Raw genomic sequence first — 56,376 nt, forward strand, 5'->3', positions numbered from 1 at the left:
GCGGTTTGTGATGGTGGCCCTTGCTGGATTTGAACCAGCGACCTGGCGATTATGAGTCGCTCGCTCTCACCACTGAGCTAAAGGACCGGGAGCAGAATAATAACGGTCCGTAATTAATTCCGCAATAAAAAACCCGCTCGGTGGCGGGTTGTAGAAACTCTTCTAACGTCAGGTATAAAAAGCCCATCGTTATGACGAATTTACCACAGATTCCGGAAAAATCAACCTTGTTACCTAGTTACCTTTTTTAACTGCCGCTCAGCCCATGCTTCTTCAATATCAAACCGGGTCACCAGCGCATCATAGAATTTCTTAACTGTTTTTTCCCATGACGCGCGTGTTATCTGGTTTGTCACCTCGCATATAGCATTAAATGCCTCCGTTGATGGTAGTCTTTCATAGCCACGACCACCACAACGCTGGCAGTCTCTGATAACAGGCATACCACGTTTTACCGACTCTTCACGGTGAATGGCGACACCACGCCCACGGCAATCCTTACAGACGGTGGAAACCTCACCCTTTCCGCCACACTCCGGACAGGCAACTTTTACCACCTCCCTGACTTTTTTCCATTCTTCCCAGTAAGACGGATACACACCTTTCGTACACTTTGCCCATACCGGCGGCTTACCATCCGGATACTGGACCTTGTTTGTAAAAACTACGCTTTCAATAAATTTTTCCCCATAGCAACAAGGGCACTGCTTTTTACTCGCTGCGCTGCGGGCATAATCCTCAAAAGCGTACGAAGCCATAATGCGCATCACTAACGGTTTTATTTCTGCCGGAAGTTTTCTCAACGCCGCCACACGATCGCACCGACTGAGTGCATAATCTGCCAGTAATTCTGTTGCCCGCGCCCTGTCATTCATACTGATGCCCATTTTCCCCAGGAACGCAGAAAACCCCATCTCAGCCCGATTCTGTGTCATGCCCTGCGCGGCCATCACATCAGTGATACTCAGCGCATCTTTTGACGTTGAGGCCGATGCATCGGTCAGGCAAGGGGATTTTGGGGAGTAGTATTTCGGTAAATCTTCCAGTTTCATTTTTTGACCTGCTCTTCATGCATTATGGGGTAAATCTTCACCCCCATACGTCCACCAGATACTGGCTGACCACGAACGATATTGATTTCATCAAACTGCTCATCGTCCATTAACACTCCCGCATGCGTCAGCGCATCCAGCGGTGCTTTCAGGATATTGTCCAGGTCGCGACGACGCTTATCCGGTGGCTCTGCAATCACCTTTATCGCTAGCCTTCCGGACAGGCTTAATTTCAGCCGCTGCTGGCGAACAATAAGCGCCACAGCCCGGCGATAACGCTTTCCCTCCTCCGAGATAAAATATGTGCTGCCACGGCGTCGCCAGTAAGTGTTCACCGTCGGCGGGTAAGGTAAAACCAAATCTATGAGCATCAGTCACCTCTTTTACCCAAGCACGCCAGTTGCAAAGGCGTGATCAAGAAAACGAAAAATTAAATCAACCTGAGAACCATGCTTTTCTTCGAACGCCAGCGGATCCGCATGAAGCTCGTTGTGATGCTCCCGACACAGCGGTAGCGTGAAAATATCGTGAGATTTTGTCCCCATTCCGCCCTGACCATGACCAATCAGGTGATGGGGATCGTCGGCTGGCTTACCACAACACGCACACGGCTGTGTCTTCACCCAGCGTGTGTATTTCTCGTTAACCCAGCGGCGACGTTTAGGTCGTTTCATGAAAGATTCCGGAGACTCAGGATCAACGGCAATGCTTACCACCGTCTTTTCCTGTAGTGGGTGTTGTTCCTGGTGGGCGTGAGGCAACAGTGCAAGATTTTTTGTGCGCTGCTTCAGTATGCTGGTGGCGGTCTGCTCTCCCGGTACGATGTCGCTTTCACGGTACATTGAGCGGATTTTTTCCGCACGCAACCCCAGCGAACGACGTAATACCGCTTCCGGTAGCGCGTCCGCCACCTGATTGCGGACCGCCCACCAGGATAATTCAGCCAGCGATAATTCCCGTTCCTGCGAGCCATTCATTGCATGGAGTATGACGTCAATCATCCATGCAGACAGGTTTTGGTGAGCAAGTTGCCCGAGTGATTCGGAGGTCTGGTCGCGCAGCTGGTTGTCGCAGTGCCAGCACAACACCATTGCGCCGGTACCATAACGGTGAATGACGGTTTCACTGTGGTGATAATCGCCGTGTGGCCACTGGCAGGATTTAACATGGCGCAGTAACCAGTCAGACAATGCGCCAGCGCCACCAGCAGCACGAATCACTCGTTCGTCGCTGAAAAATGGCAGTAATGATTTATCCTCCGCCAGCGGCTGGCGAACGGCAGGAACGACCCCGGACGACAGATTACGCATGCTTTTCGGTTCCGGCTCCACCAGTACCCGGGTATTGTGGAATACCGGCATGGATTCACGGCCCGGCTTAACGATCACCAGCCCGAGTTCCGGTACCAGAACAGGTCGAAGTAATACCCGCACGTTACCTCCAGATACGTTGCTGGAATGTGCGGGACGGACGCGGTGGCCGTTCGGAGTAAGGGAGCCTGACGGAGATTATCCAGTGACGGTAGTCGAGGCTAAGGGCTTTTTTAACCTCGCATCCGCGCCTGCGGTAACACTGAATGAGCCATTCGGCCTGTTCTTCAGTGCATGGGGGATGCTGGTACCAGTCTGACTTAAATGCATGAGAATACCGCTCGTGCGTGTGGGCAAGAACGGTCGAATTATCATGATTGTAATATTTTGCGTTGCGTGCCATCGGTTTTCTCCGGTGGCACGGTGTTACTCAGCGGGAGTTCAGCCCCGCGCAAGATTGTAGATGAGTTTATTCTTCTGAAAAAGCAGAAAAGCCAGCTTTTATTCCGATCTCTTTCAATGCCTGTAATGAAGTGACAAACTCACCGTCGCGCAAGATAAATCCGTCCGTCACTCGGGCATCCACAAAATTAATTAACGCAGCCCCATTTTTTTGCAAACACACAATGCGGTAATGACTAACAATATTTCCATTTTCAACGCACACAGCATAGAGGCCATCTTCACAAAAAATTTTACGCAGTTCTTCGATGTTCATCATCAGAATCCTTCCGGATAATTAGCTCTCCCCTTTAAGGGACCATCCCTCTTATCCCTGCGCGCTACTTAAGTATTTTTGATTCTATTCCGGCACCGTCCAGAACTTCAAACGCGTTGAAAATAAAAACAAAAACCCGCCGAAGCGGGTTAAGTGCGGGTGCGTTGAGGATGCCTGCCACATCAGAGGTGGCGAGGGATTTCTCCCTCGCCGGGTCTCTTACTCCTCAGGTTCGTAAGCTGTGAAGACAGCGACCTCCGTCTGACCGGTTCGGATTCGTACCTCGCAGAGGTCTTTCCTCGTTACCAGTGCCGTCACTATGACGGTTAAACAGATGACGATCAGGGCGATTAGCATCGCCTTTTGCTGCTTCATAGCCTGCTTCTCCTTGCCTTTCGGCACGTAAGAGGCTAACCTACGTGTGTAGAGCATAGATATGGCCTCAGATTAATGTTAAGCGTCTTGCCGGACGCGTAATGTTAACTGGGGCTTTTCTCTATCTGCCTTTGGTGTTGATGCCCGAGGCAGATAGCCTCAAGCACCCGCAGCAATTCTACTTAACTACCGTTACCTCGCCAATATGAAATCAATCAGAAAGGTGATCCATAAGAACAACAGCAAGACAATAAATTGCCATTACAGCAGCAATAGCCAGCGCACATTTGAGAACCAGCACCACAACCTCCTGTATTGGACGTACACCAGTCCTGATAAATATGAGGCTGTCTCGTCAGTGATTCAATACAACTACTGGGTATAGTTTCTATGATTTTGTTCTGTGGAAATGGAAAACAGCAACCAGTCACCACCAGCACTTCTTTAAACATGCCAAGTCACACGCAAGCCAACATTATAGTTCCCTTTGAGCGAGCAGATGAAGCTAGCAAAAATATTGATCACTTAGGATGCATTACTAACGTTGCTATGTGTTAACGAACAGGGAGTGGGTCATCAGCATAAATATTTATGCAGTAGGTTTCTTTTAGGACTAGATTAATCAAAAACATTTAGATAAAATTATAAAATCAAGAAATTGGTGGCAATTAATCTTTAATTGTGCCAGCTGAATTTCGTTATTATAGAAGATTAGCTTTTTTTTGAATGTTTGGAGAGTAAAATGTTAGAACCACCAAAGAGTTATAATGAAATGTTGCCTATGCTCCATAAGGCGACTTTTATTACTACATTTATATTTTACCTATCATTAGTCATTTATGGCTACATGCCATTGGTTGGCATTAATGCCAAGTATATCCCCCCCGTTAAAGACTACGAGGAATTTATTAAATGGATATTAACCTTTGGCATATTACCAATTGCATCTTCAGTTTTTTGGTCAGTAATTAGTGGAGCTTTAGATCTACATAATAATGTAGCAAAAATTATTGGAATAAGGAAGATGTGGGATAGTCATTTAATTATTAAACCATTAGCAAAAATTGCAGGCGTTACGAGAAAATTAACTACTGATGAATCTCACAAGGTAATGAGTAAACTGTATTACCCAGAAGTTAAAGAGTTAAAAGACAAACATTACGTTGAACTTTTCTGGAACAAAGTTTATTACTTTTGGGTTTTCTTTGAACATACAGTAATCGCATTTGTTACTATTTTAATAATAAGTATCGCCAAATTAACAAATATATTCTCTGTTACTGGCTCTTTAATTAATCTTTGGTTGTGGATTATTTCTCTTGTCGCATTTGACTTCCTTATTTTCATAGCATCAGTTAAACCAAGAACAGAAAGCCAAGTAAGACAAATACCTGATAGCAAAATAAAAGAATTCTTTAACAATAACAATATTTTTTAAACGAGGTTGATTTTGAATTACAAAATAAATGGAATAAACATACGTTCAGAAAATGCAGCGAAACCGCACACTATGCCATCTAACTATCTCTGTAAACAGATTGAAAGCACTAATAAAAATGGCAATGCCCTTGATTTTGGATGTGGAAAACTTAGATATTCAGAACAATTAGTAAATAAATTTGAAACTGTGACATTTTTAGATTCCAGAAGACAACTAGAAAGAGTGCAAATTATCAGAGGTGTACAAACCACGATTCCAGATTACGTGATAAATAACTATAAGAATGCTAATATTGTTTCTTATGAAAATATAGATAAAATAACAAATCATTATGATTTCATACTTTGCGCAAACGTGCTTTCCGCAATTCCATGTGAATCCACAATTCACAAAGTCCTCAGTGCGATTAGAGAATTATTAAAGAGTGATGGTGAAGCACTGATTGTCAATCAATACAAAAGTTCTTATTTCAAGAGGTACGAGAGCGGTATTAAACATTTGCATGGGTATATATACCAAAACTCTCGTAATGCTTTCTACTATGGTTTATTAGATGTGGATACTGTAAGTAAAATATGCTCAGATAATAATTTAGAAATAATAAAATCATGGAGCAAAGCAGGTAGTTCATATGTGGTTGTTGGTAAACATATACATATTTAGTTTATTTCAACAAATTATTAGAAAGAGTGATTTGCTTGTTAATTATTAGCTCGGCAGTGCCGGATCAACATGACCCTGCCACTTAGGCCATTGCCGGTTTACCTACTTTTGTAAGGTTCAGCATGAAGTTTTTATATACTCTTCCTAATATCAATAGTGATGCTCGCTTATGTTAGCTGCTTCTTGTACATAGTAGCCTTCTCCGACAGTACTGCAATGAGCGGAGAGTAAAAGTCGATAAACAATAAGGAGGTTCACAATAAATATTTCTCGGTGAAACTTTCAAAGCATTCTCTGTTTTGCTAAATCGACAATTATAAATCAACAACATTTAGTGTTATATCAATATTATTTAGCCTTGCAATCTCTGATGAATCACTTGCTATTTTAGCTTTTAATTTATCAATATTAATCATATCTTCATGGCTTATATAAACCATATCACCTTGGTTAACTTTAGATTTGTTCACTATGGCTTGAATAACAGACAAATCATCCATTACACCTCTCATAAATTTCACCATGCTTTGATCTTTGAAGTCAGATATCGATTTTGAACGTTGCTTACGTTGAATTGTTCCTTTTGTAATTACTTCATTAATTTCTTTTAAACCAGTGAGCATATCAGACAGACTGCCTTCGCAACTCATCCGATGTTTTATTGCATTGCGATTAATAATATTGAGTATAATTTCGAGTGAATCTTTATCACTCCATGGATGTAATGATGTATAATCATGATGGCGTCGAATGGCGTCAATCATATCCTGGACCATATCTTCATCTGCTTTATCGCAAAGTTCATTCACGAAATAGCTGGGGTCGATTATTTTACAATAACTTGGAGTTAGGTATCTTGAGGCTTTACAAAAACCAAAAATATATAAAGTAGAGTATTTATCTTTCAGACTCTCTCCTATTTCATTTGCTTCCTCAAAAGATTCGATAGTTTTTTTAATTTTTGCTGGACTTGCATTCGTAGTAACTTGAACTGCTATCATGTTTTTATTATCAGCTAAATCAATGGCGGGAAAATTAACTTTAATCTGATTCATGTTTACCAGTTCACCCATTTTCAGCGCGCGAAACATAAAGATGGTCAATGACTCAATTATTCTTTCCATGTCATGAAAGCCTGCCTGTTTGCGTTGCGCGATATAAAGCTGGAGTAGTGCAATATCACTCTGTAAGTTTCTAATAAGTGGATCAATCATAGCTAATAATCCTTTTCAATGAAGCTGGAGGTGTGTTTAACTATTAGTTAAATTTCTATTTTTATAGAAACAAGCTTTACAACTTCATCAAAGTTTCTCAAATCCTAATCCACTTTGCAAATCCACTAACCATGCTGAATGCTTTCTGTTGTTAAACATATCCGCTGCTGGCACCAAGCAGACAAACACACTAACTCTACCCTACTCCACAAAAGAGCCAATCAATATCTGAACTAATAAACTTTAATCTCATCACTTCAATAAATATCGAGCATTTCCCTGATAGAATGCTAGTATGCGCTGCATAACTTCACTCTTCCGGCACTCGCGACAGATTATGTTCTGACGCCTGTCGTAGCGACGTATTTCTCCGTCAGGTAATGACCAGATAAGGTCCGGATCAACCGCAGATGGTTCCTTCAGCTTTGCCCTTGAGAGCTTTTTACGGGCATTTTGCCAGTCCTTACGCGCCTGTTCAGACGGGAATAACCCGTAACCAGAGTTGTATACATCGCCGCTGGCAACCAGCTCTCTTGCGAGAACGCTCATCAGATATCTTGTCGCACCTGTCTTGACTTCCAGTTGCCGTAACGTCTCACGACCGCTCTGGCGCACGAGTTCCACCACCTGCCCTTTAATTTTTTCCCGCTCTTCTTGTGTAAAAACTTTTGCCACAAGTCCCCCTTAAAATTACCTCATGACCTGAAATCAAAACTTATCCTCTGAAACCAGGCGGAATTTCTGTATCCGGTTCAGAAATATGATTAACACAACGCTGTACAGGTGAACGCCCCAGGCGGATGACCAGTTCGTCCCATTTTTCGCGGAGCTTTGACGGGCTCATGATGTTTTTTACCCAGAACGGATCCCGCTGTACCCGACCAAACATTTCACAAATTTGTCTGTGGCTTCTGCCATCCAGCATCCGCATTGTGCGCACATCATTGGCCCAGACAGTCCAGTTAGGCTCTTTTGGTCGCATGATCTCGCCATCATCACTGGCGGCCTGTTCGTAGAGACCCACGATCCGCCCCCATATCCACTGCGCACACGCCAGATCCTCCTGGCTACCCCACTGGCGTTTTTTCGCACTAAACACAACTGCGCCAGGGTGCCAGATTAAAAAATCCTGTTCAGCCGTCTGCGGGTCCGGTTGCGAAGCTTCCGGACGAAAAGTGTTTTTATTCTCTGTAGTAATCTCTGTTGTATTCTCTGTAGGATCATCGGGCCATTTTGACCCGATGACATTGGGTCGTTTTGAACCAATGGAGCGTTTCATTTTGACCTCTTCCATCGTGTCATTTTGACCTGATGGAGCGGCGCATTTTGAACCGATGGATTCGCTCAATTTGCCATCATCTAAAAGCTCGCTCCCATAGTTAATCGTGTAGAAATTGGTCATATCGCGCTTTGATTTATTGAGCTTTTCACAACGCAAGAGCCCCAGCGTTTTCAGACTTGCAAACGCGCGCTTTAACGTTGACTCTGACCAGAATGGGAACTGTTCCAGCCATTGTTCCGTTGTGTTGTAAATCCAGCGAACACCATCACATTCCATGCCGGAATTGGTATCTCTCAACCAGTAATGCAACTGCTGCAACACAATGGCTTCATTTAAGCCAATCTTCATCGCAAGCTGTGTGTTTATAACCAGTGGGCGTTCAGCAAAAAGAAGGCTCATAATTCCATCCAGCTTTTTGTTGGTATTGCTGTCGATACGCAAGTTTGAAAGCAATTGCTTTTTCTATAAGTTCGTCAGTTTCACGATCCACTACGGCAGGATCAGCAAAAAGCAGTCCGGACTCCACCACATCGCCATATTCTTTGTTTAACCCGGCGATCATGTACGTGATGCTTTTTCCGTCACTAATTTCACGATACAACCTGAAATCATTAATCCGGATAGCCTCCATAATTGCAGGCACTAGCGCCGTGAACTTTTCACGCTTATCCCTGGTGTCGATAGCCTTCCAGCGTTCGAATATCTTCACTCGATTAACGCCAAGCGCTCGCTGATCAACCGCGCCACCTTCATCTGTGACACGCTGAACATCGATGTTCGGGCGCTCTTTCAAAGCCCAGAATGCTTCAGTGATTAATATCGTCGCCTGCTCCTGTGTCATTCCTGGTCGACATATCCAGGCATCCAGAGCCTCACGAGCCTGTTCAGGAGTGATTTTCATTGTTCAACCGCCCCGCCCGCTTCGTCTTACGATATTCGTCATAAACCTTGGGATCATACAGAAGCTCGCCGCCAGATGCCTCCTGTAGACGCATCGCGCGACCTTCAGGAACTAGCTCTTGCCATTGAGAAACAGCAGATGGGTCAACGCCAGCAGCTTTCGCTACTTTGGCTTTCGTACCGTAAAAATTAATTACGTCTGATTTAAACATCGCACCTCCAATATTGAGTTTTCTCAATGCTAATCACTCAAGGAATCTCAAGTCAAGGATTATTAAGATATCTAAATATGAACGAGAAAACTTTAGGTCAACGCATTAGAGAAAGACGTAAGCAGGTAGGCTTAAGTCAAAACGGTTTAAGCAAAGCTGCTGGCGTATCTGGCTCATCAATTTCATTATGGGAAAGTGACCATACAGCCCCGCGCGGGCAAAATTTGCATCGCCTCGCCGAGGTATTGCAATGTTCACCAACCTGGATACTGTTTGGCGACGAGGACAAAACACCAGCTCCCCCTGTTTCACTCGATAGTACCCTAGACTTATCGGAAGATGAGTTAGAGATGCTGCGTTTGTATCGCGCACTTCCTAAATCAGAGCAACAAGCACAACTCAGCGAACTCCGCGCCCGCGTTGAGAATTTTAATCGCCTGTTCACCGAGCTATTAGAGGCTCGCAAACGCAACAAGCATCAATAATCATCCCTTCACAAAATTTTAAAGCCTTACATTTCAATGTATTGGCTTTATCTTGCGCCAACACTTGAGTTTTCTCATCAAAAAACCTTGACGAAAAATAATGAGAAAACTAAATTACCTCCATCAACACACCGCACGGTGTTCTCCGCAAACAGTTCCGCTACCCCAGCGTTAAGGGGAAATGAGGTCAGCATGGATACTATCGATCTTGGCAACAACGAATCTCTGGTGTACGGCGTGTTTCCAAACCAGGACGGCACGTTCACCGCAATGACGTATACCAAAAGCAAAACGTTTAAAACCGAAAATGGTGCCCGTCGCTGGCTGGAAAGAAACTCAGGTGAGTGATATGGATTTCGACACAATCATGGAAAAGGCTTACGAAGAATACTTCGAAGGCCTTGCCGAAGGCGAAGAAGCTCTCAGCTTCAGTGAGTTTAAACAGGCGCTTTCCAGTTCGGCAAAATCTAACGGCTGATAAGCGAAACAGCACCGCGAGGAATCAGTATGCAGAAACGAGAACCCGTCATCATCGCGCCAGACTATACCGATGATGAACTTTATGAGTGGATGCGCCAGAAAATTAATGCAGCGCAGGATCTGAAATGGGCTAATGAAGCCAGGGCTAAGCAGGCTGAAAATCTGTCCGCTCTGGAGCAGGATATCACCAATCTGGAAAAAGCAGCGGCATTAAGCATTGCCAGAATGATTACATACCCGCGTTAGTAGCTAATCAACAAAGCTAAGGTTAGTAATTAAGGAGTTCTCCACGGGTGAGGTGGAGTGCGTGCGCCGGACACGGGTGCGCATCCGGAACTGACAGTTTACTGAAAGGATATTTCCCTGAAAAGTCAGACCATAACGCGAAAGCGCACGGCGAGGTAGCTGGTTCATAGATAGCCTGTCGTTAAATTTTCGTCGACCGTGCGCTTCCGGTTGTGGCAACCCGCGAAATGGCGCGGCGGTAAGTATGGCGGGGTTATTCCTTCCCCGTTGAGGACACCGGGTTGTCAGGTTGACCATACGCTTAAGTGACAACCCCGCTGCAACGCCCTCTGTTATCAATTTTCTGGTGACGTTTGGCGGTATCAGTTTTACTCCGTGACTGCTCTGCCGCCCTTTTTAAAGTGAATTTTGTGATGTGGTGAATGCGGCTGAGCGCACGCGGAACAGTTAAAACCAAAAACAGTGTTATGGGTGGATTCTCTGTATCCGGCGTTAATTGTTAACTGGTTAACGTCACCTGGAGGCACCAGGCACTGCATCACAAAATTCATTGTTGAGGACGCGATAATGAAAACGTTATTACCAAACGTTAATACGTCTGAAGGTTGTTTTGAAATTGGTGTCACTATCAGTAACCCAGTATTTACTGAAGATGCCATTAACAAGAGAAAACAAGAACGGGAGCTATTAAATAAAATATGCATTGTTTCAATGCTGGCTCGTTTACGTCTGATGCCAAAAGGATGTGCACAATGAATTCAGCATTTGTGCTTGTTCTGACAGTTTTTCTTGTTTCCGGAGAGCCAGTTGATATTGCAGTCAGTGTTCACAGGACAATGCAGGAGTGTATGACTGCAGCAACCGAACAGAAAATTCCCGGTAACTGTTACCCGGTCGATAAAGTTATTCACCAGGATAATATCGAAATCCCGGCAGGTCTTTAAAACAGTTCCGTAATAAATATCCGGTTTCATTCTTATATGCCAGCAATGGCAGGGATTTGTTCATCCTTAAATCTGTCATGAGGTTAAAACAAATGAGTAAAGTCTTTATTTGCGCCGCTATTCCTGACGAACTGGCAACAAGGGAAGAAGGCGCTGTGGCTGTAGCCACAGCCATTGAAGCTGGCGACGAACGCCGTGCTCGAGCAAAATTTCACTGGCAATTCCTGGAACATTATCCGGCTGCTCAGGACTGCGCTTATAAATTTATTGTCTGCGAGGATAAACCTGGCATACCCCGCCCTGCCCTCGATTCATGGGATGCTGAATATATGCAGGAAAACCGCTGGGATGAGGAGTCTGCTTCTTTTGTCCCGGTTGAGACTGAATCCGATCCGATGAACGTCACTTTTGACAAGCTGGCCCCTGAAGTACAGAACGCTGTCATGGTTAAGTTCGACACATGTGAAAACATCACCGTTGATATGGTTATTAGCGCACAGGAATTGTTGCAGGAAGACATGGCAACATTCGACGGACATATCGTTGAAGCGTTGATGAAAATGCCAGAAGTTAACGCCATGTATCCGGAGCTTAAGTTGCACGCCATTGGGTGGGTTAAGCATAAATGTATTCCTGGTGCTAAATGGCCCGAAATTCAGGCAGAGATGCGCATCTGGAAAAAACGTCGCGAAGGTGAACGCAAGGAAACCGGAAAATACACGTCTGTTGTTGATCTCGCCCGCGCCAGAGCCAATCAACAGTACACTGAAAATTCAACAGGAAAAATCAGCCCGGTCATTGCTGCCATTCATCGCGAATACAAGCAGACATGGAAAACACTGGATGACGAACTGGCCTACGCTCTCTGGCCTGGTGATGTGGATGCCGGAAACATTGACGGCAGCATCCATCGCTGGGCAAAAAAAGAAGTTATCGACAACGACCGCGAAGACTGGAAGCGTATCTCGGCATCAATGCGCAAACAGCCTGATGCCCTTCGCTACGACCGCCAAACTATTTTTGGCCTTGTCCGTGAGCGTCCGATCGACATTCACAAAGATCCCGTAGCACTGAACAAATATATCTGCGAATACCTGACGACAAAGGGCGTGTTTGAGAATGAAGAAACAGACCTGGGCACTGTTGATGTTCTCCAGTCATCAGAAACACAAACTGATGCAGTGGAAACTGAGGTATCTGATATCCCAAAAAATGAAACCGCGCCGGAAGCTGAACCATCTGTAGAGCGTGAGGGGCCGTTCTATTTCCTCTTCGCAGATAAGGACGGAGAAAAATACGGTCGCGCAAACAAACTCTCTGGTCTGGATAAGGCACTGGCTGCTGGCGCCACTGAAATCACAAAAGAAGAATATTTTGCCCGAAAAAATGGCACATACACGGGCTTACCGCAAAATGTAGATACCGCTGAAGATTCAGAACAACCAGAGCCGATAAAAGTTACCGCTGACGAAGTAAACAAAATTATGCAGGCAGCCAATATCAGCCAGCCTGACGCCGATAAGTTGCTTGCTGCATCACGTGGTGAATTTGTTGAAGGGATTAGTGACCCGAATGATCCGAAATGGGTTAAGGGGCTCCAGACCCGCGATTCTGTGAACCAGAACCAGCATGAATCGGAACGGAACTACCAAAAAGCGGAACAAAACAGTCCAAATGCGTTACAAAACGAGCCAGAAACGAAACAGCCTGAACCAGTAGCGCAACAGGAAGTGGAAAAAGTCTGCACCGCCTGCGGTCAGACCGGCGGCGGCAACTGCCCTGATTGTGGCGCGGTGATGGGCGACGCAACATACCAAGAAACATTCGATGAAGAGTATCAGGTTGAAGTTCAGGAAGATGATCCGGAGGAAATGGAAGGCGCTGAACATCCACACAAGGAGAACACTGGCGGCAATCAGCATCACAATAGCGATAATGAAACTGGCGAGACGGCAGATCACCCAATTAAGGTGAACGGTCATCACGGAATCACATCCACCAGCAGGACGTGTGACCATCTAATGATCGACCTTGAAACCATGGGAAAAAATCCTGATGCCCCGATCATCTCAATAGGTGCAATATTTTTCGATCCGCAAACCGGAGATATGGGACCGGAATTTAGTAAGACTATCGATCTGGAAACTGCTGGCGGAGTCATTGATCGGGACACCATTAAATGGTGGCTTAAGCAATCACGCGAAGCGCAATCTGCCATTATGACCGATGAAATCCCGTTAGATGATGCACTGTTACAATTGCGAGAATTTATCGACGAAAACTCCGGTGAATTTTTTGTTCAGGTTTGGGGAAATGGAGCCAACTTCGACAACACGATTTTGCGCCGTTCATACGAACGGCAGGGGATCCCCTGCCCGTGGCGTTACTACAACGATCGCGATGTACGCACAATCGTTGAGCTGGGGAAAGCCATAGACTTCGATGCCAGAACGGCTATTCCATTCGAAGGTGAGCGCCATAATGCACTTGATGACGCCCGTTACCAGGCAAAATACGTTTCAGTTATCTGGCAAAAACTGATCCCGAGTCAGGCTGATTCTTAATGTTCAACTGTCGCCGGTTGTGACTGGTATTCTGCAACCGGCGCTCGTCTGATGTAAGAGATAAAGAAATCGATGAGCGAAGTAATCATGATTGTCTCTCCCGGCAAATGGGTATCCGAAGAGCAGTTAATTGCGCTGAAAGGAATAAAAAAAGGTACGTTAAAAAAGGCCCGGGAAAAATCGTTTATGGAAGGAAGGGAATATAAGCATGTCGCTCATGACGGTATGCCATGGGATAACAGTCCATGCTTTTACAACCTAGAAGAAATTGATCGCTGGATTGAGCGCCAGGCATCAGCGAGACCAAGACGTCATCTTACTTGACTAAAAGCCACACTAACTAATGAGAGAAGTTGAAATGAAATATCCGACAGGCGTGGAAAACCATGGAGGGAAATTACGTATCTGGTTTGTTTATAAAGGCGTAAGAGTCAGGGAAAATCTGGGGGTTCCTGACACAGCAAAAAACAGGCGCGTTGCAGGTGAACTACGCGCCTCTGTTTGTTACGCAATAAAAACTGGTGTTTTCGACTATGCAAAACAGTTTCCCTCCTCACGCAATCTGGAAAAATTTGGTGAGGCCCGACAAGATTTAACCATAAAAGAACTGGCTGAAAAATTTCTGGCACTGAAAGAAACTGAAGTCGCCAAAACATCACTCAACACATACCGTGCCGTCATCAAAAATATCCTGAGCATAATCGGTGAAAAAAATCTTGCCTCATCGATTAATAAAGAAAAATTACTGGAGGTTCGTAAAGAGCTACTGACTGGATACCAGATCCCCAAAAGTAACTATATTGTTACACAACCAGGGAGATCGGCTGTAACTGTAAATAATTACATGACAAATCTTAACGCCGTGTTCCAGTTTGGTGTTGATAACGGTTACCTGGCAGATAATCCGTTTAAGGGGATCTCGCCATTAAAGGAATCAAGAAGCATTCCGGATCCTCTTTCGCGGGAGGAATTTATCCGTCTTATCGATGCGTGCAGAAATCAGCAAGCAAAAAATTTATGGTGTGTTTCTGTTTATACTGGCGTTCGCCCTGGTGAGCTGTGTGCACTTGGATGGGAGGACATAGATCTGAAAAATGGAACAATGATGATCAGGAGAAATTTAGCAAAAGACCGTTTCACGGTACCAAAAACACAGGCAGGAACCAATCGGGTCATTCATCTTATTAAGCCAGCAATCGACGCTCTCCGGAGTCAGATGACATTAACGAGACTGAGCAAAGAGCATATCATTGATGTTCACCTCAGAGAGTATGGCAGAACAGAAAAACAAAAATGCACCTTTGTTTTTCAACCTGAAGTGTCAGCGAGAGTAAAAAATTATGGTGACCATTTTACCGTTGACTCAATAAGGCAGATGTGGGACGCAGCGATAAAACGTGCCGGACTCCGCCATCGAAAATCATATCAGTCGAGACATACTTATGCCTGCTGGTCGCTGACAGCTGGTGCTAACCCGGCATTTATAGCAAACCAGATGGGCCATGCAGATGCGCAAATGGTATTTCAGGTATACGGAAAATGGATGTCTGAAAACAATAATGCACAGGTAGCTTTGTTAAATACACAGTTAAGCGAGTTTGCCCCAACCATGCCCCATAACGAAGCAATGAAAAATTAATTTAATATTTATCAAATAGTTGACACGTATGACTCTTGAAATCCATAAATTCAAGCGCAGTGCCCAGCCATCCCGATACTGCTGCTTTCACCAAATCCTTAGTGCTTCTTTCGTGTTTTTCTATTGTCATAATGGTTATCTCTAAAAAAGAGGTAAGATGCGTACTACTTACTCGCCGTTATTGGTATTATTCAGAAAAAGTGAGTAAGACTTTGCAGCAATGTTTTTGATCCTGTTCAAATAAACTAATGGCATCAGCAACATGCTGGAAATCAAACGTATGGGTAATTAATTTTTCTGGTTTAATTAACCCTTTACTTAACCAGTCGATAACGACCGGGAATTTATTTGCATTTAAGCGTGAAGAGAAAATAGAGAGTTCTTTTCCGGTAATTCCTTGCTGAATCACTTCAGACGGTTCACTGGAGAAGCCCATCAATACAATACGTGCCGCTGGAGAAGCCAGCGTTACGGCCTCTTTCAGGATAGAAGGATGACAAGCCGCATCGATAATTAATGTCGGCTTGATGCCTTTTTCAGTGAAAATCTCGCCAAGCGGTGTCTGGCTGTTATTAATCGCCCAGTCTGCCCCGCTCTCTTTCGCTTTTTCCAGTCGTTCATCAATGCGATCGGCAACAATCACATTTTTAACGTTATAGACGCCTTTTAATACCTGAACGATCGTCAGGCCGATTGGACCGGCACCATAAACCAGAACGGTATCATTTTCAGTCGGTTGACCATGACCGGTAACGTTAGCCGCAATGGTAAAAGGTTCGATCATTACCGCATATTGATCGGCCACTGCTTCAGGAATTTTCCACGCATTTTTTGCCGGAACCACGGCATATTCACTGAAACCACCGTCAGCGTGCACACCTAATACAGCAAGTGTCGTACAAACGTTCGGCTTACCTATAGAGCACGGATAGCAATGCCCACAGCTGACCACCGGATCGACAGCAACGCGTTCACCGACTCTGGCGCTTTCCACACCTTCACCCACCGCATCAATGACGCCAAAGAATTCATGACCAATGACGCGCGGATATTTCGCAAAAGGATTATGCCCACGGTAAATATGGCTATCTGAACCACAAATTCCGGCAAGTTTCACTTTTACTCGTACTTCACCCGCTGACGGGGTGGGTATTTCACGTTCGATAATCGACAGTTGATTCGGTTTTTCAATTAAAATGCTTTTCATTACCTTACTCCTTACCAGTTCCACAGCGTGCCATCTTCCAGACGTGCGACTGGCAGATAAGCAGGTTCATAGGGATATTTCGCCGCCAGCTTTTCATCGAATTCGATGCCAAGACCCGGTTTGTCTCCCGGATGCATATAGCCGTTATCGAAAGTCCAGTTGTGCGGGAAGACTTCGAGCATTTGTTCGGAATAACCCATGTACTCCTGGACACCGAAATTGGGGACCCACAGATCAAAGTGCAGCGCCGCAGCCATGCAGACTGGTGACAAATCGGAAGGACCGTGTGAGCCAGTACGTACCTGATACAGCGAAGCAAAATCGGCAATCCGGCGCATACCGGTAATTCCGCCTGCATGGGTCAGCGTGGTGCGGATATAATCGATGAGTTGCTCTTCAATCAGTTGTTTGCAGTCCCAGATGCTGTTGAAGACTTCACCCACTGCGATGGGTGTGACGGTATGTTGGCGAATGAGACGGAAGCATTCCTGGTTTTCTGCAGGCGTCGGGTCTTCCATCCAGAACATGCGATAATCTTCAATGCTTTTACCAAAGCGCGCCGCTTCAATAGGCGTTAAGCGATGGTGCATGTCATGCAGCAAATGTTCATTAAAACCAAACTTGTTACGTACCGCGTCAAGCAATTTCGGCATGAAATCGAGGTATTTCTCCGTCGACCACAGCTGCTCTTCCGGCCACTGTCCTTTGGTTGCGGGTTCATAAGCCAGACCTTTACCTTTCGACATGCCGTAGGTGGTTTTCATACCAGGGATTCCGCACTGCACGCGGATGGCTTTGAATCCCAGCTCCTGATGACGGGCATAATCATCCAGAGCTTCATCAATACTGTGACCGGTGGTATGGCAATAAACCATCACCCCTTCACGAGACGCGCCGCCGAGTAACTGGTAAAGCGGCATGTTGGCAGCTTTGGCTTTAATATCCCACAGCGCCATATCAACCGCTGAAATGGCCGACATCGTAACCGGACCGCGACGCCAGTAAGCACCTTTATAGAAAAACTGCCAGATATCTTCGATACGGTGCGCATCGCGACCAATAAGCTGCGGACAAAGGTGATCCTGCAAATAAGAGGCCACGGAAAGCTCACGTCCATTGAGGGTGGCATCCCCAAGGCCCGTAATACCGTCCTCAGTGGTGATTTTTAATGTGACGAAATTACGCCCCGGACAGGTAACAAAAACTTCAGCCTTTACGATCTTCATGTTCGATTCCTTGCATCGCTTGTCGTGATGCATGAAATCTACGCAACTGAGCTACTACCATACAAGTATAAAGATCGAAAAAAGCCGGAGTGATCACAAAAAAAGGCGTATATTTGCGCTGTGAATGGTTGACAAAAGATGAAATAGAATACCTTTTGTCAGCTGACACTTCCTCTTATCTTATTGATAAAATGGATTTATGTTCCTACGTGCGCCCCCAGCCCGCAACAATGATCAACATGCCGCAAAGCGCAATCAACGCACCCGTCCAGTCATAAAGAGTCAGTTTCACGCCATCCACAACGCGCAGCCACATCAACGCCGTGCAGACATAAACGCCACCATAAGCCGCGTAAACACGCCCACTCGCCGCTGGATGCAACGTTAACAACCAGACAAACAGCGCCAGTGAAATCCCCGCCGGAAGCAACAGCCAGATACTGGCGTTTCGTTTTAACCACAACCAGGGCAGAAAGCATCCAATAATTTCACACAGCGCAGTAGCAAAAAATAGTAACGTTGTTTTAATCATCTTTGTCTCTTATTGACATCATGTATAGTTATAGGGCGACATAATATCATCAATATAAACACCCTCCTGGTACGTTTTGCGTCCGCAGTGGATGGTGTAGAATCACCTTTAATCATTCATACAGGGAATGAATTATGAAAATCACTCTCAGCAAACGAATCGGCCTGCTCGCTATTCTGCTGCCTTGCGCACTGGCATTGAGCACAACTGTTCATGCCGAAACTAACAAACTGGTGATTGAGTCTGGCGACAGTGCACAAAGCCGCCAGCACGCCGCTATGGAAAAAGAGCAATGGAATGACACGCGCAATCTGCGCCAGAAAGTGAATAAACGCACTGAAAAAGAGTGGGATAAAGCCGACGCCGCTTTTGATAACCGCGATAAATGTGAGCAAAGCGCCAACATCAATGCCTACTGGGAGCCCAATACTTTGCGCTGCCTGGACCGTCGAACTGGCCGCGTTATTACCCCCTAACCTGTTATTGATTTAAGGAATGTAAGGACACGTTATGCCAAGCGCCCACAGTGTTAAGCTACGCCCGCTGGAGCGTGAAGATTTACGCTATGTACATCAACTCGACAACAACGCCAGTGTGATGCGTTACTGGTTTGAGGAACCCTACGAAGCCTTTGTTGAACTCTCTGATCTGTATGATAAGCATATTCACGATCAGAGCGAACGGCGCTTTGTGGTGGAATGTGACGGCGAAAAAGCCGGTCTGGTGGAGCTGGTGGAAATTAACCATGTTCATCGCCGCGCAGAATTTCAGATAATTATCTCCCCGGAGTATCAGGGGAAAGGTCTGGCAACCCGTGCCGCCAAATTAGCAATGGACTATGGCTTTACCGTTCTCAATCTCTATAAGCTGTATCTGATCGTTGATAAAGAGAATGAAAAAGCGATTCACATTTACCGCAAGCTTGGCTTTTCGGTTGAAGGTGAATTGATGCACGAGTTCTTTATTAATGGTCAATATCGTAATGCCATTCGCATGTGTATATTCCAGCATCAGTATCTGGCAGAGCACAAAACACCGGGTCAGACTCTCCTGAAGCCGACCGCACAATAGCATTAATAATAATCGATCGTATTTTTGATGGTGTAAACCCGTTCGACGGCGGGTTTTACTCCTTCATCAACAATGATTAGCTGACAGTCCACCGGATTAGCGTGACTGTCATATTCACAGCTCTGTTTTACATTACCAACCCGTTGATTATTCAGTAAAGTAACCGCTGTGTAATCTAATTTTTTGATCGGATCCGTTGATGGCGTGGCGCTGACAGATAATGTTTTGTCGTTACTTTTCGTGGTTTTACCCAGCGGATAACCCTGATCATCATAGCGATATTCCATCTGCATTTGTTTGCTGCTGGCTTTAATCACGAAGCCATTATCATCGGTTTCCCAACTCACCCCGGCAGAAGGTAATTCTGCTAGCTGGCATTTTCCCTGTAAACGTACTCTCTTCTCCAGCGTCTCGGCATCACGGTAATAATTGGCGTCCAGTACCAGAGCGACCACGGTATTATTTTCCAGATCCAGTAATTCGAGTGAATCAAAACAGCCTTCTTCCGACAAAGTCCCAGAAACACGTTTCGTCACTTCACCTTGCTCATCCATTAATGTCTGAGTGAAATCTTTTACCGGACCACGCAGCGGATCAAAATCGAATTCATTAGAGAAACTGGCCATCTCAGGGGTAAATGAAAGTGTTACCTCTGTGCGGTCACATCCTGTGAGGAATATCGCGAGTAAGCATGGTAGTAATTTGTATTTCACAACAGTCACCAGAGAGTAGAGATGATTCTCAATCATAGTAGCAAATACAGTACTTTACACGTTAAATGCTATGCTTAAAGAAGTTATCTTCGCGTAAGGAGCTTATGATGAAACTCTCAGCCTGCTGTGCCGCGCTTCTGCTCGCCCTCGCCTCACCCGCGGTACTCGCCGCGCCGGGATCCTGTGAGCGCATACAGAGCGATATATCACAGCGCATTATCAATAATGGCGTACCCGAAAGCAGCTTCACGTTAAGTATTGTACCCAATGACCAGGTTGATCAGCCTGATTCCCAGGTCGTCGGGCATTGTGCTAATGATACGCATAAAATTCTCTACACCCGCACCACCAGCGGTAACGTCTCTGCTCCCGCGCAGTCTACCCAGGATGGCGCGCCTGCCGAACCGCAGTAATACATTATCGACTGAACGCCGGATACGACACATCCGGCGATTTGAACATACAACATAATCCCACCTTATTACTCATACCCTTCTATTGATATGGATTAATAATTCTTAACCCAAAATGGGTAGACTCCCTCTATTGTTAGCGCGCTAAATATTCAATATATAAACTTTTATATAACGATAAAGAACAGGGAGTGAGTTATGTCCAAAAATGAACGAATGGTGGGCATCAGCCGCAGAACACTCGTTAAATCTACCGCGATAGGTTCTCTGGCGCTGGCTGCAGGCGGTTTTTCTTTGCCGTTTACCCTGCGCAGTGCAGCAGCAGCGGTACAACAGGCCCGCGAAAAAGTGGTCTGGGGTGCCTGTTCCGTCAACTGTGGTAGCCGCTGTGCACTTCGTCTACATGTTAAAGATAATGAAGTGACCTGGGTGGAAACTGACAATACCGGCAGCGATGAGTACGGCAACCATCAGGTACGCGCCTGTTTGCGCGGTCGCTCCATCCGCCGGCGTATTAATCATCCCGATCGCTTGAATTACCCAATGAAACGCGTGGGTAAACGCGGTGAAGGCAAATTCGAACGGATTAGCTGGGATGAAGCCCTGGATACTATCGCCAGTAGCCTGAAAAAAACCGTCGAACAATATGGCAATGAGGCTGTATATATTCAGTACTCTTCGGGGATCGTTGGCGGCAATATGACCCGCTCTTCGCCATCAGCCTCGGCGGTCAAACGCCTGATGAACTGCTACGGCGGTTCACTCAATCAGTATGGCTCCTACAGCACCGCGCAAATTTCCTGTGCCATGCCCTACACCTACGGCAGTAATGATGGCAACAGCACCACGGATATTGAAAACAGCAAGCTGGTCGTGATGTTTGGTAACAACCCGGCAGAAACCCGCATGAGCGGCGGTGGCATCACTTATCTTCTTGAAAAAGCGCGCGAGAAATCGAACGCCAAAATGATTGTTATCGATCCGCGATATACCGATACGGCTGCTGGTCGTGAAGATGAATGGCTCCCTATTCGCCCGGGCACCGATGCCGCGCTGGTTGCGGGTATTGCCTGGGTATTGATTAACGAAAATCTCGTTGATCAACCTTTTCTCGATAAATACTGCGTCGGCTATGACGAAAAAACCTTACCCGCAGATGCACCCAAAAATGGTCACTATAAAGCCTATATTCTTGGTGAAGGTGATGATAACACAGCGAAAACGCCGCAGTGGGCTTCGCAAATTACCGGTATCCCGGTAGACCGTATCATCAAACTGGCGCGTGAAATTGGCACAGCAAAACCCGCTTATATCTGCCAGGGCTGGGGGCCGCAACGCCAGGCAAACGGCGAACTGACTGCACGCGCTATTGCTATGTTACCTATTTTGACGGGCAATGTCGGCATCAGCGGCGGAAATAGTGGCGCGCGTGAATCGACCTATACCATTACCATAGAACGCCTGCCGGTGCTGGATAATCCGGTCAAAACGTCAATCTCCTGCTTCAGCTGGACAGATGCTATCGATCATGGTCCGCAAATGACGGCAATCCGCGACGGCGTCCGCGGCAAAGATAAACTGGATGTGCCCATTAAGTTCATCTGGAACTACGCGGGAAATACCCTCGTTAATCAGCATTCTGACATCAACAAAACGCATGAAATTCTGCAAGACGAATCGAAATGCGAAATGATTGTGGTCATCGAAAACTTTATGACCTCATCGGCAAAATATGCCGACATTCTGCTGCCAGACCTGATGACCGTTGAGCAGGAAGATATTATTCCTAACGACTACGCCGGTAACATGGGATATCTCATTTTCCTCCAGCCAGTCACCAGCGAAAAATTCGAACGTAAACCGATTTACTGGATCCTGAGTGAAGTCGCGAAACGTCTTGGACCTGACGTCTATCAAAAGTTCACTGAAGGTCGCACGCAGGAACAATGGTTACAACATCTGTACGCCAAAATGCTTGCCAAAGATCCGGCGTTACCGTCTTACGACGAACTGAAAAAAATGGGTATCTATAAGCGTAAAGATCCCAATGGTCATTTTGTCGCCTACAAAGCATTTCGTGACGACCCCGAGGCAAATCCACTTAAAACACCTTCCGGTAAGATTGAAATTTATTCCAGCAAGCTGGCGGAAATTGCCCGTACCTGGGAACTGGAAAAAGATGAAGTGATAAGCCCACTGCCAGTTTATGCCTCTACCTTTGAAGGCTGGGACTCCCCTGAACGTAGAACCTTCCCACTGCAACTGTTTGGTTTCCATTACAAATCCCGTACTCACTCGACCTACGGCAACATTGATGTCCTGAAAGCAGCCTGCCGTCAGGAGGTGTGGATCAACCCTATAGATGCGCAGAAACGTGGGATTGCCAACGGCGATATGGTGCGGGTGTTTAACCATCGTGGCGAAGTTCGGCTACCAGCCAAAGTGACACCACGTATTCTCCCTGGAGTTAGCGCTATGGGCCAGGGAGCCTGGCACGAGGCCAATATGTCTGGCGATAAAATCGACCATGGCGGCTGTGTGAATACGCTAACCACTCTGCGCCCTTCACCACTGGCGAAGGGAAACCCGCAGCACACTAATCTGGTCGAGATCGAAAAAATATAACCCACTACAACCATAAATTCTGGCATGACATTTTGTTTGAAAAGCAATAAGTGAGTAATGATGAAAATCCATACCACAGAGGCGCTCATGAAGGCTGAAATCAGCCGTAGAAGTCTGATGAAAACCTCCGCACTTGGCAGTCTCGCGCTGGCAAGCAGTGCTTTCACTCTGCCATTTTCCCAAATGGTCCGGGCGGCAGAGGCTCCGGTAGAAGAGAAAGCGGTCTGGAGTTCCTGCACCGTTAACTGCGGGAGCCGCTGTCTGTTACGTTTGCATGTGAAAGATGACACCGTGTACTGGGTGGAGTCTGATACGACAGGTGACGACGTCTACGGTAATCATCAGGTTCGAGCGTGTTTACGCGGGCGCTCTATCCGCCGACGGATGAATCATCCTGATAGGTTGAAATATCCCATGAAGCGCGTCGGCAAGCGCGGTGAAGGTAAATTTGAACGGATAAGTTGGGACGAAGCCCTGGATACCATCAGTGATAATCTTCGGCGGATCCTGAAAGATTACGGCAATGAGGCTGTACATGTCCTGTACGGAACAGGCGTAGATGGCGGAAACATCACCAACTCAAACGTCCCGTACCGTCTGATGAACTCTTGCGGTGGTTTTCTCAGTCGCTATGGCAGCTACAGTACCGCACAGATCAGTGCCGCAATGAGTTATATGTTCGGTGCCAATGATGGCAACAGCCCGGATGATATCGCCAATACGAAACTGGTCGTTATGTTCGGAAATAACCCGGCAGAAACGCGGATGAGCGGCGGTGGTGTCACTTACTACGTCGAGCAAGCCCGCGAACGTTCAAACGCACGCATGATCGTCATCGATCCACGTTATAACGACACTGCTGCCGGGCGTGAAGATGAATGGCTGCCCATTCGCCCTGGCACCGATGGCGCACTGGCCTGTGCGATTGCCTGGGTACTGATTACTGAAAACATGGTCGATCAGCCATTTCTCGACAAATATTGTGTTGGTTACGATGAAAAAACGCTGCCCGCCAACGCACCACGTAACGCGCATTATAAAGCCTATATTCTGGGCGAAGGGCCTGACGGCATAGCTAAAACGCCGGAATGGGCAGCAAAAATCACCAGCATCCCGGCAGAAAAAATTATCCAGTTGGCGCGAGAGATCGGTTCAGCAAAACCTGCTTATATTTGTCAGGGTTGGGGGCCACAACGACATTCCAACGGTGAGCAAACGTCCCGCGCTATTGCCATGCTTTCCGTTCTCACCGGTAACGTCGGCATAAACGGCGGCAACTCAGGTGTACGCGAAGGTAGCTGGGATCTGGGGGTAGAATGGTTCCCGATGCTTGAGAATCCTGTTAAAACGCAGATTTCCGTCTTTACATGGACAGATGCCATCGACCATGGTACGGAAATGACCGCGACCCGTGATGGTGTTCGTGGAAAAGAAAAACTGGATGTCCCCATCAAGTTTTTATGGTGCTACGCCAGTAACACATTGATCAATCAACATGGCGACATCAATCACACCCATGAGGTGCTTCAGGATGACAGCAAGTGCGAGATGATTGTTGGCATTGACCACTTCATGACGGCCTCGGCTAAGTATTGCGATATCCTGTTGCCCGACCTGATGCCAACAGAGCAAGAAGACCTTATCTCTCATGAATCTGCAGGGAATATGGGCTATGTGATCCTCGCCCAACCCGCAACCTCAGCAAAATTTGAACGCAAACCCATCTACTGGATGCTGAGTGAAGTCGCCAAACGCTTAGGACCAGACGTTTATCAAACCTTTACTGAAGGTCGCAGTCAGCATGAATGGGTCAAATATCTCCATGCGAAAACGAAGGAACGTAACCCTGAGATGCCCGACTACGAGGAGATGAAAACGACCGGGATCTTTAAGAAAAAATGCCCGGAAGAACACTACGTCGCTTTCCGCGCATTCCGTGAAGATCCACAGGCAAACCCGTTGAAAACACCTTCGGGGAAAATCGAAATTTATTCTGAACGACTGGCGAAGATTGCAGATACCTGGGAATTGAAAAAAGATGAAATTATTCATCCCCTTCCTGCGTATACCCCAGGTTTTGATGGCTGGGACGATCCCCTGCGGAAAACCTATCCACTGCAGTTAACGGGCTTCCATTACAAAGCGCGTACCCACTCCAGCTACGGCAATATTGATGTGTTACAGCAGGCCTGCCCACAAGAGGTGTGGATCAACCCCATTGATGCTCAGGCACGCGGTATCCGTCATGGCGATACCGTGCGGGTATTTAACAATAATGGAGAAATGCTGATTGCCGCAAAAGTGACTCCGCGTATTCTGCCTGGCGTTACCGCCATCGGGCAAGGTGCGTGGCTTAAAGCGGATATGTTTGGTGACCGGGTCGATCACGGCGGCAGTATCAATATTCTGACCTCTCACCGCCCTTCACCGCTGGCAAAGGGAAACCCGTCGCACAGCAATCTTGTCCAGATCGAAAAGGTTTAAGGAGTAGCCCATGACCACACAATATGGATTTTTTATCGATTCCAGCCGCTGTACTGGCTGTAAAACCTGCGAACTGGCGTGCAAAGATTTTAAAGATCTTGGCCCGGAAGTCAGTTTCCGCCGTATTTATGAATACGCTGGCGGCGACTGGCAGGAAGATAATGGCGTCTGGCACCAGAACGTGTTCGCTTATTATCTCTCCATCTCCTGTAACCATTGCGATGACCCCGCATGTACAAAAGTCTGCCCCAGCGGCGCAATGCATAAGCGTGAAGATGGCTTTGTGGTGGTTGATGAAGATGTTTGTATCGGCTGCCGCTACTGCCACATGGCTTGTCCGTACGGCGCGCCACAGTACAATGCTGAAAAAGGGCACATGACGAAGTGCGATGGTTGTTATTTGCGCGTCGCCGAGGGGAAACAACCCATATGTGTCGAATCGTGCCCGCTGCGTGCACTTGAGTTCGGTCCAATTGAAGAGCTGCGCCAGAAGCACGGCACTCTGGCTGCCGTCGCGCCACTGCCGCGCGCGCATTTCACAAAACCCAATATCGTTATCAAACCTAACGCCAACAGCCGCCCGACCGGCGATACCACTGGTTATCTGGCTAATCCGGAGGAAGTGTAAAATGGGAAATGGATGGCATGAGTGGCCACTGGTTATCTTTACCGTATTGGGTCAATGCGTAGTAGGCGCGCTGATTGTTAGCGGAATTGGCTGGTTCGCCGCCAAAAATGACGCAGACCGTCAGCGTATTGTCCGTGGCATGTTTTTCCTCTGGCTGTTGATGGGCATCGGGTTTATTGCCTCTGTCATGCACCTGGGATCGCCACTGCGGGCGTTTAACTCGCTGAATCGAATCGGAGCTTCTGGTCTGAGTAACGAGATTGCTGCCGGTTCCATATTTTTTGCCGTTGGCGGACTATGGTGGCTGGTGGCGGTCATCGGTAAAATGCCGCAAGCGTTGGGGAAACTCTGGTTACTTGTCAGCATGGCGCTCGGCGTCATTTTCGTCTGGATGATGACCTGCGTGTATCAAATCGACACTGTGCCAACCTGGCATAACGGTTACACTACGCTGGCTTTCTTCCTGACGGTATTGTTGAGCGGTCCAATACTTGCTGCCGCAATTCTGCGGGCAGCCCGCGTTACATTTAATACCACACCATTTGCCATCATTAGCGTTCTGGCGCTGATCGCTTGTGCCGGGGTGATTGTGCTGCAAGGTTTGTCTCTGGCGTCTATTCACTCATCCGTGCAACAAGCCAGCGCACTGGTACCAGATTACGCCTCCTTACAGGTCTGGCGTGTGGTATTGTTATGCGCAGGTCTAGGATGCTGGGTTTGTCCGCTCATTCGTCGCCGTGAACCTCACGTTGCCGGACTTATTCTGGGGTTAATCCTCATTCTTGGCTGTGAGATGATCGGGCGTGTGCTCTTTTATGGCCTGCACATGACGGTAGGAATGGCTATTGCAGGTTAACAAATTGGTGCGGGGCAACCCGCACATTTCAGGATGTTAGGAATGACCCATTTTTCACAGCAAGATAATTTTTCTGTCGCGGCGCGCGTGTTGGGCGCGCTGTTTTATTACGCTCCAGAGAGTGCGGAAGCCGCACCTCTGGTTGCGGTACTCACCAGTGACGGCTGGGAAACTCAGTGGCCTCTACCAGAAGCGTCATTAGCGCCGCTGGTGACGGCTTTTCAGACACAGTGTGAAGAGACTCACGCCCAGGCCTGGCAGCGTTTGTTTGTCGGCCCGTGGGCACTGCCGTCTCCGCCGTGGGGGTCGGTCTGGCTGGATCGCGAATCTGTGCTGTTTGGCGATTCAACATTGGCACTTCGTCAGTGGATGCGCGAGAAAGGCATTCAGTTTGAAATGAAGCAAAACGAACCGGAAGATCATTTTGGTTCACTGCTGTTGATGGCTGCGTGGTTGGCGGAGAATGGTCGCCAGACAGAATGCGGAGAATTGCTGGCATGGCACCTTTTTCCGTGGTCAACACGTTTTCTTGATGTTTTTATCGAAAAAGCAGAACACCCTTTCTACCGTGCACTGGGTGAACTGGCTCGCTTAACGCTGGCGCAATGGCAATCACAACTGTTGATTCCTGTCGCGGTTAAACCGCTGTTTCGATAGGATCACCGTAATATTGCCGGATGGTGACGATTACGCGCAATCCGGCAATAATAGGTTACAGTGTCACGTTTTTTTATCTCTTAAAGCACGCACTGCTTTTGCGGCTGGCCTCTTTTGTCGCAAAATAGTCGCCCGTGTTTCATTGCCCATTTCTGCTCATGCATCATCTACACATCTATCCGGATCTGCGCACTATGTTCCGCCGTCTGCTTATCGCAACAGTCGTCGGTATTCTCGCGGCCTTTGCCGTTGCCGGGTTTCGTCATGCGATGCTGCTACTGGAGTGGTTGTTCCTCAATAATGACTCCGGCAGTCTGGTCAATGCAGCGACAAACCTTTCCCCCTGGCGACGGTTGCTAACTCCGGCGCTCGGCGGACTGGCGGCGGGTTTGTTGCTGATGGGCTGGCAGAAATTTACCCAACAACGCCCTCATGCGCCGACCGATTACATGGAAGCGTTGCAAACCGATGGACAGTTCGATTACGCAGCAAGCCTGGTTAAATCGCTTGCCTCGCTGCTGGTAGTAACCAGCGGCAGTGCAATTGGTCGCGAAGGTGCGATGATTCTTTTAGCTGCCCTTGCCGCCTCCTGTTTTGCCCAACGTTTTACGCCACGCCAGGAGTGGAAATTATGGATCGCCTGTGGGGCCGCGGCGGGAATGGCTGCGGCCTATCGTGCCCCGCTTGCTGGCAGTTTATTTATAGCCGAAGTGCTGTTTGGCACTATGATGTTGGCCTCTCTCGGCCCGGTGATTATTTCCGCCGTCGTGGCATTGCTGGTTAGCAATCTGATTAATCATAGCGACGCGTTACTCTACAACGTACAACTCTCAGTGACGGTTCAGGCTCGTGACTATGCGCTGATTATCAGTACAGGTGTGCTGGCAGGTCTGTGCGGACCACTGTTGTTAACGTTAATGAACGCCTGTCATCGTGGATTTGTGAGTCTCAAACTTGCGCCGCCCTGGCAACTGGCACTAGGCGGGTTGATCGTGGGTCTGCTTTCCCTGTTCACACCTGCAGTGTGGGGCAACGGCTATAGCACCGTACAATCCTTTTTAACCGCCCCACCACTGTTAATGATCATTGCCGGGATCTTCCTTTGTAAACTGTGTGCCGTGCTGGCGAGTAGCGGTTCCGGCGCACCCGGTGGGGTCTTTACACCGACGCTATTTATCGGTCTTGCCATTGGCATGTTGTATGGTCGTAGCCTGGGATTATGGTTCCCTGATGGCGAAGAAATTACACTTTTACTCGGATTGACCGGGATGGCGACACTGTTGGCGGCGACCACGCACGCGCCGATTATGTCGACGTTGATGATATGTGAAATGACCGGGGAGTATCAGCTACTCCCCGGTTTATTGATTGCCTGCGTAATTGCGTCGGTAATTTCGCGGACGTTACACCGTGACTCTATCTACCGCCAGCACACTGCGCAGCATAGCTAAGCGGATGTATTGCCCCAGTTCACGCTGTTCGGCGCGCGGCAGATAAGGCAGTTCACCAATGAGCGGTGCCGGAAGTTTTTTACCCAGCACATCAATGATTTCCGCATAATGCGCCAGTCCTGGGTTGATTCGGTTAGCCACCCAGCCAATGAGCGGCAGCCCGTCGTTGGCGATCGCCTGAGCTGTTAGCAGTGCATGGTTAATGCAACCTTCCTGAATACCGACAACCATCAACACCGGCAGTTGTTCCTGCACTACCCATTCAGAGAGTGGACGCAAATCATTCATCAGACTGCGCCAGCCGCCAGTCCCTTCTACCACGACATGATCGACTTTTTCGGTCAGGTTTGCCAGGCCGTTTGAAATGAGGGTGTAATTGATTGGGCAACTGTGCGCCACGCTACTTTCTTCTTCGCTTAACGCGATAGGATTAACTGCTTCATAAGGCAGTTCGATGGTTGAAACACTCTGCAACACCAGGGCATCTTTATTACGCAGCCCTTCGGGTGTCTCTTTGCTCCCCTTCGCTACGGGTTTATATCCCGCAACCGTTTTTCCCTGGGAGGCTAACGCTTGTAGCAATGCGCGGGAAACCACCGTTTTCCCTACAGAAGTGTCTGTACCGGTAATAAAGAAACGCTTCAGCATCACTAACTCCACCGTTATGCTTCACAAATATAAACCAGGAAAATAATTAACCTTGAAAGTCTAAGTTATGCTTTCCTGGCCCAAATTGAGATAGCGCAAATTTTGGTAGAACAGTTAAAAAATGTTAACCCTGCAACAGACGAATCAACAAAGAACCGTTATACATCGCGTCTTTTACCAGTGCAGCCCCTGCCATCGTGCCCTGGTTAGAAAACTGAGTACTCTCAACGCTGATGTGCTGACTATACGCAGGAAGGGCCTGCTGACGGATGCTGTCTGAGATGACCGGGAAGAGGATATCTGCCGCTTTACTTAACGGTGAGCCAATCAGTATTTTTTGTGGGTTAAATAAATTCACCATGATGGCAAGAATGCGCCCTACATGCGCGCCCACCCCGGTAATGATGTCTTTTGCCAGCAGATCGCCGCGCAATGCCGCCTGACACAATGAGTCCACGGTTAACGGTTGTCCATGTAACATCGAGCTCATGGATTGATTAAGACGCAGCTGTGCCAGCTCAAGAATACTGTCCACACTGGCGATGGTTTCGAGGCAGCCGTGATTCCCGCAATAACAGCGTTTCCCATACGGGTCGACCTGTGTGTGGCCTATTTCCACGAGACTACTGCTGCCTGCGTGTAGCAGATGACCATCGGTAATGACGCCCGCCCCCACGTTGTGATCGATAACCACCTGAATCACATCGCGCGCCCCGCGTGAGGCACCAAACAAGGCCTCTGCCATCGTCCATGCGCTGATATCATGCTGAATATAAACCGGTACGCCGGTATGCTGCTCCAGCGCCTCGCCGAGCGGCATCTCTTTTACATCCTCGTAGAACGGCATGCGATGTACAATACCATTTTCCGTATCAATAATTCCCGGCAAGGTTATGGCAATCGAAGTTAGACGCTCAAGTTTTTTCTGGTGGCGAATAAAAAACTGATCGATATGGGAAATGATACGATCCAGCAATGGCGAGTCATCTTTTAACGCCAGTTCCTGCGACTCTTCCACCACCAGTTTGCTGCTCAGATCGCGCAGAGCAAGGAAAATCTCCCCGCGACTAATGCGCAGAGAAAGATAGTGCCAGGCTTCAGTTTCAACCACCAGCCCCACCGCCGGACGGCCACGGTTCCCCGCTTCTTTGATTTCCAGCTCTTGCACCAGGTGTGCTTCGAGCATCTCACGGACAATTTTAGTGATACTGGCAGGAGCCAGCTGCGCCAGACGGGAAAGATCGATACGCGAGACTGGACCAAGCTGATCAATTAGGCGATAAACCGCGCCCGCGTTGGTCTGCTTTATTTGATCAATGTGCCCAGGCTGGTTTTCAGCAACCACCGCATACTCCCTATATTTTCGCGCTCCGAAATAATCTGTAGGCTATGGTGAAGCACTTCAATACGTGTCGTCAAATTTTTACTTAGGCATGTGATTAACAGCACATTTTTCGGGCTTTTTCGCTGAAATTTCCCTCACCTGAGAGCATTCAGCAGATGAATACGAAAGTTTCGCGCAGCTGGACTTTGTTCATGATGTTTCGGCCAGACCAACCACATTTCAGAAACCGCATCCTCTTCAGCAATCGGCACCCAGCGCATTTCGTTGAGCTGAACACGTTTAAATGAAGCAGGCAAAATTGAAACACCCAGACCGGCGGAAACCAGACCGATGATGGTCATTGCCTCGCCCACCTCCTGAGTGATGACGGGCGTCAAATGGTAACGTCGCATCAGCCCGAGAATATCGTCATACAGCCCTGTCCCGACGTGCGGATCAAAAAAGACGAAGGGTTCTTTCGCCAGTTCAGCCAGCGTTACATTCGGGTTATTTGCCAAGGGATGATCGTGCGGGATCATCGCCATAAGCGGTTCATGGACGATGACTGCGTGTTCAAGCGTCTCCGGTAACGCTGTGTTACGCAGCAATCCCATATCCAGCGTTCCTTCAATGAGCGGAGCGATTTGCTCACGAGTGTTCATTTCGCGGGTTTGTAAATGGACATCGGGATAATCACGGCGAAACAGCGATAACGTATCGGACACCGCCCGAATAAAAGGAGCGGACGAAGTAAAACCAATGCGCAACTCCCCCGCTTCCCCCTGATGCAGTCTTTCGGCGCGAGCGGCAGCGTCATCTACCATAGACAGGATTTGCCGACTATCTGCAAGAAACTGTTTTCCTGCTGCCGTCAGCAATACACTGCGATTAGTTCGTGCCAGCAGTCGGGCACCAATTTGTTGCTCCAGTGCCTGAATCTGCTGACTTAGCGGTGGTTGCGAAATATTCAGGCGGGCAGCGGCGCGCCCGAAATGCAGCTCTTCCGCAACAGCAACAAAGTAACGCAGATGACGAAGTTCAATATTCATATTTAAAACATCTTATTTGAGATTATTAATATATTAGACAGAACAATTCGATTTTCCTAACCTATGTATAAGCCTGATCCACAGGCATATTTAGCAAGGATTTCAAGTGAGCCGTACTACAACTGTTGATGGCGCTCCGGCAAGCGACACTGACAAGCAAAGCATTTCTCAGCCAAATCAATTTATTAAACGCGGTACGCCGCAATTTATGCGCGTCACCCTGGCGCTGTTCTCTGCCGGACTGGCAACATTTGCACTTCTCTATTGTGTGCAGCCTATCCTTCCGGTGCTTTCGCAGGAGTTTGGCTTAACGCCCGCGAACAGTAGTATTTCACTGTCCATTTCCACGGCGATGTTGGCTATTGGTTTGCTGTTTACTGGCCCCCTATCCGATGCCATTGGTCGCAAACCAGTGATGGCCACGGCGCTACTGTTGGCCTCCATTTGTACGTTACTTTCGACAATGATGACCAGCTGGCACGGCATTTTGATTATGCGCGCCTTGATTGGGCTTTCGTTAAGTGGCGTGGCAGCTGTTGGCATGACTTATCTTAGCGAGGAAATCCACCCCAGTTTCGTGGCCTTTTCGATGGGGTTGTATATCAGCGGCAACTCAATTGGCGGCATGAGCGGACGCTTAATTAGTGGTGTCTTCACGGACTTTTTCAACTGGCGAATTGCTCTGGCGGCAATCGGTTGTTTCGCGCTGGCCTCGGCGTTGATGTTCTGGAAAATCCTTCCGGAATCACGCCATTTTCGCCCGACTTCGCTGCGCCCTAAGACGTTATTTATCAACTTTCGTCTGCACTGGCGTGACCGGGGATTACCGTTATTGTTCGCAGAAGGCTTTTTGCTGATGGGGTCGTTCGTCACGCTGTTTAATTACATCGGCTATCGGTTGATGCTTTCCCCCTGGCATGTCAGTCAGGCCGTGGTTGGCTTATTATCGCTGGCTTATTTGACCGGTACATGGAGCTCACCTAAAGCCGGAACCATGACCACCCGCTACGGGCGCGGTCCGGTGATGTTGTTTTCGACGGGGGTTATGCTGTTTGGTTTACTGATGACCTTATTCAGCTCGCTGTGGCTGATCTTTGCCGGAATGTTACTCTTCTCAGCAGGATTCTTCGCAGCCCACTCAGTTGCCAGCAGCTGGATTGGCCCCCGCGCAAAACGCGCTAAAGGCCAGGCCTCCTCGCTGTATCTGTTCAGTTACTATCTGGGGTCGAGTATTGCCGGGACGCTGGGTGGTGTTTTCTGGCATAACTATGGCTGGAACGGCGTCGGCGCATTTATTGCTCTGATGCTGGTCATTGCTCTGCTGGTCGGGACGCGTTTGCATCGTCGTCTGCACGCCTGAAAAATAAGCCCGGACTGCGGTAACTACACGTCCGGACTTATTGCTTGCTCAAACCAACGTTAATAGCCATCCTAAAATAGACGAAGCGCCAGCCAATTCCCGCAGCGCGTCTAGCGTCATCAGGATTATAAGTACCCAAATAAACGGATTCATTTTGCTGTGTGTCATTTATTACTGATGCGCAGTTATTCTACCGCTTTGTAAGTAGTAAAATAGTTAACCCGATCAAGACTACTATTATTGGTAGCTAAATTTCCCTTAAGTCACAATACGTTATTATCAATGCTGTAATTTATTCAGCGTTTGTACATATCGTTACACGCTGAAACCAACCACTCACGGAAGTCTGCCATTCCCAGGGATATAGTTATTTCAACGGCCCCGCAGTGGGGTTAAATGAAAAAACAAATTGAGGGTATGACAATGAAAAAAGTATTAGGTCTGGTTGTTGCCGCTGCTATGGGTCTGTCTTCTGCCGCCTTTGCTGCAGAGACTGCGACCACACCTGCTCCGACTGCGACGACCACCAAAGCAGCGCCGGCGAAAACTACACATCATAAAAAACAGCATAAAGCAGCACCTGCCCAGAAAGCGCAGGCGGCTAAAAAGCATCATAAAAATACGAAAGCTGAACAGAAAGCCCCTGAACAAAAAGCGCAGGCAGCGAAGAAACACGCCGGGAAACACAGCCATCAGCAACCGGCAAAACCTGCTGCACAACCCGCAGCGTAAGTTTTCAACAGTAATGCTGGCGCGCCCCCTCGCGCCTGAAAATTACGGTGCTAAGCGGGTAACGTTTAGCACCGCCTTTAGCGGAGGGTAGTATGGTGGGCCGTTATCGCTTTGAGTTCATTCTTATCATCCTTATTTTATGCGCACTGATTGCCGCCCGTTTTTATCTTTCCTGACTGTAGTTATCTGATTTTACTCCCACTTTCATCCCGTCCCGTCTATAGTATTTATGAGGGTTTGCTTTTAATAATCATAATTACCCACCAGAGTGTGATATGCGTACAACCATTGCTGTAGTGTTGGGTGCAATTAGTTTGACGTCTGCTTTTGTGTTTGCAGATAAACCAGACGTTGCCAAATCGGCAAACGATGAGGTCAGCACCCTGTTTTTTGGTCATGATGATCGTGTGCCAGTGAATGACACGACCCAATCACCGTGGGATGCGGTTGGGCAACTGGAAACGGCCAGCGGCAATTTATGTACGGCGACGCTGATTGCACCCAATCTGGCATTAACGGCAGGACACTGTTTATTGACGCCGCCTAAGGGTAAAGCGGATAAGGCGGTAGCGCTGCGTTTTGTGTCAAATAAAGGTCTTTGGCGCTATGACATCCACGACATAGAAGGCCGCGTTGATCCGACACTGGGAAAGCGGTTAAAAGCAGATGGGGATGGTTGGATTGTTCCTCCCGCAGCTGCACCATGGGACTTCGGCTTGATTGTGCTGCGTAATCCCCCTTCTGGCATTACACCGTTGCCGTTATTTGAGGGAGATAAAGCCGCGCTTACTGCCGCATTAAAATCGGCTGGTCGTAAAGTGACTCAGGCGGGATATCCTGAAGATCATCTCGATACGTTATACAGTCATCAAAACTGTGAAGTGACTGGCTGGGCGCAAACGTCGGTGATGTCACATCAGTGCGATACCTTGCCGGGTGACAGCGGTTCGCCTCTGATGTTGCATACCGATGACGGCTGGCAATTAATTGGGGTGCAAAGTTCGGCTCCTGCCGCGAAAGATCGCTGGCGCGCCGATAACCGGGCCATTTCTGTTACCGGTTTTCGCGACAAGCTGGATCAACTGTCGCAAAAATAATGTTCAAACGCTGCCCGACAGTGCGGGCAGCGTGTTCATCAGGCAAGTTTCACCATGATCATTCCAGCCAACAGCAAGACCAGGCCAATCCAGCCTTTACGATTTAACCGTTGACCAAACAAGATCCAACCTGCGGCTAACGTGGCGGCAATACCAAACCCGCCCCACAATGCATAAGCGACAGACAAGTCGATCCCTTTTACGGCCTGAGAAAGCGCACTAAAGGCAGCCAGCACCGCCGCTAGGGAGAGCAAGCCAAATATTTTGCGACGAAAGCCGTCAGAAAATTTCAAAAAGACGTTAGCAACGATTTCCAGCACGATTGCCAATGCCAGCCAGGCAGCGTGAACCCATTCAAACTGCGCCATGGTTCACCTCCAGTTCAGGTTTACGCGCTTTACGGGTACCTGATTTGATCAACACAATCCCGGCGACCAGGGTGGTTAACCCGGCAATTTTCATCAGCGATAAACTTTCGTCGAATAACAAAACGCTAAACAAGGTAATAAATAAAATACCGATACCTTCCCACAGCGCATAAGCTACGCCTAAGGCGATCTTTTTAACGGCGAAAGAGAGAAATATATACGACAGAGAAATCATCACCAGCATTAAAATAAAGCCGCCATTTCCCTCACTGACGCTCGCCCATTTCATTGACAGCGTACCGGTAATTTCTGTAGCAATAGCCAGGCCTAATAAAATCCAATAAATATACATTGTCCTTCTCCTGCAAGAGAATTATTTTAATTTTCGCTTAATTCAGCGAAACCAAAGTAAAGTGGTCAAGCCCCGCGCATAGGGCAAGCTTAGGCAGAAGAAAGGACTAAAGCGCGTTGCGCCAGTGCTGCTCACCTACGAGCAAGATAGTGGATGAGGTACGAAGATGGGTAAATGTTGAAAATAACGTCCTGAACAAATTGTCCATAATATTACAATTATCCGCAGTGTTGCTTCTCGTCATCGCGGATGATAATTGTCCTCGGTAGTTGAACACGCCTGATTTGTATCATAGCTTAAGAATTAACTCAAAATATTTTCACTTCTTTACCTGAGCGGTTTGATTTTCGTTATGATGACGGAGCGAAAAAGACATTATTATTAGCAAAGGAAGAAAAAACGGGGACAAGCATGGCAAAGCCGATCATCACGCTCAATGGCCTAAAAATCGTCATTATGTTGGGAATGCTGGTCATTATTCTCTGCGGTATCCGTTTTGCCGCCGAGATCATCGTGCCGTTTATTCTCGCATTATTTATTGCTGTTATTCTTAACCCGCTGGTGCAACACATGGTCCGCTGGCGAGTGCCGCGTGTACTGGCGGTGTCGATTTTGATGACCATCATCGTGATGGCGATGGTGTTGCTATTAGCTTATCTGGGTTCCGCGCTCAACGAGTTGACGCGGACGTTACCGCAATATCGCAACTCTATTATGACGCCGCTGCAAGCTCTTGAGCCGTTGTTGCAACGCGTAGGGATTGACGTCTCAGTTGACCAGCTGGCGCATTACATTGATCCGAACGCGGCGATGACGTTGCTCACCAACTTATTGACGCAGTTATCTAATGCCATGTCATCAATATTTTTATTGCTGCTGACGGTGCTGTTTATGCTGCTCGAAGTGCCACAATTGCCCGGAAAATTTCAGCAAATGATGGCGCGTCCGGTTGAAGGGATGGCGGCGATTCAACGTGCAATTGACAGTGTTTCTCATTATCTGGTGCTGAAAACAGCCATCAGCATCATCACCGGCCTAGTCGCCTGGGCGATGCTCGCCGCACTCGATGTTCGCTTCGCTTTTGTCTGGGGATTGCTGGCCTTTGCGCTTAATTACATCCCTAATATTGGTTCAGTTCTCGCGGCAATCCCCCCTATCGCTCAGGTACTGGTGTTTAATGGCTTCTACGAAGCGTTGCTGGTGCTGGCGGGATATCTGCTGATTAATCTGGTCTTCGGCAATATTCTGGAACCGCGCATCATGGGACGTGGGCTGGGGCTTTCCACATTGGTGGTATTTTTGTCGTTGATTTTTTGGGGATGGTTGTTAGGACCGGTGGGTATGCTGCTTTCCGTGCCGTTAACAATTATTGTCAAAATTGCGCTTGAACAAACAGCGGGAGGTCAAAGCATCGCCGTTCTGTTAAGCGATCTCAATAAAGAGTGACGGCCTCCGCAGAGGCCGTCAGGGTTACAGAGCTTTCAGGATTGCATCCACGCTGGCTTTGGCGTCACCAAACAGCATGTGGGTGTTTTCCTTGAAGAACAGCGGGTTTTGCACACCAGCATAGCCAGTGTTCATCGAACGTTTAAAGACAATCACGTTCTGCGCTTTCCACACTTCCAGCACAGGCATACCAGCAATAGGACTCTTCGGATCATCCTGCGCCGCCGGGTTAACCGTATCGTTAGCACCAATCACCAGTACGGTATCGGTATCAGCAAAGTCATCGTTGATCTCGTCCATTTCCAGCACGATGTCATACGGTACTTTTGCTTCAGCCAGCAATACGTTCATATGTCCAGGCAAACGCCCCGCAACCGGGTGGATACCGAAACGCACGTTGATACCACGAGCGCGCAGTTTCTCGGTAATTTCAGCGACAGGATATTGCGCCTGCGCGACTGCCATGCCGTACCCCGGAGTAATGATCACTGAATGGGAGTTTTTCAGCAGTTCCGCTGTCTCTTCTGCGGTGATTTCGCGGTGCTCGCCCACTTCCTGATCATCGCCAGTAGAAGAGCCGTCGGTGCCGAAACCACCCGCAATAACGCTGATAAAGGAACGGTTCATCGCCTTACACATAATGTAAGAAAGGATAGCGCCCGAAGAACCGACCAGCGCACCGGTCACAATCAGCAGGTCGTTGCTGAGCATAAAGCCCGCAGCCGCAGCCGCCCAGCCGGAGTACGAGTTCAGCATCGACACCACCACTGGCATATCTGCACCACCGATGGAGGCGACTAAATGCCAGCCGAATACCAGCGCAATGGCGGTCATTATCAGCAATGCCAGCACTTGCAGGCCGACGCTATCCGTGCGAACAAATACAATCAGCAGCAGGAAGGAAACGACCAGAGCCGCCAGGTTCATTTTGTGACGGTTTGGCAGCATCAACGGTTTAGACGAAATCTTGCCACACAGTTTGCCGAACGCCACCACCGAACCCGTGAACGTTACCGCCCCGATGAAGATACCGAGGAACACTTCCGTCAGGTGAATATTGACCAGAATCGGTGCCATTCCCGCGTCATGATGCAGATAACTGTTAAAGCCAACCAGCACTGCCGCCAGACCCACGAAGCTATGCAGGATCGCCACCAGTTCTGGCATTTCGGTCATTTCAACTTTCTTCGCCAGACGGATACCAATTGCCCCACCAATGACCATCGCCAGCAAGATCCAGCCAACATTACCCGTATCCGGTCCAAAAATGGTTGCGATTAACGCAATCGCCATCCCGGCGATACCGAAGTTGTTACCCTGGCGAGACGTTTCATGTTTCGAAAGACCGGCCAGACTGAAGATAAACAGGATCGCGGCAACAATGTATGCAGCTGTAACTAATCCTCCAGACATATGTTACCCCTTAATTTTTGCGGAACATTTTCAGCATGCGCTGAGTCACGGTGAAGCCACCGAAAATATTAATGCTGGCTATAAGCACCGCGATAAAACTAAGGAAGCTAACCCAGCCGCCCTGGCCAATCTGCAACAGTGCTCCGACAACAATAATCCCTGAAATCGCGTTGGTGACCGACATCAACGGTGTATGCAGCGCATGCGATACATTCCACACCACGTAATAACCGACAACGCAGGCCAGCGCGAAAACGGTGAAGTGCCCAAGAAACTCTTTCGGCGCAACGCTTGCCAGCCAACCGAAAAGGATGATTGCCAGCGCCATCAATGCGTATTTACGCCACGGTGAGCAGGCACATTTTTCCTCAGTTTTCACTTCCGGTGCCGCTTTTTGTGCCGCCTGCGGCTGAGCTGATACCTGAATCGGCGGTGCCGGCCAGGTAATTTCGCCCGCACGGATCACGGTCACGCCGCGAATCACCACATCATCAAAATCAACAGTGATATTGCCGTCTTTCTCTTTGCACAACAGTTTCAGCAGATTAACGAGGTTAGTACCGTAAAGCTGTGAGGATTGCGTCGGCAGACGGCCCGGAAGATCGGTATAACCAATCACTTTGACACCATTTTCCGTAGTGAAGATTTCACCCGGCACGGTGTATTCACAGTTGCCACCGTTTTGGGCTGCCAGGTCGACAATCACACTGCCCGCCTTCATGGAGTCAACCATTTCACGGGTAATTAGCTTCGGCGCTGGTTTGCCTGGAATAAGCGCGGTGGTGACAATGATATCGACCTCTTTTGCCTGGGCGGCAAAGAGTTCCATTTCCGCTTTGATGAACGCGTCCGACATCACTTTGGCATAGCCATCGCCGCTGCCCGCTTCCTCTTTAAAATCCAGCTCGAGGAATTCCGCGCCCATACTTTGAACTTGTTCTTTCACTTCCGGGCGGGTGTCGAATGCACGCACAATCGCGCCGAGACTGTTTGCTGCGCCAATGGCGGCCAGACCTGCAACACCCGCACCAATCACCATCACTTTTGCCGGTGGCACTTTCCCGGCCGCAGTAATTTGCCCGGTAAAGAAGCGCCCAAATTCATGTGCCGCTTCAACAATGGCGCGATAACCGGCGATGTTCGCCATCGAGCTTAGTGCGTCCAGCGATTGTGCGCGTGAGATACGCGGCACAGAATCCATCGCCATCACGGTCACGTTACGTTCCGCAAGTTTTTGCATTAATTCCGGATTCTGCGCAGGCCAGATAAAACTCACCAGCGTTGTCCCAGGATTCAGTAACGCAATTTCATCATCTAACGGCGCATTGACCTTCAGAATGATCTCTGACTGCCAGACGCTATTCCCTTCTACAATTTCAGCGCCCGCTTGCACAAACGCTTTATCGTCAAAACTTGCCAGTTGACCCGCGCCGCTCTCTACCGCGACGGTAAAACCCAGTTTCAGCAGCTGTTCCACTGTTTTTGGCGTTGCTGCAACACGGGTTTCATTGGTTAACCGTTCTCTTGGTATGCCAATTCGCATGATATTCCCTTCCATCGGTTTTATTGATGATGGTTTGCCTGTGTCAGGAGCCACACAAGCCGCTCATGTACGAGCTAAATGTTACTCCGTTAAAATAAATTAGTAACAAACGCCCTATAACGTACTGAAAATTATGCCTGTGATCTAGCGCCAAAAATCAGTATTTCGGCGTGAACTCGCAAAATATTAACGATTCAGCCGTGATAGTGGGATAAACACCTTAGAACGCCGGATAAAGACTGATAATTGTCTTCGACGGTCGGGTAAAACGAGACATCGCCCCGGCACGAATCACTACTTAACATTAAATTAACTTATACAATTCAGTTGCTTCAGTAGTAATGATGCTGATACGGCTGTTTTTTAAGCATAGACGGTCATTTGAGCAGGATTAAAATTGGCTTAAGGAATGTGATATGAAAAATGACGCAGACAGTTACACCGTTTAAATGCAATAATCAGCCACGTTTCTCGTTAATAACAATACCAGTACCTGGTTTGCGCAAGGCGAAGGATTATTTTTATGAAGCTTAAGAACACCCTCCTGGCGTCGGCACTGCTTTCTGCTACGGCATTCTCCGTTAACGCAGCAACAGAACTGACACCGGAGCAAGCGGCAGCGGTTAAACCTTTTGACCGTGTAGTGGTTACCGGTCGTTTTAATGCTATTGGCGAAGCGGTGAAAGCCGTTTCTCGTCGCGCAGATAAAGAAGGTGCCGCCTCTTTTTATGTTGTCGACACTTCTGATTTTGGTAACAGCGGTAACTGGCGTGTGGTCGCTGACCTCTATAAAGCCGATGCTGAAAAAGCAGAAGAAACAAGTAATCGCGTAATTAACGGTGTTGTCGAACTGCCGAAAGATCAGGCTGTTCTGATTGAACCGTTTGACACGGTCACCGTCCAGGGCTTCTATCGTAGCCAGCCAGAAGTCAATGATGCCATCACCAAAGCAGCAAAAGCGAAAGGTGCCTACTCTTTCTACATTGTTCGTCAAATCGATGCCAACCAGGGCGGCAACCAGCGTATTACTGCATTCATCTATAAAAAAGATGCTAAGAAACGTATCGTCCAGAGCCCGGATGTGATCCCGGCAGATTCCGAAGCAGGACGTGCAGCTCTGGCTGCCGGTGGCGAAGCCGCGAAGAAAGTTGAGATCCCAGGTGTTGCGACTACCGCATCACCAAGTTCTGAAGTCGGTCGTTTCTTTGAAACCCAGTCATCAAAAGGCGGACGTTACACTGTCACGCTTCCTGACGGCACTAAAGTCGAAGAACTGAACAAAGCGACAGCAGCGATGATGGTCCCGTTCGACAGCATCAAATTCTCTGGCAACTACGGCAACATGACCGAAGTCTCCTATCAGGTTGCGAAACGTGCCGCGAAGAAAGGTGCTAAGTATTACCACATCACCCGCCAGTGGCAGGAACGTGGTAATAACCTGACCGTCAGCGCAGATCTGTATAAATAACTATTCAGTTACTCCTATAAGGCGGCTTGATGCCGCCTTTCGCATTTTTAGTCACAAATTTCCCCGCGACCATTGCATGCAGACACATCTCTTCGTAAAATCCCGCGCTTCAGTGGCAAACTCCATTTTTATGCGTTTTGCCCTAATATTTATTCTTCTTATCACGTTTTAATCACTGGATATCGATGGAAAAGAAACTGGGACTGAGCGCACTCACCGCGCTGGTATTAAGCTCAATGCTGGGCGCGGGTGTTTTCAGTCTGCCGCAAAATATGGCGGCAGTTGCCAGCCCGGCAGCACTGCTCATCGGCTGGGGTATTACTGGCGCTGGCATTTTATTGCTGGCCTTTGCCATGCTGATCCTCACGCGCATTCGTCCCGAACTTGACGGCGGTATCTTTACCTATGCCCGCGAAGGGTTTGGCGAGCTAATCGGCTTTTGTTCCGCATGGGGATACTGGCTGTGCGCAGTCATCGCCAACGTCTCCTATCTGGTGATCGTTTTTTCCGCGTTAAGCTTTTTTACGGACACGCCGGAATTGCGCCTGTTCGGCGATGGTAATACCTGGCAATCGATAGTCGGTGCATCGGCTTTATTGTGGATTGTTCACTTTTTGATCCTGCGCGGGGTGCAAACCGCTGCCAGCATTAACCTGGTGGCGACACTGGCAAAATTGTTGCCGCTGGGTCTGTTTGTTGTGCTGGCGATGATGATGTTCAAACTGGATACCTTCAAGCTCGACTTCACCGGACTTGCACTTGGCGTACCCGTGTGGGAACAGGTGAAAAACACCATGCTGATCACCCTGTGGGTTTTCATTGGTGTGGAAGGTGCCGTGGTTGTTTCTGCGCGTGCGCGTAATAAACGTGATGTTGGCAAAGCGACACTGCTGGCGGTTCTCTCCGCTCTGGGCGTTTACTTGCTGGTAACCCTGCTTTCGCTGGGCGTGGTGGCACGTCCTGAACTGGCTGAAATTCGTAACCCGTCAATGGCCGGTCTGATGGTGGAAATGATGGGACCATGGGGCGAAATCATCATCGCTGCCGGTTTGATCGTTTCCGTTTGCGGCGCGTACTTAAGCTGGACCATCATGGCGGCAGAAGTTCCGTTCCTGGCTGCCACTCATAAAGCATTCCCACGCATTTTTGCGCGCCAGAACGCACAAGCTGCGCCATCCGCCTCGCTGTGGTTGACCAACATCTGCGTGCAAATTTGTCTGGTACTCATCTGGCTGACCGGTTCCGATTACAACACGTTGCTGACCATCGCCTCAGAAATGATTCTGGTGCCCTATTTCCTGGTCGGCGCGTTCTTGCTGAAAATCGCAACCCGTCCACTGCATAAAGCGGTAGGTGTCGGTGCCTGCATTTATGGCTTATGGTTATTGTATGCCTCTGGTCCAATGCACTTGCTGTTATCCGTTGTTCTGTATGCGCCGGGGCTGCTGGTTTTCCTGTATGCGCGCAAAACGCATACACATGATAATGTACTGAACCGTCAGGAAATGGTGCTGATTGGCATGCTGTTAATTGCCTCAGTTCCGGCGACCTGGATGCTGGTGGGATAACGTTCATCCCATCGTTGGATAGCAAAGGAGATAACGATGGGTAAAGCCCAGCCCTTGCCAATATTAATTACTGGCGGAGGTCGTCGCATCGGCCTCGCCCTCGCCTGGCATTTCATTAATCAAAAGCAACCGGTGATTGTCAGCTATCGGACGCACTATCCAGCCATTGATGGACTGATTAAGGCAGGTGCGCAGTGTATTCAGGCTGATTTTTCGACCAACGACGGTGTGATGGCGTTTGCCGATGAAGTACTAAAAAGCACCCATGGTCTGCGTGCTATTTTGCATAACGCCAGTGCGTGGATGGCGGAAAAACCAGGTACACCACTGGCCGACGTACTGGCTTGCATGATGCAGATCCACGTTAATACCCCATACCTGCTCAACCATGCGCTGGAAAGATTACTGCGTGGGCACGGACACGCCGCCAGCGATATCATTCACTTTACCGATTATGTGGTGGAGCGCGGTAGCGACAAACATGTTGCGTATGCTGCAAGCAAAGCGGCACTGGATAATATGACCCGCTCGTTTGCCCGCAAGCTGGCACCGGAAGTGAAAGTGAATTCTATTGCGCCATCGCTGATCCTGTTTAATGAACATGATGATGCCGAATATCGACAACAGGCGCTGAATAAATCACTGATGAAAACCGCGCCTGGCGAGAAAGAAGTGATCGACCTGGTCGATTACTTACTTACCAGCTGCTTTGTCACCGGACGCAGTTTCCCACTTGATGGCGGTCGTCATCTGCGTTAATGCAGCTTTATCCAGCATATAATCAACACCCATGCGCTTATCCCCCAACACGCAACAGAACCAACAAAAGCGGCGGGCAAGCGCATCATTCCGGTGAAATACCACAGCGACACCAGGTAAACAAAATAGGGAATAATCGACCACATACTAAAAATGATGGTTGCGCGTAAGGCTTCAATGCCGCGTTCGCTGGCAACAATATAATGCGCGATAAGCGCAAAGGTCGGGAAAAGTGGAATCAGCCCGGCGATATAATAATTTTTCGTTTTTGCTAAAACACCAATCAACAGCACTACCAGCGCACCGAGCGCGGCTTTGATTACCAGCCCCATCTTTTTACCTTAACACTTCCATAACAAGTCATCAGTAGAATACCTGATGAAAACTTGTTTAGAAACGATTGATAGTAAGTAAAAACAGCGCGGTGTATTGTGACGTTTTTATATCTACCGTGAATGTTATGAACACTATCGTATTTGTGGAAGATGATGCGGAAGTCGGTTCACTGATTGCCGCGTACCTGGCAAAACATGATATGCAGGTTACCGTAGAACCGCGCGGCGACCAGGCCGAAGAAACCATTTTGCGAGAAAGTCCGGATTTGGTGTTACTCGACATCATGCTACCAGGCAAGGACGGCATGACCATTTGTCGTGATTTACGCGCAAAGTGGTCTGGACCGATTGTTCTTCTAACCTCTCTCGATAGCGATATGAACCACATCCTGGCACTGGAAATGGGTGCCTGCGACTATATTCTCAAAACGACGCCCCCTGCTGTTTTGCTAGCGCGTTTACGTTTGCATTTGCGTCAGAATGAGCAAGCCACACTGACCAAAGGTCTTCAGGAAACGTCTCTGACTCCCTACAAAGCCCTGCATTTCGGCACGTTGACCATCGATCCCATCAACCGCGTAGTCACCCTGGCTAACACTGAAATCTCGCTCTCGACAGCTGATTTCGAATTATTGTGGGAATTAGCTACCCATGCCGGGCAAATCATGGACCGCGATGCATTGCTGAAAAATTTACGCGGCGTCAGTTATGACGGACTGGATCGTAGCGTGGACGTGGCTATTTCGCGGTTAAGAAAAAAACTGCTCGATAACGCCGCAGAACCTTATCGCATTAAAACTGTGCGTAACAAAGGCTATCTTTTTGCGCCTCATGCATGGGAATAAGCGATGAAAAAACTGTTTATCCAGTTTTACCTGTTATTGTTTGTCTGCTTCCTTGTGATGTCTCTGCTGGTTGGGTTGGTGTACAAATTTACCGCCGAACGCGCGGGCAAACAGTCGCTGGATGATTTGATGAACAGTTCGCTGTATCTGATGCGCAGCGAATTGCGTGAGATCCCCCCACACGACTGGGGTAAGACGCTGAAAGAGATGGATTTAAATCTCTCTTTCGATCTGCGTGTCGAGCCACTGAGTAAATACCATCTTGATGATATTTCCATGCACCGACTGCGTGGCGGCGAAATTGTCGCCCTGGACGATCAGTACACGTTTTTGCAGCGTATCCCGCGCAGCCACTACGTGCTGGCAGTTGGTCCTGTTCCTTATCTTTATTATCTCCATCAGATGCGATTGCTGGATATCGCCCTGATCGCTTTTATTGCTATTTCCCTCGCCTTTCCGGTGTTTATCTGGATGCGTCCGCACTGGCAGGATATGTTAAAACTGGAAGCAGCGGCGCAACGATTTGGCTATGGGCATCTCAATGAGCGTATCCACTTTGATGAGGGTTCGAGCTTTGAACGACTTGGTATCGCATTTAACCAGATGGCGGACAATATCAACGCCTTGATTGCCAGCAAAAAACAGCTTATTGACGGTATCGCTCACGAACTGCGAACACCGTTAGTGCGCCTGCGTTATCGACTGGAGATGAGCGATAACCTGAGCGCCGCCGAATCCCAGGCGTTGAATCGTGATATCAGTCAACTTGAAGCTTTAATTGAAGAGCTGCTGACTTATGCCCGACTCGATCGCCCACAAAACGAGCTTCATCTTAGCGAACCAGACCTGCCGTTGTGGCTGTCAACGCATCTGGCAGATATTCAGGCAGTAACGCCCGATAAAACGGTACGGATAAAAACGCTCGTGCAAGGCCATTATGCGGCGTTGGATATGCGCTTAATGGAGCGCGTGCTGGATAATTTGCTCAATAACGCCCTGCGGTACTGCCATTCAACGGTTGAAACCAGCCTGCTACTGTCGGGGAATAGAGCGACATTAATTGTTGAGGATGATGGCCCAGGGATTGCCCCAGAAAACCGCGAACATATCTTTGAACCTTTTGTTCGCCTCGATCCCAGCCGGGATCGCTCAACCGGCGGCTGCGGGCTGGGGCTGGCAATTGTCCACTCTATAGCACTGGCAATGGGCGGTACGGTTAATTGTGACACCAGCGAACTGGGTGGTGCTCGCTTCTCGTTTAGCTGGCCGTTATGGCATAACATCCCGCAATTTACCTCTGCCTGACACTACGCGCACGATGGTCAAGTCACCACGACTGTGCTATAAAATAAGTATGTTGTAACTAAAGTGGTTAATATTATGGCGCGTTACGATCTCGTAGACCGACTCAACACTACCTTTCGCCAGATGGAACAAGAGCTGGCTGCATTTGCCGCTCATCTTGAGCAACACAAGCTATTGGTTGCCCGCGTGTTCTCTTTGCCGGAGGTAAAAAAAGAGGATGAGCATAATCCGCTTAATCGTATTGAGGTAAAACAACATCTCGGCAACGACGCGCAGTCGCTGGCGTTGCGTCATTTCCGCCATTTATTTATTCAACAACAGTCCGAAAATCGCAGCAGCAAGGCCGCTGTCCGTCTGCCTGGCGTGTTGTGTTACCAGGTCGATAACCTTTCGCAAGCAGCGTTGGTCAGTCATATTCAGCACATCAATAAACTCAAGACCACGTTCGAGCATATCGTCACGGTTGAATCAGAACTCCCCACCGCGGCACGTTTTGAATGGGTGCATCGTCATTTGCCGGGGCTGATCACCCTTAATGCTTACCGCACGCTCACCGTTCTGCACGACCCCGCCACTTTACGCTTTGGTTGGGCTAATAAACATATCATTAAGAATTTGCATCGTGATGAAGTCCTGGCACAGCTGGAAAAAAGCCTGAAATCACCACGCAGTGTCGCACCGTGGACGCGCGAGGAGTGGCAAAGAAAACTGGAGCGAGAGTATCAGGATATCGCTGCCCTGCCACAGAACGCGAAGTTAAAAATCAAACGTCCGGTGAAGGTGCAGCCGATTGCCCGCGTCTGGTACAAAGGAGATCAAAAACAAGTCCAACACGCCTGCCCTACACCGCTGATTGCACTGATTAATCGGGATAATGGCGCGCGCGTGCCGGACGTTGGTGAGTTGTTAAATTACGATGCCGACAATGTGCAGCACCGTTATAAACCACAGGCGCAGCCGCTTCGTTTGATCATTCCACGGCTGCACCTGTATGTTGCGGATTAACGCCCGGCTTTCATACTGCCGACCATCTGTTCTGGCCGTACCCAGCTATCAAACTCGGCTTCGCTAAGATACCCCAGCGCAAGGGCCGCAGCTTTTAAGGTCAGCCCTTCTTTATGCGCTTTTTTGGCGATCTCCGCGGCTTTGTCATAACCAATGTGGGTGTTAAGCGCAGTCACCAGCATCAGCGATTCATTGAGTAATTGATTGATTCGCTCACGATTCGGTTCAATACCCACTGCGCAGTGTTTGTTAAAACTTTCCATGCCATCTGCCAGCAAGCGCACCGATTGCAGGAAATTGTGGATCACCATTGGACGGAAGACGTTCAGTTCAAAGTTACCGGAAGCGCCCCCCATGTTGATCGCCACGTCGTTCCCCATCACCTGACAGCAGAGCATGGTTAATGCCTCACACTGTGTTGGATTCACTTTCCCCGGCATGATTGAGCTGCCCGGCTCATTTTCCGGGATTGAGATTTCACCAATTCCGCAGCGCGGGCCAGAGGCCAGCCAGCGGACATCATTGGCGATTTTCATCAGTGACGCAGCCAACCCTTTCAACGCGCCGTGCGCCTGAACCAGGGCATCACAGGTCGCAAGCGCTTCAAATTTGTTCGGCGCGGTAACAAACGGTGCACAGGTAATGACTGCCAGTTCATCTGCTACGCGACGCGCATACTCCGGATGGGTATTTAGTCCAGTACCCACCGCTGTACCGCCAAGAGCCAGTTCCGCTACGTGAGGCAGGCTGTATTCGATATGTTTGAGATTATGCTCGAGCATCGCTACCCAGCCGGAAATCTCCTGCCCTAGTGTTAGCGGCGTGGCGTCCTGCAAGTGGGTTCGACCGATTTTGACGATATCGGCAAATGCACGCGATTTTTCACTCAGCGTCTGTGTCAGGGTTTTAAGCTGCGGAATGAGTTGCTTGCGCAGCGCCAGCAGCGCCGCAACGTGCATCGCCGTCGGAAAGACATCGTTGGAACTTTGGCTTTTGTTCACGTCGTCGTTAGGGTGAACTTTACGTTCCATCCCGCGCACGCCGCCGAGTAATTCACTGGCCCGGTTAGCCAGCACTTCGTTCATGTTCATGTTACTTTGCGTGCCGGAGCCGGTCTGCCAGATAGCCAGCGGGAATTCGTCGTCATGCTGTCCTGCCAGTACTTCATCCGCCGCCTGCCGAATGGCGCTCGCTTTCTCTTCAGACAACAAGCCTAAATCTTCATTAACTTTTGACGCTGCGCGCTTGGTTAGCGCCAGCGCATGAATCAGTGAGGTGGGCATTTTCTCCGTCGAAATGCGGAAATGCTCCAGCGAGCGTTGAGTTTGTGCGCCCCACAGCTTATCTGCCGGGACATCAATCGCCCCCATCGAATCTTTTTCGCTGCGTACTGTATTCATGGCCTGCACCTCACCTGTTTAATTTTTTCTTTCTGTTTTGCTTTCGTTAAGCAACTTTTAGCTCACTTATTATTTACTATTTGATAACAAATGTTTGGTCTTTCGTGCCATGTAAAAAAACCGCCCCGAAGGGCGGCTCTGTTTATTTCACACAGCGAGTGCACTGTGTGAGTTGTATCTGCTGGAAGAAGTCATTTCCTTTATCATCCACAAGGATAAACGCCGGGAAATCTTCCACTTCAATTTTCCAGATGGCTTCCATTCCCAGTTCCGGATATTCAACACATTCCAGGCTCTTAATACTTCCCTGCGCCAATACAGCGGCCGGACCACCGATACTGCCAAGGTAGAAGCCGCCGTGTTTTTTACAGGCATCCGTCACCTGCTGGCTGCGGTTGCCTTTCGCCAGCATGATCATACTTCCGCCCTGCGCTTGCAGTTGATCGACATAAGAATCCATCCGTCCGGCGGTCGTTGGGCCAAGAGAACCGGAGGCATAACCTTCCGGCGTTTTGGCCGGACCCGCGTAGTAAATCGGATGATCTTTAATGTACTGCGGCAGCCCTTCACCGTTATCCATCCGCTCTTTCAGTTTGGCGTGAGCAATATCACGACCGACGATAATCGTGCCGTTAAGCGATAAGCGTGTAGAAACGGGATACTGCGACAACTGTGCGAGGATCTCTTTCATCGGACGGTTAAGGTCAACGCGCACCGCTTCGCCTTCTCCCGCTTTACGCAGCTCTTCAGGGATATATTTACCTGGATTATGTTCCAGTTTTTCGATCCAGATCCCCTGACGGTTGATCTTCGCTTTGATATTACGGTCAGCAGAGCAGGAAACACCCATACCAACCGGACAGGATGCGCCGTGACGTGGCAGGCGAATCACGCGTATGTCGTGAGCGAAGTATTTACCACCAAACTGCGCACCCAGACCGAGATTTTGCGCTTCGATCAGCAATTCTTTTTCCAGTTCCACATCGCGGAATGCCTGACCGTGCTCATTCCCTTCCGTTGGCAGTTCGTCATAGTATTTAGCGGAAGCCAGTTTCACTGTTTTAAGGTTAGTTTCTGCAGAAGTTCCACCAATTACGAACGCAATATGATACGGAGGACAGGCCGCCGTACCCAGCGTGCGCATCTTCTCAACCAGGTAATTTTTCAGTTTCCCCGGCGTTAGTAACGCTTTGGTTTCCTGATAGAGATACGTCTTGTTTGCCGAACCACCACCTTTGGCGATACAGAGGAATTTGTACTCGTCGCCATCAACGGCATAAAGATCGATCTGCGCTGGCAGATTGGTGCCGGTATTCACCTCTTTATACATATCCAGCGGCGCGTTTTGCGAGTAGCGCAAATTATCTTCGATATAAGTGTTATAGACACCGCGCGCCAGCGCCGCTTCATCACAGCCACCGGTCCATACACGCTGCCCTTTTTTACCAACAATAATCGCAGTGCCGGTATCCTGACAGGTTGGCAGAACACCTTTCGCCGCGATGTCGGAGTTGCGCAGGAATTGCAGCGCCACATATTTATCATTTTCGCTGGCTTCCGGGTCACGCAGAATGTCGGCCACCTGTTGTTGGTGAGCCGGACGCAGCATAAATGACGCATCATGAAATGCCTGACGCGCCAACAGAGTTAACGCTTCGGGTGCGACTTTCAAAATCTCCTGCCCTTCAAATTCAGATACGCTAACGTGTTCGCTGGTTAGCAGGTAATACTCAGTATCATCTTTTTTGAGTGGAAAAGGAGCCTGATAATGAAAGGGTTTGTTTGACATTGTTCTCTCACTTACTGCCTGGTTTGGTTATGCTCTGGGCGGGTGTTCCGTTGCCCTGTTAAAAGCGAGTAACAATATCCTACACACTTTTTTAACAAAAACTGAGACTAGTACGACTTTTTGCGGCTCCAGGTTACTTCCCGTAGGATTCTTGCTTTAATAGCGGGATTAATTTCCACATTAAAACAGGGATTGATCATGCAAAAACTCATTAACTCAGTGCAAAACTATGCCTGGGGCAGCAAAACGGCGTTGACTGAACTTTATGGTATGGAAAATCCGTCCAGCCAGCCGATGGCCGAGCTGTGGATGGGCGCACATCCGAAAAGCAGTTCACGGGTGCAGAATGCCGCCGGAGATATCGTTTCACTGCGTGATGTGATTGAGAGTAATAAATCGACTCTGCTCGGAGAGGCCGTTGCCAAACGCTTTGGCGAACTGCCTTTCCTGTTCAAAGTATTATGCGCAGCACAGCCGCTCTCCATTCAGGTTCATCCAAACAAACGCAATTCTGAAATCGGTTTTGCCAAAGAAAATGCCGCAGGTATCCCGATGGATGCTGCCGAGCGTAACTATAAAGATCCTAACCACAAGCCGGAGCTGGTTTTTGCGCTGACGCCTTTCCTTGCGATGAACGCGTTTCGTGAGTTTTCCGAGATTGTCTCCCTACTCCAGCCAGTCGCAGGTGCACATCCGGCAATTGCTCACTTTTTACAACAGCCTAATGCCGAACGTTTAAGCGAACTGTTCGCCAGCCTGTTGAATATGCAGGGTGAAGAAAAATCCCGCGCGCTGGCGATTTTAAAATCGGCGCTCGACAGTCAGCAGGGTGAACCGTGGCAAACGATTCGTTTAATTTCTGAATTTTACCCGGAAGACAGCGGCCTGTTCTCCCCGCTGTTACTGAATGTGGTGAAATTGAATCCTGGCGAAGCGATGTTCCTGTTCGCTGAAACACCGCACGCTTACCTGCAAGGCGTGGCGCTGGAAGTGATGGCGAACTCCGATAACGTGCTGCGTGCGGGTCTGACGCCTAAGTACATTGATATTCCGGAACTGGTTGCCAATGTGAAATTCGAAGCCAAACCGGCTAACCAGTTGTTGACCCAGCCGGTGAAACAAGGTGCAGAACTGGACTTCCCGATTCCAGTGGATGATTTTGCCTTCTCGCTGCATGACCTTAGTGATAAAGAAACCACCATTAGCCAGCAGAGTGCCGCCATTTTGTTCTGCGTCGAAGGCGATGCAACGTTGTGGAAAGGTTCTCAGCAGTTACAGCTTAAACCGGGTGAATCAGCGTTTATTGCCGCCAACGAATCACCGGTGACTGTCAAAGGCCACGGCCGTTTAGCGCGTGTTTACAACAAGCTGTAAGAGCTTACTGAAAAAATTAACATCTCTTGCTAAGCTTATTAAAGGCTTATAACACCTTCAGGCGGCCAGTCCGCCTGATTTCATTTTATGGATAATCATTATGAATAAATCGCTGGTAGCGGTAGGCGTCATTGTTGCGCTAGGCGTAGTCTGGACAGGCGGCGCATGGTATACAGGCAAGAAGATTGAAACCCATCTCGAAGACATGGTCGCGCAGGCGAACGCGCAACTCAAACTGACCGCTCCTGAATCCAACCTGGAAGTGAGTTATCAAAACTATCATCGCGGCGTATTCAGCAGTCAGCTGCAACTGTTGGTGAAACCCATTGCCGGGAAAGAAAATCCGTGGATTAAAAGCGGTCAGAGCGTCATCTTCAACGAATCGGTTGATCATGGTCCCTTCCCGCTTGCCCAGCTTAAAAAACTGAACCTGATCCCGTCGATGGCATCAATTCAAACCACGCTGGTTAATAACGAAGTAAGCAAACCACTGTTTGATATGGCAAAAGGTGAAACGCCTTTTGAGATTAACTCGCGCATTGGTTACAGCGGTGATTCCAGTTCCGATATTTCGCTCAAGCCACTGAATTACGAGCAAAAGGATGAAAAAGTCGCCTTTAGCGGCGGCGAGTTCCAGTTAAATGCTGACAGAGACGGCAAAGCCATCTCCCTTTCCGGGGAGGCGCAAAGTGGTCGGATAGACGCAGTTAACGAATACAACCAGAAAGTGCAGTTGACCTTTAATAATCTGAAAACCGACGGTTCCAGCACGCTGGCAAGTTTTGGTGAGCGCGTAGGAAACCAAAAACTGTCACTGGAAAAAATGACCATTTCAGTGGAAGACAAAGAACTGGCACTGCTGGAAGGCATGGAGATCAGCGGTAAATCGGATCTGGTCAATGACGGTAAAACGATCAATAGCCAACTGGATTACTCGCTAAACAGCCTGAAGGTACAGAATCAGGATCTGGGCAGCGGCAAGCTGACTTTAAAAGTCGGCCAGATTGATGGTGAAGCCTGGCATCAGTTTAGCCAGCAATATAACGCGCAAACTCAGGCGCTGCTGGCACAGCCAGAAATTGCCAACAATCCCGAACTTTATCAGGAGAAAGTGACGGAAGCCTTCTTTAGCGCCCTGCCGCTGATGTTGAAAGGCGATCCGGTGATTACTATCGCGCCGCTAAGCTGGAAAAACAGTCAGGGTGAAAGTGCGCTGAATCTGTCGCTGTTCCTGAAAGATCCGGCAACGACTAAAGAAGCGCCGCAAACGCTGGCGCAGGAAGTAGATCGTTCGGTTAAATCTCTGGATGCGAAACTGACCATTCCGGTGGATATGGCAACTGAGTTTATGACTCAGGTAGCGAAGCTGGAAGGTTATCAGGAAGATCAAGCGAAAAAACTGGCGAAACAGCAAGTTGAAGGTGCATCAGCAATGGGGCAGATGTTCCGTCTGACCACCTTGCAGGACAATACCATCACCACCAGCCTGCAATATACTAACGGTCAGATAACGTTAAACGGGCAGAAAATGCCACTGGAAGATTTCGTTGGTATGTTTGCAATGCCGGCATTAAATGTTCCGGTCGTACCCGCTATTCCGCAGCAGTAATTCACAGACAAAACGCCGGAGATTTTTCTCTCCGGCGTTATTTTTTACTTCAGCATAAAGTCATACTGAATACTCATTTTCACATCCCAGTAATTCAGGCGATCGCCCAGCGTACTGCCATCGCGCTTTTCCCGCCCTTTATCGGCAGCAAGAAAGAAATTCATCCCTTGTAACGGCCCTTCGCTGACCCGATAGTTCATACCACCTAAGATACCCGTGCCTTCAATCCGCACATCTCGTTTACTGGATTCATAGCCGCGAGTCACAATCGGTGCAAATGTCAGCGTAAATTGCGGCGTTAAACGATAGTTGACGCCCAATTGCCAGGACTGCATTCCTTCACGGTTACGATCAAGACTTAATGAAAAGGGATAGCCAATGTCGGTATCCACCACGGCACCATTCATTGCATGGCGCAAATAACCACCACTGCCAAATACGCTTCCCCACGGCGCATTCCAGGTCAATTGTCCACTAACCAACGCCGTTTCATTGGGCTGGCTGGTATTACGACTTAAACCTTCGAGCTGCGCGTAAAAGCCGAGCAACTCCCCTTTCAACGTATAATTCGGGTCGAGCGGTATGCTTTTCTCGAGAATACTTTGTATCTGATTGGAAACATCTTTCTGTACCGATGCCCCCAGAGAATAGCGACTGGTATCATCATGCCAACTGGCGGCTAAGAAAGAACGTGCGCGATGTTTATCGTATTTTCCCGTCTGGCTGTTATACACCCCTTCATCACGAATACCGGTTGTTGAATCAGTCCATAAAAATACTCGTGAACGCCACATTCCCCACAGATCAATATTTGGTGTTAAAGCCCAATAACCTAATGCTCCTTCAGAAACTGTCGGTAATGTACGTTGCGAACTGCCAGCCATTAACGGAATACGATAAGGTAAGCTACCATAACTATAATCCGTCCCGAAGCGACCTAATTTAAGCAGGCTATTTTCACTGGGTTTTATTTTTACTGCCCCCAGGGCAAAGCCAAAACTTTTATCACCATCAAGATACCACCGGGTACTCATATCAGCACGAGCACCTAATTTATAAACATAATATGCCCCGCCTTCAACGCCAATAATATTGGAATAATAACCACTATTGAAATCGAGCAATCCTCCCTGTACCCATGCGTAAATATCTCTTCCCGCGCCAGCACTGGGCTTATCCGCCCTACGCAATTCGTTTTTCAGTCTGATGCGTAGTCCCGCTTCATCGTCAGCCAGTTGCGCCGCATAAGCAGAGGTAAGGCCAGAGGCAGCCGTCAGGCAAATAACGGCCATGGCCACTATTTTTCTCATAGTTGCACCTTTGATGTTCTGATTATTTTTATTGAATATTAATTAGTGATATCGCTGATTAATTGCTGCTGCACTTTTTTACGATTATCAATTTCAACCACGATTTCTTTGAATTTTTTATCCGTGAGCGGATAAAACCAGATAATAACGAATGCCAGTAGCATAAATCCGCAAGGTACTAAGGCAATTGATGTGCGGATGCCCATAATAACTTCCGGCGTTTGCACCTGATTGGCGATATATCCGCTTAATCCCAAAATAAAGGCAGGAATTGAACCTCCGATTGCCTGACCGCATTTACGGGTAAATGAGAATAGTGAATAGGTGAGCCCTTCAATTCGCACGCCGGTCAGGTATTCACCGTATTCTACGGTATCAGCTTCCAGTGCCCACATCACAGTCATAGTAACGCCCTGACCAATTGAAGCGATGGCCAACGCAACCAACGCCACCGGCAGTGACCAGACGGAAACCCAGAAGAATAGCAGATAACCGCAGGTTCCCAGCAAAGCGCCAATCAGGAAGGTATTCTTTTTACCGATCCTCGCGACCATCCCCGGCACCAGCGGTGCCGATGCCACAGTACCAACCAGGTTTTGCACCAGTACCAGCACAGTGAACAGCCCGGTATCATTTAACACATAGCGCACGTAGAACAACGACGAGGCGCTGACCGCGAAGGTCGAAATCAGCACACACAGCGCACCGATGCACAACATAAACAGCGGGCGATTCCGTTTCAGGGTTTGCAGACTGATCTTCAATGACGGCTGCGCCACGATACGTACCACATTCTCACGCGTCGATTTGAAGCAGATGAAGTAAAGCACCATTCCGGCAATCGCCAGCACAATCGTCCAGAAATGGTATACCGACACCATCTCTTCCG

At 48.5% G+C, this 56,376-nt stretch carries 62 protein-coding genes and 1 tRNA gene (1 of these 63 only partly in view); 33 read left to right on the forward strand and 30 right to left on the reverse strand.

From position 1 onward, the window contains the following. Positions 1 to 11: 11 nt before the first annotated feature. From FTE26_RS02585 to hokD, 7 genes are all read right to left on the reverse strand, one after another. Positions 12 to 87: transfer RNA gene (locus tag FTE26_RS02585), tRNA-Ile, on the reverse strand. Between the two features lie 143 nt (positions 88 to 230). Beyond that, the gene (locus FTE26_RS02590) at positions 231 to 1,052 is read right to left on the reverse strand and encodes an antitermination protein (protein ID WP_000762864.1); all 822 of its coding nucleotides are present in this window, start codon (positions 1,050 to 1,052) and stop codon (positions 231 to 233) included. Continuing rightward, positions 1,049 to 1,423 carry a RusA family crossover junction endodeoxyribonuclease gene (locus FTE26_RS02595; protein WP_000904114.1) on the reverse strand — a complete coding sequence of 125 codons (375 nt, stop codon included), beginning with the start codon at positions 1,421 to 1,423 and terminating at the stop codon, positions 1,049 to 1,051. Before FTE26_RS02595 ends, FTE26_RS02590 begins: the two co-directional genes overlap by 4 nt. Before the next feature lie 12 nt (positions 1,424 to 1,435). Then, on the reverse strand, positions 1,436 to 2,485 hold the full coding sequence (locus FTE26_RS02600; protein WP_048237184.1) for a DUF968 domain-containing protein: 1,050 nt from the start codon (positions 2,483 to 2,485) through the stop codon (positions 1,436 to 1,438). 1 nt (position 2,486) lies between these two features. Beyond that, positions 2,487 to 2,765 carry a hypothetical protein gene (locus FTE26_RS02605; protein WP_001515373.1) on the reverse strand — a complete coding sequence of 93 codons (279 nt, stop codon included), beginning with the start codon at positions 2,763 to 2,765 and terminating at the stop codon, positions 2,487 to 2,489. Positions 2,766 to 2,831: 66 nt separating this feature from the next. Next, the gene (rem, locus tag FTE26_RS02610; protein ID WP_000980987.1) at positions 2,832 to 3,083 is read right to left on the reverse strand and encodes a protein Rem; all 252 of its coding nucleotides are present in this window, start codon (positions 3,081 to 3,083) and stop codon (positions 2,832 to 2,834) included. A 216-nt stretch (positions 3,084 to 3,299) separates the two neighbouring features. Continuing rightward, positions 3,300 to 3,455, reverse strand: a complete 156-nt coding sequence (gene hokD, locus FTE26_RS02615; RefSeq protein ID WP_000813254.1) for a type I toxin-antitoxin system toxin HokD — start codon at positions 3,453 to 3,455, stop codon at positions 3,300 to 3,302. Between the two features lie 742 nt (positions 3,456 to 4,197). Between hokD and FTE26_RS02620 the strand changes: the two genes are divergently transcribed. Then, the gene (locus FTE26_RS02620) at positions 4,198 to 4,893 is read left to right on the forward strand and encodes a hypothetical protein (RefSeq protein WP_000892866.1); all 696 of its coding nucleotides are present in this window, start codon (positions 4,198 to 4,200) and stop codon (positions 4,891 to 4,893) included. A 12-nt stretch (positions 4,894 to 4,905) separates the two neighbouring features. Further along, complete coding sequence (locus FTE26_RS02625) at positions 4,906 to 5,559, forward strand: class I SAM-dependent methyltransferase (protein WP_001373963.1); 654 nt, start codon at positions 4,906 to 4,908, stop codon at positions 5,557 to 5,559. A gap of 314 nt (positions 5,560 to 5,873) precedes the next feature. On the opposite strand, the gene FTE26_RS02630 is transcribed toward FTE26_RS02625, so the two are convergent. The 5 genes from FTE26_RS02630 to FTE26_RS02650 all read right to left on the reverse strand — a co-directional run bounded on the left by FTE26_RS02630 (position 5,874) and on the right by FTE26_RS02650 (position 9,167). Beyond that, entirely contained in the window at positions 5,874 to 6,773 is a 900-nt protein-coding gene (locus tag FTE26_RS02630; RefSeq protein ID WP_000566845.1) for an SMEK domain-containing protein, read from the reverse strand. 252 nt (positions 6,774 to 7,025) lie between these two features. Beyond that, the gene (locus tag FTE26_RS02635) at positions 7,026 to 7,448 is read right to left on the reverse strand and encodes a DUF977 family protein (RefSeq protein WP_001151218.1); all 423 of its coding nucleotides are present in this window, start codon (positions 7,446 to 7,448) and stop codon (positions 7,026 to 7,028) included. 40 nt (positions 7,449 to 7,488) lie between these two features. After that, a complete protein-coding gene (locus FTE26_RS02640; protein WP_000054489.1) occupies positions 7,489 to 8,454 on the reverse strand; it encodes a hypothetical protein in 966 nt (321 codons plus the stop codon). Continuing rightward, a complete protein-coding gene (locus FTE26_RS02645; RefSeq protein ID WP_000705349.1) occupies positions 8,435 to 8,956 on the reverse strand; it encodes a toxin YdaT family protein in 522 nt (173 codons plus the stop codon). Before FTE26_RS02645 ends, FTE26_RS02640 begins: the two co-directional genes overlap by 20 nt. After that, positions 8,940 to 9,167 carry a Cro/CI family transcriptional regulator gene (locus tag FTE26_RS02650; RefSeq protein WP_000476993.1) on the reverse strand — a complete coding sequence of 76 codons (228 nt, stop codon included), beginning with the start codon at positions 9,165 to 9,167 and terminating at the stop codon, positions 8,940 to 8,942. Before FTE26_RS02650 ends, FTE26_RS02645 begins: the two co-directional genes overlap by 17 nt. Before the next feature lie 77 nt (positions 9,168 to 9,244). Between FTE26_RS02650 and FTE26_RS02655 the strand changes: the two genes are divergently transcribed. The 9 genes from FTE26_RS02655 (at position 9,245) to FTE26_RS02695 (ending at position 15,525) form a co-directional block, all read left to right on the forward strand. Further along, positions 9,245 to 9,652 carry a helix-turn-helix domain-containing protein gene (locus tag FTE26_RS02655; protein WP_001003382.1) on the forward strand — a complete coding sequence of 136 codons (408 nt, stop codon included), beginning with the start codon at positions 9,245 to 9,247 and terminating at the stop codon, positions 9,650 to 9,652. A gap of 192 nt (positions 9,653 to 9,844) precedes the next feature. Continuing rightward, entirely contained in the window at positions 9,845 to 10,000 is a 156-nt protein-coding gene (locus FTE26_RS02660) for a DUF1391 family protein (protein WP_000379575.1), read from the forward strand. A gap of 1 nt (position 10,001) precedes the next feature. Next, complete coding sequence (ydfB, locus tag FTE26_RS02665; protein WP_000344964.1) at positions 10,002 to 10,130, forward strand: protein YdfB; 129 nt, start codon at positions 10,002 to 10,004, stop codon at positions 10,128 to 10,130. Positions 10,131 to 10,159: 29 nt separating this feature from the next. Continuing rightward, positions 10,160 to 10,378 carry a protein YdfC gene (gene ydfC, locus FTE26_RS02670; RefSeq protein ID WP_001171942.1) on the forward strand — a complete coding sequence of 73 codons (219 nt, stop codon included), beginning with the start codon at positions 10,160 to 10,162 and terminating at the stop codon, positions 10,376 to 10,378. Positions 10,379 to 10,945: 567 nt separating this feature from the next. Beyond that, the gene (gene dicB, locus FTE26_RS02675) at positions 10,946 to 11,134 is read left to right on the forward strand and encodes a cell division inhibition protein DicB (protein ID WP_000854559.1); all 189 of its coding nucleotides are present in this window, start codon (positions 10,946 to 10,948) and stop codon (positions 11,132 to 11,134) included. Continuing rightward, positions 11,131 to 11,322, forward strand: coding sequence for a lysis protein YdfD (gene ydfD / locus FTE26_RS02680; RefSeq protein ID WP_001083297.1), 192 nt, complete (start codon positions 11,131 to 11,133; stop codon positions 11,320 to 11,322). Before dicB ends, ydfD begins: the two co-directional genes overlap by 4 nt. A 92-nt stretch (positions 11,323 to 11,414) precedes the next feature. After that, positions 11,415 to 13,886 carry an exonuclease gene (locus FTE26_RS02685; protein WP_000048328.1) on the forward strand — a complete coding sequence of 824 codons (2,472 nt, stop codon included), beginning with the start codon at positions 11,415 to 11,417 and terminating at the stop codon, positions 13,884 to 13,886. A gap of 72 nt (positions 13,887 to 13,958) precedes the next feature. Next, complete coding sequence (locus FTE26_RS02690; RefSeq protein ID WP_000005552.1) at positions 13,959 to 14,210, forward strand: excisionase family protein; 252 nt, start codon at positions 13,959 to 13,961, stop codon at positions 14,208 to 14,210. Positions 14,211 to 14,244: 34 nt separating this feature from the next. After that, complete coding sequence (locus FTE26_RS02695) at positions 14,245 to 15,525, forward strand: tyrosine-type recombinase/integrase (RefSeq protein ID WP_000876973.1); 1,281 nt, start codon at positions 14,245 to 14,247, stop codon at positions 15,523 to 15,525. A gap of 187 nt (positions 15,526 to 15,712) precedes the next feature. On the opposite strand, the gene FTE26_RS02700 is transcribed toward FTE26_RS02695, so the two are convergent. From FTE26_RS02700 to FTE26_RS02710, 3 genes are all read right to left on the reverse strand, one after another. Beyond that, a complete protein-coding gene (locus FTE26_RS02700; protein WP_000836082.1) occupies positions 15,713 to 16,732 on the reverse strand; it encodes a Zn-dependent oxidoreductase in 1,020 nt (339 codons plus the stop codon). An 11-nt stretch (positions 16,733 to 16,743) separates the two neighbouring features. After that, complete coding sequence (gene rspA / locus FTE26_RS02705) at positions 16,744 to 17,958, reverse strand: starvation-sensing protein RspA (RefSeq protein ID WP_001296944.1); 1,215 nt, start codon at positions 17,956 to 17,958, stop codon at positions 16,744 to 16,746. A gap of 205 nt (positions 17,959 to 18,163) precedes the next feature. Then, positions 18,164 to 18,490: a YnfA family protein gene (locus FTE26_RS02710; RefSeq protein WP_000598292.1), complete on the reverse strand. Its 327-nt coding sequence runs from the start codon at positions 18,488 to 18,490 to the stop codon at positions 18,164 to 18,166. Positions 18,491 to 18,624: 134 nt separating this feature from the next. Between FTE26_RS02710 and FTE26_RS02715 the strand changes: the two genes are divergently transcribed. Further along, on the forward strand, positions 18,625 to 18,966 hold the full coding sequence (locus FTE26_RS02715) for a DUF1283 family protein (protein ID WP_000705211.1): 342 nt from the start codon (positions 18,625 to 18,627) through the stop codon (positions 18,964 to 18,966). 34 nt (positions 18,967 to 19,000) lie between these two features. Further along, positions 19,001 to 19,561, forward strand: coding sequence for a spermidine N1-acetyltransferase (gene speG / locus FTE26_RS02720; protein WP_001138581.1), 561 nt, complete (start codon positions 19,001 to 19,003; stop codon positions 19,559 to 19,561). Between the two features lie 2 nt (positions 19,562 to 19,563). Here the strand turns inward: speG and FTE26_RS02725 are convergent, their stop codons facing one another. Beyond that, complete coding sequence (locus FTE26_RS02725) at positions 19,564 to 20,274, reverse strand: YnfC family lipoprotein (protein ID WP_001321287.1); 711 nt, start codon at positions 20,272 to 20,274, stop codon at positions 19,564 to 19,566. Positions 20,275 to 20,381: 107 nt separating this feature from the next. Here FTE26_RS02725 and FTE26_RS02730 point away from each other — a divergent pair, with 107 nt between their 5' ends. The 7 genes from FTE26_RS02730 to clcB all read left to right on the forward strand — a co-directional run bounded on the left by FTE26_RS02730 (position 20,382) and on the right by clcB (position 29,388). Continuing rightward, on the forward strand, positions 20,382 to 20,687 hold the full coding sequence (locus FTE26_RS02730) for a DUF1161 domain-containing protein (RefSeq protein ID WP_085674489.1): 306 nt from the start codon (positions 20,382 to 20,384) through the stop codon (positions 20,685 to 20,687). Between the two features lie 198 nt (positions 20,688 to 20,885). Next, positions 20,886 to 23,312: a selenate/tellurate reductase subunit YnfE gene (ynfE, locus tag FTE26_RS02735; RefSeq protein WP_000041686.1), complete on the forward strand. Its 2,427-nt coding sequence runs from the start codon at positions 20,886 to 20,888 to the stop codon at positions 23,310 to 23,312. A gap of 60 nt (positions 23,313 to 23,372) precedes the next feature. Then, positions 23,373 to 25,796, forward strand: coding sequence for a selenate/tellurate reductase subunit YnfF (gene ynfF, locus FTE26_RS02740; RefSeq protein ID WP_001342196.1), 2,424 nt, complete (start codon positions 23,373 to 23,375; stop codon positions 25,794 to 25,796). A 10-nt stretch (positions 25,797 to 25,806) separates the two neighbouring features. Continuing rightward, entirely contained in the window at positions 25,807 to 26,424 is a 618-nt protein-coding gene (ynfG, locus tag FTE26_RS02745; RefSeq protein WP_000213025.1) for a DMSO reductase like molybdoenzyme iron-sulfur subunit YnfG, read from the forward strand. 1 nt (position 26,425) lies between these two features. Next, a complete protein-coding gene (gene ynfH, locus FTE26_RS02750) occupies positions 26,426 to 27,280 on the forward strand; it encodes a selenate reductase membrane anchor subunit YnfH (RefSeq protein WP_000526493.1) in 855 nt (284 codons plus the stop codon). A 42-nt stretch (positions 27,281 to 27,322) separates the two neighbouring features. Continuing rightward, a complete protein-coding gene (gene dmsD / locus FTE26_RS02755; protein WP_000148713.1) occupies positions 27,323 to 27,937 on the forward strand; it encodes a Tat proofreading chaperone DmsD in 615 nt (204 codons plus the stop codon). A 158-nt stretch (positions 27,938 to 28,095) separates the two neighbouring features. Further along, positions 28,096 to 29,388, forward strand: a complete 1,293-nt coding sequence (gene clcB / locus FTE26_RS02760; RefSeq protein WP_001315626.1) for a voltage-gated ClC-type chloride channel ClcB — start codon at positions 28,096 to 28,098, stop codon at positions 29,386 to 29,388. Here clcB and bioD read toward each other — a convergent pair. The 3 genes from bioD to FTE26_RS02775 all read right to left on the reverse strand — a co-directional run bounded on the left by bioD (position 29,341) and on the right by FTE26_RS02775 (position 32,409). Then, a complete protein-coding gene (gene bioD / locus FTE26_RS02765) occupies positions 29,341 to 30,036 on the reverse strand; it encodes a dethiobiotin synthase (protein ID WP_000919231.1) in 696 nt (231 codons plus the stop codon). The two genes, clcB and bioD, sit on opposite strands and share 48 nt — an antisense overlap. Positions 30,037 to 30,160: 124 nt before the next feature. Continuing rightward, entirely contained in the window at positions 30,161 to 31,381 is a 1,221-nt protein-coding gene (mlc, locus tag FTE26_RS02770) for a sugar metabolism global transcriptional regulator Mlc (protein WP_000225276.1), read from the reverse strand. Positions 31,382 to 31,515: 134 nt separating this feature from the next. After that, a complete protein-coding gene (locus FTE26_RS02775; RefSeq protein ID WP_001019530.1) occupies positions 31,516 to 32,409 on the reverse strand; it encodes a LysR family transcriptional regulator in 894 nt (297 codons plus the stop codon). Between the two features lie 106 nt (positions 32,410 to 32,515). On the opposite strand from FTE26_RS02775, the gene FTE26_RS02780 reads away from it, so the two are divergent. Beyond that, complete coding sequence (locus FTE26_RS02780; protein WP_000091819.1) at positions 32,516 to 33,769, forward strand: MFS transporter; 1,254 nt, start codon at positions 32,516 to 32,518, stop codon at positions 33,767 to 33,769. A gap of 48 nt (positions 33,770 to 33,817) precedes the next feature. Here the strand turns inward: FTE26_RS02780 and FTE26_RS20140 are convergent, their stop codons facing one another. Further along, on the reverse strand, positions 33,818 to 33,937 hold the full coding sequence (locus FTE26_RS20140; protein ID WP_001299090.1) for a KPN_01571 family protein: 120 nt from the start codon (positions 33,935 to 33,937) through the stop codon (positions 33,818 to 33,820). Between the two features lie 255 nt (positions 33,938 to 34,192). Between FTE26_RS20140 and asr the strand changes: the two genes are divergently transcribed. The 3 genes from asr to FTE26_RS02795 all read left to right on the forward strand — a co-directional run bounded on the left by asr (position 34,193) and on the right by FTE26_RS02795 (position 35,598). Then, on the forward strand, positions 34,193 to 34,501 hold the full coding sequence (gene asr / locus FTE26_RS02785; RefSeq protein WP_001406654.1) for an acid resistance repetitive basic protein Asr: 309 nt from the start codon (positions 34,193 to 34,195) through the stop codon (positions 34,499 to 34,501). Between the two features lie 92 nt (positions 34,502 to 34,593). Then, the gene (locus tag FTE26_RS02790) at positions 34,594 to 34,677 is read left to right on the forward strand and encodes a hypothetical protein (RefSeq protein WP_000233090.1); all 84 of its coding nucleotides are present in this window, start codon (positions 34,594 to 34,596) and stop codon (positions 34,675 to 34,677) included. A gap of 99 nt (positions 34,678 to 34,776) precedes the next feature. After that, positions 34,777 to 35,598 (forward strand): trypsin-like serine peptidase, encoded by an 822-nt coding sequence (locus FTE26_RS02795; protein WP_001260840.1) that lies wholly within the window; start codon positions 34,777 to 34,779, stop codon positions 35,596 to 35,598. Between the two features lie 38 nt (positions 35,599 to 35,636). Here the strand turns inward: FTE26_RS02795 and mdtI are convergent, their stop codons facing one another. From mdtI to FTE26_RS20145, 3 genes are all read right to left on the reverse strand, one after another. Next, on the reverse strand, positions 35,637 to 35,966 hold the full coding sequence (gene mdtI / locus FTE26_RS02800; RefSeq protein WP_000046661.1) for a multidrug/spermidine efflux SMR transporter subunit MdtI: 330 nt from the start codon (positions 35,964 to 35,966) through the stop codon (positions 35,637 to 35,639). Further along, positions 35,953 to 36,318, reverse strand: coding sequence for a multidrug/spermidine efflux SMR transporter subunit MdtJ (gene mdtJ / locus FTE26_RS02805; protein ID WP_000276149.1), 366 nt, complete (start codon positions 36,316 to 36,318; stop codon positions 35,953 to 35,955). Before mdtJ ends, mdtI begins: the two co-directional genes overlap by 14 nt. A gap of 106 nt (positions 36,319 to 36,424) precedes the next feature. After that, entirely contained in the window at positions 36,425 to 36,595 is a 171-nt protein-coding gene (locus tag FTE26_RS20145; protein ID WP_001303517.1) for a protein YdgV, read from the reverse strand. 134 nt (positions 36,596 to 36,729) lie between these two features. Between FTE26_RS20145 and tqsA the strand changes: the two genes are divergently transcribed. Continuing rightward, complete coding sequence (tqsA, locus tag FTE26_RS02810) at positions 36,730 to 37,764, forward strand: AI-2 transporter TqsA (protein ID WP_001118241.1); 1,035 nt, start codon at positions 36,730 to 36,732, stop codon at positions 37,762 to 37,764. Positions 37,765 to 37,788: 24 nt separating this feature from the next. Here the strand turns inward: tqsA and pntB are convergent, their stop codons facing one another. Further along, positions 37,789 to 39,177 carry a Re/Si-specific NAD(P)(+) transhydrogenase subunit beta gene (gene pntB / locus FTE26_RS02815; protein ID WP_000014036.1) on the reverse strand — a complete coding sequence of 463 codons (1,389 nt, stop codon included), beginning with the start codon at positions 39,175 to 39,177 and terminating at the stop codon, positions 37,789 to 37,791. A 10-nt stretch (positions 39,178 to 39,187) separates the two neighbouring features. Beyond that, complete coding sequence (pntA, locus tag FTE26_RS02820; protein ID WP_001295398.1) at positions 39,188 to 40,720, reverse strand: Re/Si-specific NAD(P)(+) transhydrogenase subunit alpha; 1,533 nt, start codon at positions 40,718 to 40,720, stop codon at positions 39,188 to 39,190. A 523-nt stretch (positions 40,721 to 41,243) separates the two neighbouring features. Between pntA and ydgH the strand changes: the two genes are divergently transcribed. The 3 genes from ydgH (at position 41,244) to folM (ending at position 44,515) form a co-directional block, all read left to right on the forward strand. Further along, entirely contained in the window at positions 41,244 to 42,188 is a 945-nt protein-coding gene (ydgH, locus tag FTE26_RS02825; RefSeq protein WP_000769322.1) for a DUF1471 family protein YdgH, read from the forward strand. Between the two features lie 185 nt (positions 42,189 to 42,373). Continuing rightward, positions 42,374 to 43,756: an amino acid permease gene (locus FTE26_RS02830; protein ID WP_000412379.1), complete on the forward strand. Its 1,383-nt coding sequence runs from the start codon at positions 42,374 to 42,376 to the stop codon at positions 43,754 to 43,756. Positions 43,757 to 43,792: 36 nt separating this feature from the next. After that, a complete protein-coding gene (gene folM, locus FTE26_RS02835; protein WP_000513673.1) occupies positions 43,793 to 44,515 on the forward strand; it encodes a dihydromonapterin reductase in 723 nt (240 codons plus the stop codon). On the opposite strand, the gene FTE26_RS02840 is transcribed toward folM, so the two are convergent. Further along, positions 44,512 to 44,847: a GlpM family protein gene (locus FTE26_RS02840; RefSeq protein WP_000524868.1), complete on the reverse strand. Its 336-nt coding sequence runs from the start codon at positions 44,845 to 44,847 to the stop codon at positions 44,512 to 44,514. The two genes, folM and FTE26_RS02840, sit on opposite strands and share 4 nt — an antisense overlap. Positions 44,848 to 44,975: 128 nt before the next feature. Between FTE26_RS02840 and rstA the strand changes: the two genes are divergently transcribed. From rstA to tus, 3 genes are all read left to right on the forward strand, one after another. Then, positions 44,976 to 45,695, forward strand: a complete 720-nt coding sequence (gene rstA, locus FTE26_RS02845) for a two-component system response regulator RstA (protein WP_001092519.1) — start codon at positions 44,976 to 44,978, stop codon at positions 45,693 to 45,695. A 3-nt stretch (positions 45,696 to 45,698) separates the two neighbouring features. Continuing rightward, positions 45,699 to 47,000 (forward strand): two-component system sensor histidine kinase RstB, encoded by a 1,302-nt coding sequence (rstB, locus tag FTE26_RS02850; RefSeq protein ID WP_000732525.1) that lies wholly within the window; start codon positions 45,699 to 45,701, stop codon positions 46,998 to 47,000. 75 nt (positions 47,001 to 47,075) lie between these two features. Continuing rightward, positions 47,076 to 48,005, forward strand: a complete 930-nt coding sequence (gene tus, locus FTE26_RS02855) for a DNA replication terminus site-binding protein (protein ID WP_000135179.1) — start codon at positions 47,076 to 47,078, stop codon at positions 48,003 to 48,005. Here tus and fumC read toward each other — a convergent pair. Both fumC and fumB read right to left on the reverse strand, forming a co-directional pair. After that, the gene (fumC, locus tag FTE26_RS02860) at positions 48,002 to 49,405 is read right to left on the reverse strand and encodes a class II fumarate hydratase (RefSeq protein ID WP_001099124.1); all 1,404 of its coding nucleotides are present in this window, start codon (positions 49,403 to 49,405) and stop codon (positions 48,002 to 48,004) included. The two genes, tus and fumC, sit on opposite strands and share 4 nt — an antisense overlap. Positions 49,406 to 49,547: 142 nt before the next feature. Further along, the gene (gene fumB, locus FTE26_RS02865; protein WP_000066628.1) at positions 49,548 to 51,194 is read right to left on the reverse strand and encodes a class I fumarate hydratase; all 1,647 of its coding nucleotides are present in this window, start codon (positions 51,192 to 51,194) and stop codon (positions 49,548 to 49,550) included. 198 nt (positions 51,195 to 51,392) lie between these two features. Between fumB and manA the strand changes: the two genes are divergently transcribed. After that, positions 51,393 to 52,568, forward strand: a complete 1,176-nt coding sequence (gene manA, locus FTE26_RS02870) for a mannose-6-phosphate isomerase (RefSeq protein WP_001170701.1) — start codon at positions 51,393 to 51,395, stop codon at positions 52,566 to 52,568. Between the two features lie 100 nt (positions 52,569 to 52,668). Beyond that, positions 52,669 to 54,177, forward strand: a complete 1,509-nt coding sequence (locus FTE26_RS02875) for a YdgA family protein (protein ID WP_001043328.1) — start codon at positions 52,669 to 52,671, stop codon at positions 54,175 to 54,177. Between the two features lie 44 nt (positions 54,178 to 54,221). Here FTE26_RS02875 and uidC read toward each other — a convergent pair whose 3' ends face one another. Both uidC and uidB read right to left on the reverse strand, forming a co-directional pair. Further along, complete coding sequence (gene uidC, locus FTE26_RS02880; RefSeq protein ID WP_001227023.1) at positions 54,222 to 55,487, reverse strand: glucuronide uptake porin UidC; 1,266 nt, start codon at positions 55,485 to 55,487, stop codon at positions 54,222 to 54,224. Between the two features lie 38 nt (positions 55,488 to 55,525). Next, positions 55,526 to 56,376: the 3' portion of a glucuronide transporter gene (gene uidB / locus FTE26_RS02885; RefSeq protein WP_001075904.1), read on the reverse strand. 523 nt of this gene lie beyond the right edge of the window; only the last 851 of its 1,374 coding nucleotides appear in the window; the start codon falls outside the window, past its right edge — the gene reads right to left on this strand; the stop codon is at positions 55,526 to 55,528.

It is taken from the genome of Escherichia sp. S10b (genome assembly GCF_028421345.1).
Classification (GTDB): Bacteria; Pseudomonadota; Gammaproteobacteria; order Enterobacterales; family Enterobacteriaceae; genus ECMA0423.

Bases quoted from the DNA above. Each gene is read 5' to 3' on its own strand.
- FTE26_RS02645 (WP_000705349.1), bottom strand. From the start codon at position 8,956: ATGAAAATCACTCCTGAACAGGCTCGTGAGGCTCTGGATGCCTGGATA.
- FTE26_RS02595 (WP_000904114.1), bottom strand. From the start codon at position 1,423: ATGCTCATAGATTTGGTTTTACCTTACCCGCCGACGGTGAACACTTAC.
- FTE26_RS02710 (WP_000598292.1), bottom strand. From the start codon at position 18,490: ATGATTAAAACAACGTTACTATTTTTTGCTACTGCGCTGTGTGAAATT.
- FTE26_RS02795 (WP_001260840.1), top strand. From the start codon at position 34,777: ATGCGTACAACCATTGCTGTAGTGTTGGGTGCAATTAGTTTGACGTCT.
- tqsA (WP_001118241.1), top strand. From the start codon at position 36,730: ATGGCAAAGCCGATCATCACGCTCAATGGCCTAAAAATCGTCATTATG.
- speG (WP_001138581.1), top strand. From the start codon at position 19,001: ATGCCAAGCGCCCACAGTGTTAAGCTACGCCCGCTGGAGCGTGAAGAT.
- FTE26_RS02690 (WP_000005552.1), top strand. From the start codon at position 13,959: ATGAGCGAAGTAATCATGATTGTCTCTCCCGGCAAATGGGTATCCGAA.
- fumC (WP_001099124.1), bottom strand. From the start codon at position 49,405: ATGAATACAGTACGCAGCGAAAAAGATTCGATGGGGGCGATTGATGTC.
- ynfF (WP_001342196.1), top strand. From the start codon at position 23,373: ATGAAAATCCATACCACAGAGGCGCTCATGAAGGCTGAAATCAGCCGT.
- ynfH (WP_000526493.1), top strand. From the start codon at position 26,426: ATGGGAAATGGATGGCATGAGTGGCCACTGGTTATCTTTACCGTATTG.
- pntA (WP_001295398.1), bottom strand. From the start codon at position 40,720: ATGCGAATTGGCATACCAAGAGAACGGTTAACCAATGAAACCCGTGTT.
- uidC (WP_001227023.1), bottom strand. From the start codon at position 55,487: ATGAGAAAAATAGTGGCCATGGCCGTTATTTGCCTGACGGCTGCCTCT.
- clcB (WP_001315626.1), top strand. From the start codon at position 28,096: ATGCATCATCTACACATCTATCCGGATCTGCGCACTATGTTCCGCCGT.
- manA (WP_001170701.1), top strand. From the start codon at position 51,393: ATGCAAAAACTCATTAACTCAGTGCAAAACTATGCCTGGGGCAGCAAA.
- rstB (WP_000732525.1), top strand. From the start codon at position 45,699: ATGAAAAAACTGTTTATCCAGTTTTACCTGTTATTGTTTGTCTGCTTC.
- asr (WP_001406654.1), top strand. From the start codon at position 34,193: ATGAAAAAAGTATTAGGTCTGGTTGTTGCCGCTGCTATGGGTCTGTCT.
- FTE26_RS02660 (WP_000379575.1), top strand. From the start codon at position 9,845: ATGGATACTATCGATCTTGGCAACAACGAATCTCTGGTGTACGGCGTG.
- pntB (WP_000014036.1), bottom strand. From the start codon at position 39,177: ATGTCTGGAGGATTAGTTACAGCTGCATACATTGTTGCCGCGATCCTG.
- ydfB (WP_000344964.1), top strand. From the start codon at position 10,002: ATGGATTTCGACACAATCATGGAAAAGGCTTACGAAGAATACTTCGAA.
- FTE26_RS02875 (WP_001043328.1), top strand. From the start codon at position 52,669: ATGAATAAATCGCTGGTAGCGGTAGGCGTCATTGTTGCGCTAGGCGTA.
- fumB (WP_000066628.1), bottom strand. From the start codon at position 51,194: ATGTCAAACAAACCCTTTCATTATCAGGCTCCTTTTCCACTCAAAAAA.
- folM (WP_000513673.1), top strand. From the start codon at position 43,793: ATGGGTAAAGCCCAGCCCTTGCCAATATTAATTACTGGCGGAGGTCGT.
- FTE26_RS02700 (WP_000836082.1), bottom strand. From the start codon at position 16,732: ATGAAAAGCATTTTAATTGAAAAACCGAATCAACTGTCGATTATCGAA.
- FTE26_RS02840 (WP_000524868.1), bottom strand. From the start codon at position 44,847: ATGGGGCTGGTAATCAAAGCCGCGCTCGGTGCGCTGGTAGTGCTGTTG.
- FTE26_RS02630 (WP_000566845.1), bottom strand. From the start codon at position 6,773: ATGATTGATCCACTTATTAGAAACTTACAGAGTGATATTGCACTACTC.
- rspA (WP_001296944.1), bottom strand. From the start codon at position 17,958: ATGAAGATCGTAAAGGCTGAAGTTTTTGTTACCTGTCCGGGGCGTAAT.
- dmsD (WP_000148713.1), top strand. From the start codon at position 27,323: ATGACCCATTTTTCACAGCAAGATAATTTTTCTGTCGCGGCGCGCGTG.
- ydfD (WP_001083297.1), top strand. From the start codon at position 11,131: ATGAATTCAGCATTTGTGCTTGTTCTGACAGTTTTTCTTGTTTCCGGA.
- ydfC (WP_001171942.1), top strand. From the start codon at position 10,160: ATGCAGAAACGAGAACCCGTCATCATCGCGCCAGACTATACCGATGAT.
- ynfE (WP_000041686.1), top strand. From the start codon at position 20,886: ATGTCCAAAAATGAACGAATGGTGGGCATCAGCCGCAGAACACTCGTT.
- FTE26_RS02655 (WP_001003382.1), top strand. From the start codon at position 9,245: ATGAACGAGAAAACTTTAGGTCAACGCATTAGAGAAAGACGTAAGCAG.
- mdtJ (WP_000276149.1), bottom strand. From the start codon at position 36,318: ATGTATATTTATTGGATTTTATTAGGCCTGGCTATTGCTACAGAAATT.
- FTE26_RS02715 (WP_000705211.1), top strand. From the start codon at position 18,625: ATGAAAATCACTCTCAGCAAACGAATCGGCCTGCTCGCTATTCTGCTG.
- ynfG (WP_000213025.1), top strand. From the start codon at position 25,807: ATGACCACACAATATGGATTTTTTATCGATTCCAGCCGCTGTACTGGC.
- bioD (WP_000919231.1), bottom strand. From the start codon at position 30,036: ATGCTGAAGCGTTTCTTTATTACCGGTACAGACACTTCTGTAGGGAAA.
- FTE26_RS02775 (WP_001019530.1), bottom strand. From the start codon at position 32,409: ATGAATATTGAACTTCGTCATCTGCGTTACTTTGTTGCTGTTGCGGAA.
- FTE26_RS02605 (WP_001515373.1), bottom strand. From the start codon at position 2,765: ATGGCACGCAACGCAAAATATTACAATCATGATAATTCGACCGTTCTT.
- mdtI (WP_000046661.1), bottom strand. From the start codon at position 35,966: ATGGCGCAGTTTGAATGGGTTCACGCTGCCTGGCTGGCATTGGCAATC.
- hokD (WP_000813254.1), bottom strand. From the start codon at position 3,455: ATGAAGCAGCAAAAGGCGATGCTAATCGCCCTGATCGTCATCTGTTTA.
- dicB (WP_000854559.1), top strand. From the start codon at position 10,946: ATGAAAACGTTATTACCAAACGTTAATACGTCTGAAGGTTGTTTTGAA.
- FTE26_RS02590 (WP_000762864.1), bottom strand. From the start codon at position 1,052: ATGAAACTGGAAGATTTACCGAAATACTACTCCCCAAAATCCCCTTGC.
- FTE26_RS02790 (WP_000233090.1), top strand. From the start codon at position 34,594: ATGGTGGGCCGTTATCGCTTTGAGTTCATTCTTATCATCCTTATTTTA.
- tus (WP_000135179.1), top strand. From the start codon at position 47,076: ATGGCGCGTTACGATCTCGTAGACCGACTCAACACTACCTTTCGCCAG.
- FTE26_RS20140 (WP_001299090.1), bottom strand. From the start codon at position 33,937: ATGACACACAGCAAAATGAATCCGTTTATTTGGGTACTTATAATCCTG.
- FTE26_RS02685 (WP_000048328.1), top strand. From the start codon at position 11,415: ATGAGTAAAGTCTTTATTTGCGCCGCTATTCCTGACGAACTGGCAACA.
- FTE26_RS02620 (WP_000892866.1), top strand. From the start codon at position 4,198: ATGTTAGAACCACCAAAGAGTTATAATGAAATGTTGCCTATGCTCCAT.
- rstA (WP_001092519.1), top strand. From the start codon at position 44,976: ATGAACACTATCGTATTTGTGGAAGATGATGCGGAAGTCGGTTCACTG.
- FTE26_RS02830 (WP_000412379.1), top strand. From the start codon at position 42,374: ATGGAAAAGAAACTGGGACTGAGCGCACTCACCGCGCTGGTATTAAGC.
- FTE26_RS02650 (WP_000476993.1), bottom strand. From the start codon at position 9,167: ATGTTTAAATCAGACGTAATTAATTTTTACGGTACGAAAGCCAAAGTA.
- rem (WP_000980987.1), bottom strand. From the start codon at position 3,083: ATGATGAACATCGAAGAACTGCGTAAAATTTTTTGTGAAGATGGCCTC.
- FTE26_RS02730 (WP_085674489.1), top strand. From the start codon at position 20,382: ATGAAACTCTCAGCCTGCTGTGCCGCGCTTCTGCTCGCCCTCGCCTCA.
- FTE26_RS02695 (WP_000876973.1), top strand. From the start codon at position 14,245: ATGAAATATCCGACAGGCGTGGAAAACCATGGAGGGAAATTACGTATC.
- ydgH (WP_000769322.1), top strand. From the start codon at position 41,244: ATGAAGCTTAAGAACACCCTCCTGGCGTCGGCACTGCTTTCTGCTACG.
- FTE26_RS02640 (WP_000054489.1), bottom strand. From the start codon at position 8,454: ATGAGCCTTCTTTTTGCTGAACGCCCACTGGTTATAAACACACAGCTT.